Origin of the sequence: Clavibacter vidaverae (genome assembly GCF_047529985.1) — a bacterium.
GTDB classification, from domain to species: Bacteria; Actinomycetota; Actinomycetes; order Actinomycetales; family Microbacteriaceae; genus Clavibacter; species Clavibacter nebraskensis_A.
On record NZ_JBLJAM010000001.1, the window covers coordinates 1,642,569 to 1,697,588 of the forward strand.

55 protein-coding genes and 3 tRNA genes (2 of these 58 running past the window's edge) are annotated in these 55,020 nt (G+C 73.9%); 25 read left to right on the plus strand and 33 right to left on the minus strand.

Annotation, left to right across the window (positions count from 1 at the left end; genetic code table 11):
• Nucleotides 1-282, minus strand: the 5' portion of a protein-coding gene (locus tag ACMT9T_RS07600; RefSeq protein WP_414744974.1) for a Dabb family protein. Its footprint begins 21 nt before the window's first position; only the first 282 of its 303 coding nucleotides appear in the window; its start codon is at nt 280-282; its stop codon lies off the left edge, out of view.
• Nucleotides 283-322: 40 nt separating this feature from the next.
• Nucleotides 323-583 carry a glutaredoxin family protein gene (locus ACMT9T_RS07605; RefSeq protein WP_413962313.1) on the minus strand — a complete coding sequence of 87 codons (261 nt, stop codon included), beginning with the start codon at nt 581-583 and terminating at the stop codon, nt 323-325.
• A gap of 77 nt (nt 584-660) precedes the next feature.
• On the opposite strand from ACMT9T_RS07605, the gene ACMT9T_RS07610 reads away from it, so the two are divergent.
• Nucleotides 661-1,413 carry an HAD family hydrolase gene (locus ACMT9T_RS07610; RefSeq protein WP_414744975.1) on the plus strand — a complete coding sequence of 251 codons (753 nt, stop codon included), beginning with the start codon at nt 661-663 and terminating at the stop codon, nt 1,411-1,413.
• A 115-nt stretch (nt 1,414-1,528) separates the two neighbouring features.
• On the opposite strand, the gene ACMT9T_RS07615 is transcribed toward ACMT9T_RS07610, so the two are convergent.
• The 3 genes from ACMT9T_RS07615 to ACMT9T_RS07625 form a co-directional block, all read right to left on the minus strand.
• Nucleotides 1,529-1,627, minus strand: coding sequence for a 30S ribosomal protein bS22 (locus ACMT9T_RS07615; RefSeq protein ID WP_003792170.1), 99 nt, complete (start codon nt 1,625-1,627; stop codon nt 1,529-1,531).
• 72 nt (nt 1,628-1,699) lie between these two features.
• On the minus strand, nt 1,700-1,939 hold the full coding sequence (locus ACMT9T_RS07620) for a helix-turn-helix domain-containing protein (protein ID WP_194683492.1): 240 nt from the start codon (nt 1,937-1,939) through the stop codon (nt 1,700-1,702).
• Nucleotides 1,940-2,061: 122 nt separating this feature from the next.
• Nucleotides 2,062-2,607, minus strand: a complete 546-nt coding sequence (locus ACMT9T_RS07625; protein ID WP_116053267.1) for an ArsR/SmtB family transcription factor — start codon at nt 2,605-2,607, stop codon at nt 2,062-2,064.
• Nucleotides 2,608-2,685: 78 nt separating this feature from the next.
• On the opposite strand from ACMT9T_RS07625, the gene ACMT9T_RS07630 reads away from it, so the two are divergent.
• On the plus strand, nt 2,686-4,110 hold the full coding sequence (locus tag ACMT9T_RS07630) for a TrkH family potassium uptake protein (RefSeq protein WP_414744976.1): 1,425 nt from the start codon (nt 2,686-2,688) through the stop codon (nt 4,108-4,110).
• Between the two features lie 56 nt (nt 4,111-4,166).
• Nucleotides 4,167-4,835 (plus strand): potassium channel family protein, encoded by a 669-nt coding sequence (locus ACMT9T_RS07635; protein ID WP_043671599.1) that lies wholly within the window; start codon nt 4,167-4,169, stop codon nt 4,833-4,835.
• 24 nt (nt 4,836-4,859) lie between these two features.
• On the opposite strand, the gene proC is transcribed toward ACMT9T_RS07635, so the two are convergent.
• Nucleotides 4,860-5,735 (minus strand): pyrroline-5-carboxylate reductase, encoded by an 876-nt coding sequence (gene proC, locus ACMT9T_RS07640; RefSeq protein WP_414744977.1) that lies wholly within the window; start codon nt 5,733-5,735, stop codon nt 4,860-4,862.
• Nucleotides 5,736-5,869: 134 nt separating this feature from the next.
• Between proC and ACMT9T_RS07645 the strand changes: the two genes are divergently transcribed.
• Both ACMT9T_RS07645 and ACMT9T_RS07650 read left to right on the plus strand, forming a co-directional pair.
• On the plus strand, nt 5,870-6,787 hold the full coding sequence (locus ACMT9T_RS07645) for a cation diffusion facilitator family transporter (RefSeq protein WP_414744978.1): 918 nt from the start codon (nt 5,870-5,872) through the stop codon (nt 6,785-6,787).
• A gap of 364 nt (nt 6,788-7,151) precedes the next feature.
• Nucleotides 7,152-7,400 (plus strand): hypothetical protein, encoded by a 249-nt coding sequence (locus ACMT9T_RS07650; RefSeq protein ID WP_414744979.1) that lies wholly within the window; start codon nt 7,152-7,154, stop codon nt 7,398-7,400.
• A gap of 25 nt (nt 7,401-7,425) precedes the next feature.
• On the opposite strand, the gene tadA is transcribed toward ACMT9T_RS07650, so the two are convergent.
• A complete protein-coding gene (gene tadA / locus ACMT9T_RS07655) occupies nt 7,426-7,902 on the minus strand; it encodes a tRNA adenosine(34) deaminase TadA (protein WP_414744980.1) in 477 nt (158 codons plus the stop codon).
• Between the two features lie 32 nt (nt 7,903-7,934).
• On the opposite strand from tadA, the gene upp reads away from it, so the two are divergent.
• The 3 genes from upp (at nt 7,935) to ACMT9T_RS07670 (ending at nt 10,517) form a co-directional block, all read left to right on the plus strand.
• On the plus strand, nt 7,935-8,573 hold the full coding sequence (gene upp / locus ACMT9T_RS07660) for a uracil phosphoribosyltransferase (RefSeq protein ID WP_414744981.1): 639 nt from the start codon (nt 7,935-7,937) through the stop codon (nt 8,571-8,573).
• Between the two features lie 392 nt (nt 8,574-8,965).
• Nucleotides 8,966-9,739, plus strand: coding sequence for a winged helix-turn-helix domain-containing protein (locus tag ACMT9T_RS07665; RefSeq protein WP_414744982.1), 774 nt, complete (start codon nt 8,966-8,968; stop codon nt 9,737-9,739).
• A gap of 334 nt (nt 9,740-10,073) precedes the next feature.
• Nucleotides 10,074-10,517: a MarR family winged helix-turn-helix transcriptional regulator gene (locus tag ACMT9T_RS07670; protein WP_414744983.1), complete on the plus strand. Its 444-nt coding sequence runs from the start codon at nt 10,074-10,076 to the stop codon at nt 10,515-10,517.
• On the opposite strand, the gene ACMT9T_RS07675 is transcribed toward ACMT9T_RS07670, so the two are convergent.
• Nucleotides 10,514-11,890, minus strand: a complete 1,377-nt coding sequence (locus ACMT9T_RS07675) for a glycosyltransferase family 2 protein (RefSeq protein ID WP_414744984.1) — start codon at nt 11,888-11,890, stop codon at nt 10,514-10,516. The genes ACMT9T_RS07670 and ACMT9T_RS07675 overlap by 4 nt on opposite strands.
• Before the next feature lie 145 nt (nt 11,891-12,035).
• On the opposite strand from ACMT9T_RS07675, the gene ACMT9T_RS07680 reads away from it, so the two are divergent.
• Nucleotides 12,036-13,562 carry a cryptochrome/photolyase family protein gene (locus ACMT9T_RS07680; protein ID WP_414744985.1) on the plus strand — a complete coding sequence of 509 codons (1,527 nt, stop codon included), beginning with the start codon at nt 12,036-12,038 and terminating at the stop codon, nt 13,560-13,562.
• A 58-nt stretch (nt 13,563-13,620) separates the two neighbouring features.
• Here the strand turns inward: ACMT9T_RS07680 and ACMT9T_RS07685 are convergent, their stop codons facing one another.
• A complete protein-coding gene (locus ACMT9T_RS07685) occupies nt 13,621-14,700 on the minus strand; it encodes a YihY/virulence factor BrkB family protein (RefSeq protein WP_414744986.1) in 1,080 nt (359 codons plus the stop codon).
• Between the two features lie 235 nt (nt 14,701-14,935).
• Here ACMT9T_RS07685 and panD point away from each other — a divergent pair, with 235 nt between their 5' ends.
• The gene (gene panD / locus ACMT9T_RS07690; protein WP_414744987.1) at nt 14,936-15,352 is read left to right on the plus strand and encodes an aspartate 1-decarboxylase; all 417 of its coding nucleotides are present in this window, start codon (nt 14,936-14,938) and stop codon (nt 15,350-15,352) included.
• 284 nt (nt 15,353-15,636) lie between these two features.
• Here panD and ACMT9T_RS07695 read toward each other — a convergent pair whose 3' ends face one another.
• The 6 genes from ACMT9T_RS07695 to ACMT9T_RS07720 form a co-directional block, all read right to left on the minus strand.
• Complete coding sequence (locus ACMT9T_RS07695; RefSeq protein WP_414744988.1) at nt 15,637-16,410, minus strand: lysophospholipid acyltransferase family protein; 774 nt, start codon at nt 16,408-16,410, stop codon at nt 15,637-15,639.
• Between the two features lie 91 nt (nt 16,411-16,501).
• Nucleotides 16,502-17,536, minus strand: coding sequence for an aldo/keto reductase (locus ACMT9T_RS07700; protein WP_414744989.1), 1,035 nt, complete (start codon nt 17,534-17,536; stop codon nt 16,502-16,504).
• 17 nt (nt 17,537-17,553) lie between these two features.
• Nucleotides 17,554-18,084, minus strand: a complete 531-nt coding sequence (locus tag ACMT9T_RS07705; RefSeq protein WP_414744990.1) for a hydophilic protein — start codon at nt 18,082-18,084, stop codon at nt 17,554-17,556.
• Between the two features lie 124 nt (nt 18,085-18,208).
• The gene (locus ACMT9T_RS07710) at nt 18,209-19,117 is read right to left on the minus strand and encodes an alanyl-tRNA editing protein (protein ID WP_414744991.1); all 909 of its coding nucleotides are present in this window, start codon (nt 19,115-19,117) and stop codon (nt 18,209-18,211) included.
• 64 nt (nt 19,118-19,181) lie between these two features.
• Nucleotides 19,182-19,940: a YidC/Oxa1 family membrane protein insertase gene (locus tag ACMT9T_RS07715; RefSeq protein ID WP_414744992.1), complete on the minus strand. Its 759-nt coding sequence runs from the start codon at nt 19,938-19,940 to the stop codon at nt 19,182-19,184.
• A 109-nt stretch (nt 19,941-20,049) separates the two neighbouring features.
• Nucleotides 20,050-20,370, minus strand: a complete 321-nt coding sequence (locus ACMT9T_RS07720) for a DUF6412 domain-containing protein (protein WP_414744993.1) — start codon at nt 20,368-20,370, stop codon at nt 20,050-20,052.
• A 124-nt stretch (nt 20,371-20,494) separates the two neighbouring features.
• On the opposite strand from ACMT9T_RS07720, the gene ACMT9T_RS07725 reads away from it, so the two are divergent.
• Genes ACMT9T_RS07725 through ACMT9T_RS07735 form a run of 3 tightly spaced genes read left to right on the plus strand, consistent with a single transcriptional unit; the run spans nt 20,495 to nt 22,214 of the window.
• The gene (locus ACMT9T_RS07725) at nt 20,495-20,905 is read left to right on the plus strand and encodes a PadR family transcriptional regulator (RefSeq protein WP_414744994.1); all 411 of its coding nucleotides are present in this window, start codon (nt 20,495-20,497) and stop codon (nt 20,903-20,905) included.
• Nucleotides 20,902-21,945 (plus strand): hypothetical protein, encoded by a 1,044-nt coding sequence (locus tag ACMT9T_RS07730; RefSeq protein ID WP_414744995.1) that lies wholly within the window; start codon nt 20,902-20,904, stop codon nt 21,943-21,945. The genes ACMT9T_RS07725 and ACMT9T_RS07730 overlap by 4 nt, the downstream gene beginning before the upstream one ends.
• Entirely contained in the window at nt 21,942-22,214 is a 273-nt protein-coding gene (locus ACMT9T_RS07735; RefSeq protein WP_414744996.1) for a response regulator transcription factor, read from the plus strand. Before ACMT9T_RS07730 ends, ACMT9T_RS07735 begins: the two co-directional genes overlap by 4 nt.
• A gap of 101 nt (nt 22,215-22,315) precedes the next feature.
• Here the strand turns inward: ACMT9T_RS07735 and ACMT9T_RS07740 are convergent.
• Nucleotides 22,316-22,388, minus strand: a tRNA-Arg gene (locus ACMT9T_RS07740).
• Between the two features lie 191 nt (nt 22,389-22,579).
• On the opposite strand from ACMT9T_RS07740, the gene ACMT9T_RS07745 reads away from it, so the two are divergent.
• Entirely contained in the window at nt 22,580-23,920 is a 1,341-nt protein-coding gene (locus ACMT9T_RS07745; protein WP_414744997.1) for an alpha-amylase family protein, read from the plus strand.
• Nucleotides 23,921-23,969: 49 nt separating this feature from the next.
• On the opposite strand, the gene ACMT9T_RS07750 is transcribed toward ACMT9T_RS07745, so the two are convergent.
• The 9 genes from ACMT9T_RS07750 to serS all read right to left on the minus strand — a co-directional run bounded on the left by ACMT9T_RS07750 (nt 23,970) and on the right by serS (nt 31,696).
• Nucleotides 23,970-24,323: a hypothetical protein gene (locus ACMT9T_RS07750; protein ID WP_414744998.1), complete on the minus strand. Its 354-nt coding sequence runs from the start codon at nt 24,321-24,323 to the stop codon at nt 23,970-23,972.
• A gap of 91 nt (nt 24,324-24,414) precedes the next feature.
• On the minus strand, nt 24,415-25,491 hold the full coding sequence (locus ACMT9T_RS07755; RefSeq protein WP_414745866.1) for a Gfo/Idh/MocA family protein: 1,077 nt from the start codon (nt 25,489-25,491) through the stop codon (nt 24,415-24,417).
• Between the two features lie 17 nt (nt 25,492-25,508).
• Nucleotides 25,509-26,207: a ThuA domain-containing protein gene (locus ACMT9T_RS07760; RefSeq protein ID WP_015489256.1), complete on the minus strand. Its 699-nt coding sequence runs from the start codon at nt 26,205-26,207 to the stop codon at nt 25,509-25,511.
• 171 nt (nt 26,208-26,378) lie between these two features.
• Complete coding sequence (locus ACMT9T_RS07765) at nt 26,379-27,449, minus strand: LacI family DNA-binding transcriptional regulator (RefSeq protein ID WP_414744999.1); 1,071 nt, start codon at nt 27,447-27,449, stop codon at nt 26,379-26,381.
• Nucleotides 27,450-27,569: 120 nt separating this feature from the next.
• Nucleotides 27,570-27,661, minus strand: a tRNA-Ser gene (locus ACMT9T_RS07770).
• Between the two features lie 400 nt (nt 27,662-28,061).
• Nucleotides 28,062-29,324, minus strand: coding sequence for an LCP family protein (locus ACMT9T_RS07775; protein ID WP_414745000.1), 1,263 nt, complete (start codon nt 29,322-29,324; stop codon nt 28,062-28,064).
• 16 nt (nt 29,325-29,340) lie between these two features.
• A tRNA-Ser gene (locus ACMT9T_RS07780) sits at nt 29,341-29,425 on the minus strand.
• A gap of 172 nt (nt 29,426-29,597) precedes the next feature.
• The gene (locus ACMT9T_RS07785; RefSeq protein WP_414745001.1) at nt 29,598-30,419 is read right to left on the minus strand and encodes an HAD family hydrolase; all 822 of its coding nucleotides are present in this window, start codon (nt 30,417-30,419) and stop codon (nt 29,598-29,600) included.
• Entirely contained in the window at nt 30,416-31,696 is a 1,281-nt protein-coding gene (gene serS, locus ACMT9T_RS07790; RefSeq protein ID WP_414745002.1) for a serine--tRNA ligase, read from the minus strand. Before serS ends, ACMT9T_RS07785 begins: the two co-directional genes overlap by 4 nt.
• A gap of 144 nt (nt 31,697-31,840) precedes the next feature.
• Here serS and ACMT9T_RS07795 point away from each other — a divergent pair, with 144 nt between their 5' ends.
• Nucleotides 31,841-33,208 (plus strand): APC family permease, encoded by a 1,368-nt coding sequence (locus tag ACMT9T_RS07795; RefSeq protein ID WP_414745003.1) that lies wholly within the window; start codon nt 31,841-31,843, stop codon nt 33,206-33,208.
• Here ACMT9T_RS07795 and pheA read toward each other — a convergent pair.
• Nucleotides 33,205-34,167, minus strand: a complete 963-nt coding sequence (pheA, locus tag ACMT9T_RS07800) for a prephenate dehydratase (protein WP_414745004.1) — start codon at nt 34,165-34,167, stop codon at nt 33,205-33,207. The genes ACMT9T_RS07795 and pheA overlap by 4 nt on opposite strands.
• Before the next feature lie 49 nt (nt 34,168-34,216).
• Between pheA and pgm the strand changes: the two genes are divergently transcribed.
• Together pgm and ACMT9T_RS07810 are read left to right on the plus strand one after the other, a co-directional pair.
• Nucleotides 34,217-35,857 (plus strand): phosphoglucomutase (alpha-D-glucose-1,6-bisphosphate-dependent), encoded by a 1,641-nt coding sequence (pgm, locus tag ACMT9T_RS07805; RefSeq protein WP_414745005.1) that lies wholly within the window; start codon nt 34,217-34,219, stop codon nt 35,855-35,857.
• Nucleotides 35,858-35,921: 64 nt separating this feature from the next.
• Nucleotides 35,922-36,419, plus strand: a complete 498-nt coding sequence (locus ACMT9T_RS07810; RefSeq protein WP_414745006.1) for a ribosomal maturation YjgA family protein — start codon at nt 35,922-35,924, stop codon at nt 36,417-36,419.
• Here the strand turns inward: ACMT9T_RS07810 and ACMT9T_RS07815 are convergent.
• Nucleotides 36,416-37,303 carry an amidase domain-containing protein gene (locus ACMT9T_RS07815; RefSeq protein ID WP_414745007.1) on the minus strand — a complete coding sequence of 296 codons (888 nt, stop codon included), beginning with the start codon at nt 37,301-37,303 and terminating at the stop codon, nt 36,416-36,418. The genes ACMT9T_RS07810 and ACMT9T_RS07815 overlap by 4 nt on opposite strands.
• Nucleotides 37,304-37,561: 258 nt before the next feature.
• Here ACMT9T_RS07815 and ACMT9T_RS07820 point away from each other — a divergent pair, with 258 nt between their 5' ends.
• Together ACMT9T_RS07820 and ACMT9T_RS07825 are read left to right on the plus strand one after the other, a co-directional pair.
• Complete coding sequence (locus ACMT9T_RS07820) at nt 37,562-38,143, plus strand: hypothetical protein (RefSeq protein WP_414745008.1); 582 nt, start codon at nt 37,562-37,564, stop codon at nt 38,141-38,143.
• Between the two features lie 65 nt (nt 38,144-38,208).
• Nucleotides 38,209-38,493, plus strand: coding sequence for a GNAT family N-acetyltransferase (locus ACMT9T_RS07825; protein ID WP_063072487.1), 285 nt, complete (start codon nt 38,209-38,211; stop codon nt 38,491-38,493).
• Nucleotides 38,494-38,518: 25 nt separating this feature from the next.
• Here ACMT9T_RS07825 and lplAB read toward each other — a convergent pair whose 3' ends face one another.
• Nucleotides 38,519-39,568 (minus strand): lipoate-protein ligase LplAB, encoded by a 1,050-nt coding sequence (lplAB, locus tag ACMT9T_RS07830; RefSeq protein ID WP_414745009.1) that lies wholly within the window; start codon nt 39,566-39,568, stop codon nt 38,519-38,521.
• An 81-nt stretch (nt 39,569-39,649) separates the two neighbouring features.
• Between lplAB and ACMT9T_RS07835 the strand changes: the two genes are divergently transcribed.
• The 4 genes from ACMT9T_RS07835 (at nt 39,650) to ACMT9T_RS07850 (ending at nt 46,118) form a co-directional block, all read left to right on the plus strand.
• Nucleotides 39,650-40,330: a Pr6Pr family membrane protein gene (locus ACMT9T_RS07835; protein ID WP_414745010.1), complete on the plus strand. Its 681-nt coding sequence runs from the start codon at nt 39,650-39,652 to the stop codon at nt 40,328-40,330.
• Between the two features lie 64 nt (nt 40,331-40,394).
• A complete protein-coding gene (locus ACMT9T_RS07840; RefSeq protein ID WP_414745011.1) occupies nt 40,395-41,027 on the plus strand; it encodes an alpha-ketoglutarate-dependent dioxygenase AlkB in 633 nt (210 codons plus the stop codon).
• A gap of 423 nt (nt 41,028-41,450) precedes the next feature.
• Nucleotides 41,451-43,622, plus strand: a complete 2,172-nt coding sequence (locus ACMT9T_RS07845; RefSeq protein WP_414745012.1) for a phosphocholine-specific phospholipase C — start codon at nt 41,451-41,453, stop codon at nt 43,620-43,622.
• Nucleotides 43,623-43,943: 321 nt separating this feature from the next.
• Nucleotides 43,944-46,118, plus strand: a complete 2,175-nt coding sequence (locus tag ACMT9T_RS07850; RefSeq protein WP_414745013.1) for a phosphocholine-specific phospholipase C — start codon at nt 43,944-43,946, stop codon at nt 46,116-46,118.
• 60 nt (nt 46,119-46,178) lie between these two features.
• Here ACMT9T_RS07850 and ACMT9T_RS07855 read toward each other — a convergent pair whose 3' ends face one another.
• Complete coding sequence (locus ACMT9T_RS07855; protein ID WP_414745014.1) at nt 46,179-46,904, minus strand: TetR family transcriptional regulator; 726 nt, start codon at nt 46,902-46,904, stop codon at nt 46,179-46,181.
• Between the two features lie 214 nt (nt 46,905-47,118).
• On the opposite strand from ACMT9T_RS07855, the gene ACMT9T_RS07860 reads away from it, so the two are divergent.
• Nucleotides 47,119-49,128, plus strand: coding sequence for a S53 family peptidase (locus ACMT9T_RS07860; protein ID WP_414745015.1), 2,010 nt, complete (start codon nt 47,119-47,121; stop codon nt 49,126-49,128).
• Nucleotides 49,125-51,941, plus strand: coding sequence for an LPXTG cell wall anchor domain-containing protein (locus tag ACMT9T_RS07865; RefSeq protein WP_414745016.1), 2,817 nt, complete (start codon nt 49,125-49,127; stop codon nt 51,939-51,941). The genes ACMT9T_RS07860 and ACMT9T_RS07865 overlap by 4 nt, the downstream gene beginning before the upstream one ends.
• A gap of 56 nt (nt 51,942-51,997) precedes the next feature.
• Here ACMT9T_RS07865 and ACMT9T_RS07870 read toward each other — a convergent pair whose 3' ends face one another.
• The 4 genes in view from ACMT9T_RS07870 to ACMT9T_RS07885 are tightly spaced (at most 38 nt apart) and all read right to left on the minus strand, a layout consistent with a single transcriptional unit that may run on beyond the window.
• Nucleotides 51,998-52,501 (minus strand): GNAT family N-acetyltransferase, encoded by a 504-nt coding sequence (locus ACMT9T_RS07870; RefSeq protein ID WP_414745017.1) that lies wholly within the window; start codon nt 52,499-52,501, stop codon nt 51,998-52,000.
• Nucleotides 52,498-53,394, minus strand: coding sequence for an alpha/beta fold hydrolase (locus ACMT9T_RS07875; protein WP_414745018.1), 897 nt, complete (start codon nt 53,392-53,394; stop codon nt 52,498-52,500). The genes ACMT9T_RS07870 and ACMT9T_RS07875 overlap by 4 nt, the downstream gene beginning before the upstream one ends.
• Nucleotides 53,395-53,432: 38 nt before the next feature.
• On the minus strand, nt 53,433-54,278 hold the full coding sequence (locus ACMT9T_RS07880) for a transglutaminase family protein (protein ID WP_116053337.1): 846 nt from the start codon (nt 54,276-54,278) through the stop codon (nt 53,433-53,435).
• Nucleotides 54,275-55,020, minus strand: the 3' portion of a protein-coding gene (locus ACMT9T_RS07885; RefSeq protein WP_116054572.1) for an alpha-E domain-containing protein. 184 nt of this gene lie beyond the right edge of the window; only the last 746 of its 930 coding nucleotides appear in the window; its start codon lies beyond the right edge, outside the window; the stop codon is at nt 54,275-54,277. The genes ACMT9T_RS07880 and ACMT9T_RS07885 overlap by 4 nt, the downstream gene beginning before the upstream one ends.

A 55,020-nucleotide genomic window follows, 5' to 3' on the forward strand; every position in this document is an offset into this window, starting at 1 on the left:
TGCGGCGGACGCCACGAGGCTCCGCACGAACGCGGCCACGCGCTGGTGCTCGGGGTGCGCGTCGTACGCGTCGAGCCCGGCGCGGTCGTCGAAGTCGGCGATGAGCACGACGTCGTGGCTGCGGGCGGATCCCACCACGTCGCGCCCCAGCTGGAACGACCGGATCCCGGGCACGAGGCCGGGCAGCGTCCCGAGCGCCTCGCGGATGCGGGCGGCGTCCCGGTCGAGGGCGGCGGGATCGCGGTCGGCGAGCTTCCAGGAGACGACGTGTCGGAGGGTCATGCTCCGACCCTATCCGCGGCGGGCGGGGAGGCCGGCGGGATCAGCGGGCGAGCGCCGCGCGCAGCCGGTCGGCGTCGATGCGCCAGTAGTTGTGCACGCGCCCGTCGATGAGCAGCACGGGGATCTCCTCGGCGAAGCGGTCGGCGAGCGCCCGGTCGTCGAGGATGCTCCGCTCCTCCAGCGTCACCTCGGCGGCGCGGTCCGCGTCGAGGCCGCCGAGCACCCCGGTCACGACGTCGCGCGCGTCGTCGCAGAGGTGGCAGCCGGGCTTGCCGACGAGGGTCAGGACCGTTGCGCTCATCCGCCCAGCGTAGGCGAGGGCGCCGGCTCGGGGACCCGGGGCCCCGGCGCAGGAGCGTCGCCTACGCTGACCCGATCATGGTCGAGCAGGCGAGCACCCCGGTCCTCGCGTTCTTCGACGTCGACAACACCCTCATCCACGGCGCCAGCGTCTTCCACCTCGTGCGCGGACTCCGCGCGGCCGGGCTCCTCACGGTGCGCGACATCGTGGGCGCCGGATGGAAGCACGCGCGCTTCAAGGCCCGCGGCGAGAACGACCGGCACCTGGCGTCCGCCCGGGCCCGGGGCCTCGAGGTCGTCACCGGCATCACGGTGGCGGACATGGCGCGCCTCGCCGACGACATCTACGAGCGGCACACGGCGCCGATGGTCTGGCCGGAGACGCTGGGCCTCGCGCGGGAGCACCTCGCGAAGGGTCACCAGGTCTGGCTCGTGACGGCGTCGCCGTCGTTCCTCGCCGACGTGATCGCCTGCCGGCTCGGCCTCACGGGCGCCCTCGGCAGCGCGCTGGAGGTGCGCGACGGCGCGTACACGGGCCGCCTCGAGGGCGAGTTCCTGCACGGCGCGCACAAGGCCGCAGCCGCCCGCGGGCTCCTGACGCGCACGGGAGCGGATCCGGCGGCGTGCTGGGCCTACTCCGACTCCCGGCACGACATCCCGCTGCTCACTCTCGTGGGGCATCCCGTGGTGGTGAACCCGGACCAGGGCCTGGCCGCCCACGCGCGCGACTCCGGCTGGCCGTCGATGCGGCTCCAGCGCGCGAGCATCCGCGATGCCCGGCGCCGCGTGCGCCGCGAGGCCGCGGAGGCGGGCGGCGCGACCGGCGCCTGACCGAGCCCGCGTCCGAGCCACGTCGCGGATCCCCCGGACGCACGAAGAGGACGCCGCCCCGCTGCCGGGTCGGCGTCCTCTCGTCACGTTCGGCGCCCTCGTGGACGCGTGCGCGCTACTTCTTGTTGCGACGCTGGTGGCGCGTCTTGCGAAGCAGCTTGCGGTGCTTCTTCTTCGCCATGCGCTTGCGACGCTTCTTGATCACTGAACCCATAGGGGCACCTCATCTGTTGCCGGACGGAACACGCGGGCACTGAGGACCCGCGGAAAATAGCCTCAGAGGAGTCTAGCCGACATCCGACATGCCGGAGTGACGCGATCCCTCGCCGGGCTGGCCGGGCAGCGCGTTCGACGGGTCGATCGCCGCCAGGACGGCGGACTCGGGCACGCGGAACGAGCGGCCGAAGCGGATGGCGGGCAGGTCGCCCGAGTGCACGAGGCGGTAGACGGTCATCTTGGAGACGCGCATCATCTCGGCCACCTCGGCCACCGTGAGGAATCGGACGTCGGACAGGTCACGCGACATGGGCGGATCGACTCCTCGTTCTGCGTGACCGGCTCACGGACCTTCGAGCCCCCGCGATGCGGGCGCTGGTGCGCGAGTCTAGGGGTCCGGATGGACGCCTGTCCATCGTGTCACATCCTGCATCACGCGTCCCGCGAGTTCCCCTGCTTCCGCCCGCGGAGGCGGCCGAGCGACGCCTGGCCCGCGCTGCCCGCGACGCGCGTCGCGTCGTGCACGGCCGCGGCCGCCTGGTAGCGGGTGTCGGCCCAGATCCGGCCGAGGGACGCGGCGAACGGGTAGCCGGCGGGGTCGTGCTCGTCGTCGCCGTCGGGATCCGCGGAGAGGCCGCCGCCGAGCAGGCCGGTGTCGGGATCCGCCCGGTCGTCGTCGTCCTCGTCGTCGCGGTCGACGGCCGTGAACGGCGCGACCCAGTCGTCGAGCTGCGCGAGCGGAGCGGGCTCGAGCCGGTAGTAGCGGTGCTGCCCCTCCTCGCGGACGGAGACGAGGCCGATGTCGCGCAGCACGCGCAGGTGCTTGGAGACGGTCGGCTGGCTGATGCCGAGCGTCTGCACGAGCTCCGAGACGCTGATCTCCCCCGTCGGCGCCTCGGGCACCGCGCGTCGGTCGAGCAGCACGCGGAGGAGGTCGCGTCGGGTGGGATCCGACACGACGTCGAAGATGTCAGCCATGCCCGAAGGGTATTCCGTCCCGCGGTCGGCGTACCATGACGAGTCGGCCCCCGGGGCCCTCGATCGGACAAGGGGACCATGCGCGTCAAGCCGGAGAACGGGCGTCCCCTCCTGGGTCGCATCCGCGACTTCCTCGACTACTTCGCGCACTCCACGCCGGCGCGCTTCGCGATCCTCATCTTCGCGGCGCTCGTGTTCACCCTCACGGGCATCCTCATGCTCCCCGGCATGACCTCCTCCGGCGACCACGCGCCCTTCGCCGACGCGCTCTTCACGGCGGTGTCCGCCATCTGCGTCACGGGCCTCGCGACCGTCGACATGGCGACCTACTGGACCCCGCTCGGCCACGCGTTCATCGCGCTCGGCGTGCAGATCGGCGGCATCGGCGTGCTCACGCTCGCGTCGATCATGGGCCTCATCGTGTCGCGCCGCCTCGGCCTCAAGGCCCGGCTCATGGCGGCGAGCGACAGCAACCCGCTGCGGATCCACCACGGCCCCGTCGCCGAGGGCCAGGCCGTGAAGCTCGGCGAGATCGGCACGCTGCTGCTCACGGTCGCGATCAGCGCCCTCGTCATCGAGCTGTCGATCGCGGCGCTGCTGTTCCCGCGGATCCTGCTGGAGGGCATCCCGGTCGGCCAGGCCGCGCTCGACTCCTTCTATTACTCGCTCATGGCGTTCACGAACACGGGCTTCGTCTTCAGCGAGGCCGGGTTCGAGCTCTACCACCAGGACTACTGGTTCCTCAGCCTGCTCATGATCGGCGTCTTCCTCGGCAGCATCGGCTTCCCCGTCATCTACGCCGTGTACCGCGGCTGGCGGAAGCCCCGCCGCTTCTCCGTGCACGTGAAGCTCACGCTCTGGACGTCGCTCATCCTCATCGTGCTGGGCACGCTCGCCTACGTCGTGCTCGAGTGGGACAACGAGAAGACGTTCGCGCGCATGGATCCCGTGCAGCACGGCTTCCAGGCGCTGTTCCTCTCGGTGATGACGCGCTCGGGCGGCTTCTCCACGCTCGACATGGGCGACTTCGGGAACGCGAGCCTGCTGGTCACCGACATGCTCATGTTCATCGGCGGCGGATCCGCGTCCACGGCCGGCGGCATCAAGGTCACCACCCTCGCGATCCTGTTCCTCGCGGCCTTCGCCGAGGCGCGCGGCAGCGAGTCGATGGAGGTCTTCGAGCGCCGCATCCCGAGCGACGTGCTCCGCCTCGCGGTGAGCATCGTGCTCTGGGGCGCGACGACCGTGGCGCTCAGCAGCATCGTGCTGCTGCAGATCTCCGGCGAGCGCCTCGACTACGTGCTCTTCGACGCCATCAGCGCGTTCGCGACCTCGGGCCTCAGCACGGGCTTCACGGCCGAGGCCACGGATCCCGCGAAGTACGTGCTCGCGGCCACCATGTTCCTGGGGCGCGTCGGCACGGTGACCCTCGCGGCGGCCCTCGCCGCGAGCACCCGCCGCCAGCTCTTCCAGCGCTCCGAGGAGCGGCCGATCGTCGGCTGAGCCGGCGACGCGCACCCCTTCATCCACCCGCACCGACCGGATCAGAGAGGCCCCTCATGGGCGAACGCATCCCCCACAACGCCCCCGTGCTCGTCATCGGGCTCGGCCGCTTCGGCGCCGCGACCGCCGGCCAGCTCGCGCGGCTCGACCGCGAGGTGCTCGCGATCGACGCGAGCGAGGGGCTCGTGCAGAAGTGGTCCGACCGCGTCACGCACGCCGTGCAGGCCGACGCGCGCAACATCGAGGCGCTGCAGCAGCTGGGCGCCAAGGACTTCTCGATCGCGGTCGTCGCGGTGGGGTCGTCCATCGAGGCGAGCGTGCTCATCACGGCGAACCTGGTGGACCTCAAGATCCCGCAGATCTGGGCCAAGGCCATCAGCCAGTCGCACGGCAAGATCCTGGAGCGCATCGGCGCGAACCACGTCATCTACCCGGAGGCGGAGGCCGGCGAGCGCGTCGCGCACCTCGTGTCCGGCCGGATGCTCGACTTCATCGAGTTCGACGACGACTTCGTGCTCGCCAAGATGTACCCGCCGAAGCCCATCCGCGGCATGGCGCTCGCGGAGTCGTCGGTGCGCCGCCGCTACCGGATCACCGTGGTCGGCGTGAAGACCCCCGGCAAGCCGTTCACGTACGCGACCGCCGAGACCGTCGTCTCGAACCACGACCTCATCATCGTCTCGGGCACGTCGGCCGACATCGAGCGGTTCGCCTCGCTGTCCTGACCCGCGGGCGGGCCGGCCGCGGGCTCAGCCGGCCGCGAGCTCCCGGGCCCGGGCGAGCGCGGCGTCGGTCGCACGGTCGAAGAGCCCTGCGAGATCCGCCGCCTGCAGCACCTCGACGGCCCGCTCGGTCGTGCCCTTCGGGCTCGTGACCCGGCGACGCAGCTCCGCGGGCTCGTCGTCCGAGGCGGCCAGCAGCTCCACGGCACCGCGGAAGGTGCCCTGCACGAGCACGCGCGCCTCGTCGGGGCTGAACCCCTTGGCCTCGGCCGTGCGCGTCAGCTCCTCGATGAGCAGGAAGACGTAGGCGGGGCCGGATCCGGAGATCGTGCTGAGCGCGTCGATGCGGTCCTCGGGCACCTCCACCACGTCGCCGACGGTCGCGAACACGGCGCGGGCGAGCGCGAGGTCCTCCGGCGTCGAGCGCCTGCCGGCCGCGAGCCCCGCGACCCCGCGGCCCACGAGCGACGGCGTGTTCGGCATCGAGCGCACCACGGCCACGTGCGCGGGCAGCAGCTCCTCGAAGGTCGCGATCGTCACGCCGGCCGCGACGCTGACCACGAGAGCGCCGGGCTCCAGGGCGTCCGCGACCTCGCGCAGCAGGTCGGGCACCATGTGCGGCTTCACGCCGACGATCACCACGCGCGCCCCGCGGACGGCGAGCCGGTTCGCGTCGGCGTCCTCCTCCACGCTCGACGCGGCGACGCCGTCCCGCTCGCCGAGCGCCGCGGCGCTGGCGGCCGAGCGCGTGGTCACGCGCACGTCGCCGTCGACCTCCACGCCCGGCTGCAGCAGGCCGCCGAGGATGGCGCCGTTCATGGATCCGGTGCCGAGCATCGCGAGCGACGGCAGGCGGACGACGTCGGAGGGGGCGGACGGGGCGGGGCGGGAGGCGTCGGACATGGCTCGATCCTAGGGACCGGGCGTCGTCCGATCGGGCCGTCAGCGGGCCCTCGCGCCTGGCTAGGCTGAGTCGACCGGGGCTCGCACGCCCGGGCCGGCCCGAGACCGGTCCCGCCGGTCGAGGAGGTCCCGCCTTGAGCGAATCCCACGGCAGCAAGGCGATCTTCGCCGCGCTCATCGCCAACGTCGGCATCGCGATCACGAAGTTCGTCGCGGCGTTCTTCTCCGGATCGTCGTCGATGCTCGCCGAGGGCGTGCACTCGCTCGCCGACTCCGGCAACCAGATCCTGCTGCTCATCGGCGGCAAGCGCGCCAAGCGCGTCGCGGACGAGGAGCACCCGTTCGGCTACGGGCGCGTGCGCTACGTCTACGCGTTCATCGTCTCGATCATCCTGTTCTCGGTCGGCGGCGTGTACTCGCTGTACGAGGGGATCCACAAGATCGAGCACCCGGAGCCGCTCGACGTGCCGTGGCTCCCGATCGTCGTGCTGCTCATCGCGATCGCCCTGGAGTCGTTCTCGTTGCGCACGGCGATCAAGGAGTCGAACCCGCTGCGCGGGAAGCAGTCATGGGTGCAGTTCGTGCGCCGCGCGAAGAGCCCCGAGCTGCCCGTGCTCCTCCTCGAGGACACCGCGGCGCTCTCCGGCCTCGTGCTCGCGCTGCTCGGCGTGGTCGCCTCCATCGTCACGGGCGACGGGATCTACGACGGCATCGGCACCCTGCTCATCGGCGTGCTCCTGGTCCTCGTCGCCGTGGTCCTCGGCGTCGAGATGAGCAGCCTGCTCGTCGGCGAGGGCGCCTCGAAGCCCGACGTCGCGGCCATCCGCGCCGCCATCACCGCGGGCGACGAGGCCGAGTCGATCATCCACATGAAGACGCTGTACCTCGGCCCGGACGAGCTGCTCGTCGCCGCGAAGATCGCGATGCCCGCCACCAGCTCGCTCGGCGACGTGGCCGCGGGGATCGACGCGATCGAGCGCCGCGTGCGCGAGGCCGTGCCGGTGGCGCGCGTCATCTACCTCGAGCCCGACGTGCGGGTCGCCACGCGCTGACCCGCGCCGCCGCCCCCGACCGCCACGGGCACGACCCCGCGGTGTGGAGAGCCCGCTCCTCGCCCCCCCGTCACGCCCTGACACGATGGCGGTCGGCCGGGTCGAGGGACCCGCCTGGCCCGAGCGCCTGGGGGTCCGGGGACACCCCGCCCCCGCTCCCGGGGCACCACCACCGGCCCGCCGCGACGCACACCATCCCGCGGAGACGCGCCACCACGGATGACACGGGCTCCGGCCGGTGCACAACCCCGTACCCATCCGGTCCCGCGCTGCGAACATGTCGACCGGACGGTCGTCGCGATCCGTCCACGGCCGATGCCCGAGCGCACCGCTCCGACCATGCCGCCACCGGAGGAGACCAGCGATGACGCACGCCACGAAGGCCGCAGCAGCGGCCGCCCTCACCCTGGGACTGGTCCTCACGGCCAGCACGACCGCCCAGGCGGATTCCGCGCGCACCCCCACGACCACCCATGCGCAGACCGCCGCCGTGTCCGCCGGCGGGGACCTCATGGCCCAGCAGCGCCGATTCGGCGGCTACGGCGCCTCCCACGGGGCGCACCGGAACATCCAGCCGACGCCCAAGTCGCCGGACTGCCCCACCTGCGGCTGACGCCGGCGTCGTTCCGGGCGCCGGATCAGGCGCCGGCGCGGCGCTCCGCGAAGAACCCGTCGAGGAGCGCCGCGCACTCGTCCGCCGCGACGCCCGCGAACACCTCCGCGCGATGCGGCAGGCGCCGGTCGCGCAGCACGTCGTAGAGGGATCCGGCCGCTCCCGCCTTCTCGTCCCACGCGCCGAAGACGACGCGCGGCACCCGCGCCGCGAGGATCGCGCCCGCGCACATCACGCAAGGCTCGAGCGTGACGACGAGCGTCGTGCCCACGAGGTGCCGGTCGCCGGTGGTCGCCGCCGCTTCCCGCAGCGCCTCCACCTCGGCGTGCGCCGTCGGGTCCTGGCGGGCCTCCCGGAGGTTCCGCCCCCGCCCGATGACGGCGCCGGACGCATCCACCACGACCGCACCCACGGGCACGTCGCCGGTGGCCGCGCAGGCCCGGGCCTCGTCGAGCGCCACGGCCATCCAGCGCTCGTAGTCGCTGGGCACGCGCAGGTCCAATCGCGTTCCCCCTTGCTGATTAGATGGAGCCTATGCGAGTCCACGTAGCCGACCACCCGCTCATCACGCACAAGCTGACGGCGCTCCGGGACCGCACCACCCCCTCCCCCGTCTTCCGGAGCCTCGCCGACGAGCTCGTCACGCTCCTCGCCTACGAGGCCACGCGCGACGTCCGCGTCGAGACCATCACGGTGCAGACGCCGGTCGCGCCTGCCCAGGGACTCACCCTCAGCGACCCGAAGCCGCTCGTCGTCCCCATCCTCCGCGCCGGCCTCGGCATGCTCGACGGCCTGATGCGCCTCATGCCGAGCGCCGAGGTCGGCTTCCTCGGCATGGTGCGCAACGAGGAGACGCTGCAGCCCGACATCTACGCCGAGCGCCTGCCCGAGGACCTCTCCAACCGCCAGTGCTTCGTCGTGGACCCCATGCTCGCCACGGGCGGATCCCTCATCGCCGCCATCGAGTACCTCTTCGACCGCGGCGCCGTCGACGTCACGTGCATCTGCCTGATCGCCGCGCCCGAGGGCCTTAAGGCCGTCGAGGAGGCCACCGCGGGCCGCGAGGTCACCGTCGTGCTCGGCGCGCTCGACGAGAAGCTCGACGAGGTGGGCTACATCATCCCGGGCCTCGGCGACGCGGGCGACCGGCTGTACGGCACCGCCGCGCACTGACCCGCACCATGCGCTCGACGGCGCCCGCTCCCCTCGGGGACGGGCGCCGTCGTCCGTCCACGCACGATTCCTGCGCGTCCCGCACGATTCCGGCCGCTGCTGTTGACACGGGCGCACGGATCCGTGCAAGCTCTCCCCATGACTCTGAACGCGCACGTCCTGACCTCCTCCGAGGCCTCGGGAGTCGCCGGCATGATGATGCCCGGCCGTGTCGCGATGTCCTGTCGAATGTCGGCCTGACCCGCCCCCTTCGCCTGAGCGGTCCCGCGACGAGTCCGTCGCCGACCCTCCCCGCCGCCACCGGCGCATCCGCCCCCTGAGGCGTCTCGCACTCCGCTGAGGTCCCGCGCACCCACGCTGCGCCGCACCCGCATCATCACAAGGACACCGCCATGTCGCTCGCGACCATCGACCCCGCCCGCACCGCCCTCCGATCCGCCCCCGCCGCTCCCGTGCTCCGTGCGGCCGCGCCGCTCGCCCCGGCCGCCCGCCGGCCGCATCCCGCCCCGTCTCCCGCGCCGGCCGCCGCACCTGCCCGTCCCGCCCGGCTCCGCGCCGTGCCCGAGGGAACCGAGGCGCGCGGCTTCGCCATCTACGTCGGCCTCGACGAGCTGAAGGCCGCGTCCGCCGGCACCGACCTCGGCGCCGTCGTCGCCGCGCTCAAGCGCCTGGCCGCCGAGCTGGCCCCGGGCGTCGAGACCCACGCCGCCGTCGCGCTCGCCCCCGAGGGCGCGGGCGGACGGGACATCGACGTGGTGCGCCTCGCGCTGCAGGATCCGGCCGCCGTCGCCCAGCACCGCGAGCAGCCCGAGTCCGACGACCGCGTCGACGAGGGCGTGACGGTCGACCTGTCGCGCAAGCGCGTCGTGCTCGACGGCGAGACGGCTCCTCTCACGTACAAGGAGTTCGAGCTGCTGCAGTATCTCGTCCTCCGCGAGGGACGCACCATCGAGCGCTCCGAGCTCATCGCGTCGCTGTGGTCGGCCGCGGACGGCGACGACGTGCCCAACGAGCGCACCATCGACGTGCACGTCCGTCGGCTGCGCTCCAAGCTCGGCCGCTACGAGGAGATCGTCCGCACCGTGCGCGGCGCCGGCTACCGGTTCGACCGCCACGCGGACGTCGCCGTGCACCACGCCAGCACGCAGTCGCCCGACCTGTTCTGAGGGCGATTCCCCACGCCCAGCCGCTCCTTGCGGAGCTGTCGGTGGACTCCCAGCACATCGGGCCGGTTCCGGGTAGCGGGGCGTTACGGGATCGTTATACAGTCTTCTCGTCCCCACCGTTTGCTGTGGCGGTGGAGACGGAATGTGATCGCAGGACACTCCTGGTGCAAGGGAGAGGGCCGGCCCCATGCCTCTGGGGTCGGCCCTCAGTCATGTCCGGGGCCCGCCTCCCCGGCGACGTCCGCGGACCGACGCGGGGCTCGGCGCTCAGTAGACTTCCCCACGAGAGCGCGGCCCGACGACCCTCCCGGGAGCGCACCGACGAGGAGGCCTGGTGGGCGAGACCGCGGATGCCGTGCGGGCCTGGGAGTCGCTCTTCCGCGCGCAGGTCAGCGTCATGCGCCGCCTCAGCACCGACTTCCCCAGCCACGACCTCTCGTTCAACGAGTACGACGTGCTGTTCAACATCTCCAAGCAGCCCGACGGGCGCCTGCGCCTGCGCGACCTCAACCACCACGTGCTGCTGACCCAGCCCAGCGTGAGCCGCCTCATCGACCGGCTCGTCGCGCGCGGCCTCGTCGTGAAGTGCGGGGACGAGAGCGACGGGCGCGCCACCATCGTGCGGCTCACGGACGCCGGCGACGCCGCCTTCCGCGCGGTCGCGCGCATGCACATGGAGTCGATCGCGGCGACGGTGGGCGCGGCGCTCACGCCCGACGAGCTGGACACGCTCCGCGCGCTCACCGACAAGCTGCGCGGGGGCGTCGGCGAGGCCTAGGCCGCGCCGGCCCGAGGCCGCGCGAACGGCCCGCCGCGGGCGACGAGCAGGCGCAGCAACGCCATGACCAGGTCCGCCGCCGTGACGAGAGCGGCGGCCACGCCGACCGCCGTCGCGAGGCCCTCGGCCGCCGGTCCGCCCATCGCGGACAGCGCGAGGACGGCCACGACGATCACGGCGAGGACACCCGCCGCGATCGCGTCGACCGGGGAGAACGGGGGCACGGTCTCGGGGGCGCTGGGGACGCGGCGGCTGCGGCGCGCCATGCGGTGCAGTCCGTCGCGGATCCGGGAGACGCCGTACGCGGACTCCCCCGCCTCGAGCGGCAGGTAGGACGCCCCGAACACGACGTCGGGGAGGGTGCGCTCGCGGATGCGGCGCAGCGTGCGGATCTGGAGCGGCAGCCGCACGAGCACCGGCACGGCCCACCACCACGCGGGCTCGAGGAGCCCTTGCATCCCCGCGGCCGCGAGGTAGAGCGCGGCCAGCGCGTAGGACACGAACCGGAGCACCGGCCCGACGCCGATGCGGAGCGACGCCAGGCGGGCGCGGCGTCGGTCGGCGGCGTCGACGGGCGAGGTCCCCCGCGTCAGCCGGGCGACGTACGCGCCCCACCTGTCGCGGCGCTGGCGCATCGTGCCCCATGTGACGGCGGTGTCGACGCGGGCGCGGGCGTCGGGCACGAGGGCCGACCGGTCGTCGCCGGCGAGGAGGGCCGTGAGGATCGCGGCGGCGGGAGACGCGGACGAGGGCGACCGCGGGTCACCGGCGTCGAGGCGCACCAGGGTGGCCGGCGCGAGCGGGACGGGGCCGGTGAAGCCGAGGTCGATGCCGGTCTCGACCGCCCCCATCGCCCAGTGGCGCTGCAGGAGCTGGAGGGCGCTCGCGAGCGGCCCGCGGGATCCGCTCGGGCGCGGGTCGAGCCGGGCCGACACGGAGACGGCGGCCGGATCGCGGTCGAGGGCCGCGCAGAGGAGCTCGAGGACCGGCGGCTCGAGCTCGGCGTCGGGCGCGACGAGCAGCACGCGCACGTCCTCGCCCACGAGGCGGAACGCGAGGTCGTACGCCGACCGGAGGGAGCCCTCCCGGGGTCCGCGGTCGATGACCGTGACGGTCGTGCTCGACGGGCCGTCGCCGGGGTGCTCGTGCTCGTGCCGGCCGTTGAAGGTGCGCGCGACGGCGAACGTGTCGTCGCGGCTGCCCGCGACGACGACCACGACGCGGTCCGGCGGGAGCGTCTGACCGAGCACCGAGGTGAGGGTCCGCGCGATGGTGGCGCCGGCGTCGCCCGCGACGACGACGGCCGAGACGCTCGCCCGCGGGCTCGGTGCGGGGTGCGCGTTAGGGGGCGACGGGGTGCTCGGGGTGTCCATGGGCCTCTCGACGACGGCGGATCTGTGTCGGCGGTCGGACCCGGACGGACGCGCACTGCCATGTGCGATATTACGTGCCGCCCGGCGTCGTTCGCGAAGCGACGCCGCCCCGGTCGCTCGCCGGACGCCGTCCTAGGCTCGATCCATGAGCGACGACGACGCCCCCGACCGCGGATCCGCCGACCGGGAGGCCGCCGCCGACGCGCACGGGCCGAGCGTCGTGTGGCTCCGCGACGACCTCCGCGTGGCCGACAACCCGGCCCTCCACGCGGCCCTCGAGCGGGGCGAGCCGATCGTGGTGCTGTACGTGCTCGACGAGGAGAGCGACGGGATCCGCCCCCTCGGCGGTGCCGCCCGGTGGTGGCTCCACATGAGCCTGTCGCGGCTCGGCGAGTCGCTGCGGGAGCTCGGATCGCCGCTCGTGCTGCGCCGCGGGAAGGCGGCCGCGGTCGTCGACGACGTCATGGCGGAGGTCGGCGCGGGCGCGGTGCTCTGGAACCGTCGCTACGGCGGCGCGGAGATCGCGGTCGACACGGCCATCAAGAAGGACCTCGGCGACCGGGGCCTCGACGTGCGCAGCTTCCAGGGGTCGCTGCTCGTCGAGCCGTGGACCGTGGCGAACAAGCAGGGCGAGCCCTTCCGCGTCTACTCGCCGTTCTGGAAGACCGCGCAGGAGCGGGAGGAGCCGCGGAAGCCGTTCCCCGCACCCGACGCGCTCGAGGGCCCGCGGGGTGCGCCCCGCTCGGACGACCTCGACGACTGGGGGCTGCTCCCGACGACGCCCGACTGGGCGGCCGGCCTCCGCGAGGCCTGCGACCCCGGCGAGGCCGCCGGGCTGCAGCGCCTCGAGGACTTCGTGCACCACGAGCTCGAGGACTACGCCGCGCAGCGCGACGAGCCCGCCGCGATGACGACCTCGCGGCTGTCGGCGTACCTGCGCTGGGGCGAGGTGAGCCCGTTCCAGGTGTGGCACCGGATCCAGCGCACGCGCGGGAAGAAGGTGGGCGGCGACGAGGTCAACGCCACCAAGTTCCTCTCGGAGATCGGCTGGCGCGAGTTCAGCTACCACCTGCTGTACCACCAGCCCGATCTGGCGACGCGCAACTTCTCGCCGCGCTTCGACGCCTTCCCGTGGCGCGAGCCCACCGACGAGACGCTCGGCGCCTGGCAGCGCGGCGAGACGGGCGTGCCGCTCGTCGACGCCGGCATGCGCGCGCTCTGGAAGGACGGGCACCTGCACAACCGCGTGCGGATGGTCGTCGCGTCGTTCCTCATCAAGAACCTGCTGATCGACTGGCGCCTCGGCGAGCAGTGGTTCTGGGACACGCTCGTCGACGCGGACTCGGCCAACAACGCAGCGAGCTGGCAGTGGGTCGCGGGATCCGGCGCGGACGCCGCCCCGTACTTCCGCGTGTTCAACCCGGTGCTGCAGGGGCAGAAGTTCGACCCGTCGGGCGAGTACATCCGCTCCTACGTGCCGGAGCTCGCGCACGCGCCGCGGGACGTGGTGCACGAGCCGTGGAAAGCGCAGGGCGACCTGGTCGCGAGCGCCGAGGACGATGCCGACGCGGCCGCCGAGGGCGGGCTCGCGGCGTACCCGTCGCCCATCGTCGACCTCGGGGAGTCCCGGCGGCGGGCCCTCGCGGCGTACGACGAGGTCAAGGACCGCTGACGCGCGAGGGCCCGCGCGTCGGTCGCGACGCGCGGGCCCTCGGTCGAGCGGGTGCGGATCAGGCGTCGTCGCCGCGGCCGAGGCGCTCCTCGCGCTCGTGGCGCTCGCGGATCCCCCGGCCGAGCTTGACGTCCTCGCGCTCGGCGGCGGCCTTCTTGTCGCTCACCTTCGTGTCGCGCGGCGGCAGCTGGAGGGTCTCCTCGGCGGCGATGCCGGCCTGCAGCTGACGGCCCCGCTCGAGCTCCGCGTCGAACTCGGCGCCGAACAGCAGCGCGAGGTTCGCGATCCAGAGCCAGAGCAGGAAGACCACGACGCCGGCGAGCGCGCCGTAGTTCTTCGCGTAGCTGGAGAAGTTCGTGACGTAGAAGGCGAAGGCGACGCTCGCGATGACCAGCACGAGGAGCGCGATGGCGGCGCCCATGCTCATCCAGCGGAACTTCGGCTGCTTCGCGTTCGGGGTCGCGTAGTAGAGGATCGCGATGAGCAGGATGATCAGGATCGCGAGCACGGGCCACTTGGCGATGGACCACACGATCTGCACCGTCTCGCCGAGGCCGAGCGCGTCGCCGATGGCCTCCGTGACCGGGCCGGAGATCGCGATGATGAGCGCGCACACGAGCAGGACCACGATGCCGATGACCGTGACCGCGAGCTGCGTGGGCTTGAGCTTGAGGAACGGGCGGCCCTCGCGGATCTCGTAGATGCGGTTCATAGCCCGGCTGAAGGCGCCGACGTAGCCGGAGGCCGACCAGATGGCGAGCACGATGCCGGAGACGAGCGCGAAGCCGGCGGCGGGCGACTCGACGAAGCCCTCGAGGACCGGCGTGATGAGCTGGATGGCGTCCTTCGGGGCGAAGCCCTCCAGCACCTCCACGACCGCGTCGACGGTCGACTTGCCCTGCCCGAACACGCCGAGCAGCGAGATGATCGCGATGAGCGCCGGGAACAGCGACAGCACCGCGTAGTAGGTGAGCGACGCCGCGATGTCGGTGCACTGGTCCGAGGTGAACTCGCGCATCGTCTTGCGGAGGACGTACTTCCAGGACGGCTTCTCGATCTCGGTCGGGGAGTCGGGCTTGCGCGCGTCGTCCTCGTCGGGCCGGTCCTCGATGGTGCCGGCCGTGTCTCGTGCTGCCACTGGTGCCTCCGTGGTGATCGCTGCGGGTCGGGTCCCCTGCGTCCAGCGTGGCCCCCGAGGGCGGGCGCGCCAAGCCCGCGGTCGTCTCGTACACTCGCCGAGGGCCACGTGCGTGCCCGGACCCGGCGCCCGCTGGAACATCCGCCCGCTCCCGCGCGTTGCCCTCGTGATCGCCTCGACGATCACCGTGCTCCGCCGTCGCGCGCACGGACGCCGCCCGAGCAGAGGATGACGCATGCTGCGCACCATGATGACCGCGAAGATCCACCGCGCCACGGTGACGCACGCCGACCTGCACTACGTCGGCTCGGTCACGGTCGACCGCGACCTGCTCGACGCCGCCGACATCCTCGTGGGCGAGCGCGTCAGCATCGTCGACGTCACCAACGGCGCCCGGCTCGACACCTACACGATCGCGGGCGAGCGCGGCAGCGGCGTGCTCGGGATCAACGGCGCGGCCGCGCACCTCGTGGGCGTGGGCGACGTCGTGATCCTCATCGCGTACGGCCAGATGACCATGGAGGAGGCGCGCTCGTTCGAGCCGCGCGTGGTGCACGTGGACGCCGGCAACCGGATCCGCCTCGTCGACGCCGACCCCACGGCCCCGCCCGCCCCGGGCCTCGAGCGCTCCCCGCTGGCCGAGCCCGTCTGACGCGGGCCGTCGCCCGGCTCGCCCGGAGGGCATCCGACCGGCCGCCACTGTACTGGGTCCCCCAAATGACGGACAGAGGAGCGCTCCCCCAGAACGGGGTACATTCCCGCGCATCCAGCGGGATCCCGGGATAGCCCGGCTACCGTATAGGCATCCGGTACGGCTCTTCGGGTGAGCGGTACCGCACCAGCCGGTTCGTCTGCGGGTAACAGACGTTCACGTGCGCAGTCCGGCCCGGGCCTCGAAGGCCCGGGCCGGTCTCATTCCCCCCGTCGTCCGGCTCGTCAGCGCCCCTCGGCGCGTCGCCGCCGTCGCTCGTCGCGCTCCGCGTCCGCGGCCGCCGCCTCCTCGGGCGTCGGCGCCGTGCCGCCCAGGTGCCGCGGCTGCCACCACGCGCCCCGCCCGTCCACCGGGTACGCGGCCTGCAGCTCGTCGACCAGGCCCTGGAGCTCGTCGCGGAGGGCGTCGGTGACGGCGCGCGGATCCGCGTCGGGCGCCACGGCGATCCGCTCCCCCACGCGCACGTGCACGGGCACGCCGATGCGGTCCCGCATCCGGATGCGCCGGTTCTTCGTCAGCAGACGGTGCCCGCCCCACACGGCGACCGGCACGATCGGGACGCCGGCCTCGGCGGCCAACCGCGCGGCGCCCGTCTTCAGCTCGCGCACGCGGAAGGAGGCGCTCACGCCGGCCTCGGGGAAGACGCCGATGAGCTCGCCCGCGCGCAGCGCCGCGACGGCGTCGGCGTAGGCCGCTCCGCCCGCGGCCATGTCCACGCTGATGTGGTGCATGCGCCGCAGGACCCAGCCGACGCCGGGCTGGTCGAACGCGCCCTTCTTCGCCAGGAAGCGGATCCGCCGACGGCCGTGCAGCCAGGTCGCCCACTCGACGAGGGCGAACTCGAGGTAGCCGAAGTGGGTCATGGCGATGACCCCGCCGCCGGTGTCCGGGATGCGCTCGCGACCGTCGGCGACCAGGCGGAGGCGGAGGGATCCGAAGAGCGCGCGCCCCAGGATCACGGCGGTCCCGTACACGGGCTCGCGGGTGCGGCGGCTCATGCACCGACCCTACGGGGACGGGATCGGCGCCGTCCGGGAGCCGACGGTGGGCGGATCGCCGCATCGGCTCCCGGGCGGTGCCCCGCGCGGGTCAGCGACGGCGGCGGGCGGGATCCAGCCAGTAGTTCGCGAAGCCGGTGTCGGCCGGGTTCACGTTCTGCCCGGGCGGCACGATCTCGTCGATCCGGTCGAGCGTGGCGGCGTCGAGCTCGAGGGTCGCCGCGTCGAGCTGCGACTCGAGCTGCTCCATGGTGCGCGGGCCGATGATCGCGCTGGACACCGCCGGGTGCCGGAGCACGAACGCGAGCGCGAGGTGCACGAGCGGCACGCCGAGCTCGTCGGCCAGGGCGCCCAGCCGGTCGGCGGCCTCGAACTTCGGGTCCGACGGGTCGTAGCGCGACGGGTCGCGGTCGTTGCGGTGCGTCTTGGGGATCTCCTGGCCCTTGCGGTACTTGCCGGAGAGCCAGCCGCCGGCGAGCGGCGACCAGACGAGCGTGCCCATTCCGTGGCGCTGCGTGGTGGGGAGGAGGTCCGCCTCGACGCCGCGCGTGAGCAGCGAGTACGGCGGCTGCTCCGTGACGAAGCGCGCCGTGCCCCGCTCGCGCGCCGCCCACTGGGCCTCCACGACCTGGCTCGGCTGGAACGTGGACGAGCCGATGTAGCGCACCTTGCCCTGCGTGACGAGGTCGGTCAGGGCGCCGAGGGTCTCCTCGATGTCCGTGTGCTCGTCCGGCCGGTGCATCTGGTACAGGTCGATGTGGTCCGTGCCGAGGCGACGCAGCGAGTCCTCGACGGCCCGCATGATCCAGCGGCGCGAGCCGCCGCGGTGGTTCGCCTCGGGCTTCATGCCGTTGAAGAACTTGGTGGCGAGGATGAGGTCGTCGCGGCGGCCGGACTGCGCGATCGCCTTGCCGACGATCTCCTCCGACTCGCCGTACGCGTAGATGTCGGCGGTGTCGATGAAGGTGATCCCGGCGTCGATGGCGCGGTGGATCACGCGGATGGACTTCTCGTGGTCGGTCTCGCCCCAGGCGCCGAACATCATGGTGCCGAGGCAGAGGCGCGAGACCTCCACGCCGGTGCGTCCGAGGTGGGTGGTGGGCTGCTCCGTGGACTGCTCTGTCATGAGCGCCACGCTACGCGCTAGGCGGTGGGGCGGCCGTCCGCGGCGTCGGCGGGCGCGACGTCGGACTCGGTGGAGGCGCCGGGCTCGACCGTGGCCTGGGCCTCGTCGTCCATGGTCTCCAGCGTGATGTCGGCCTCGGGGGCCTCCTGGCCGTCGGCGTCTAGCGGCACGATGTAGTCGCCGAGGCGACGGCGGGCCGCCTCCTCGCGCTGCACGCGGATCCGCTCGAGCTTCTCCTCGCGCAGGCGCAGGCGCTCGGTGTCGACCTCGACGCGGCGCACGGTGACGCCGCGGGTGGGGCCGGCGGCCTTGGCCGGGGTGGTCTTGCGGCTGGGCTCGCGCTTGGCGGCCTCGCTCGCGGGCTTCCGCGACGGGGCGGTGCCCGACTTCGCCGCCGCCGAGGCGGGCTTGGTCGACACGGCGGGCGGCTTCCCCGAACCCGGGCAGCGCTCGTGGTTGCGACCGTGGTCGAGGATGTTGCCCGTGGCCATGCCGACGGGATTCGCCTTGCCGCAGACCGAGCACTTCGTCGCGGGGGTTGCTGCCACGTTCGATACCACTTTCCATCGCCGCGCCGTCGCCGGACCGAGGATGCCGGTCGGCCGGACGGCGCTTGTCCACGCTACCCGACGCGGGAGGTGCGGGGATACCGGAGTCCCCCGACCAGGGGTGTCAGGCCGGGACGCAGGTGGTGCGCATCCGCACCACGACGGCGCCGCCGACCTCCTCGGCCTCGAGATCCACCGTGACCGACGCGAGCTCGTCGAGCCCGGCGACGTGGGTCCCGCCGCACGGGATCCGCGCGGCGCCGTCGGGCAGCTCGCACACCCAGGAGCGGCGCGAGGTGAGCAGGTCGCCCTCGCGCTCGATCCGCGCGGCGGCGCCCGAGGCGACCCAGCCCGCGAGCGTGGCGTCGACCGCGGCGCGCACCTCGTCGAGGTGGTCGAGGAGCGCCGCGGGCACGAAGCCCTTCTTCCGGAGCGACTTGCCGAGGCGGTACACGTCGACCGACGACCACTCCCCGATGCGGGACGTGTCGATCGCGAGCGCGTCGAAGCCGGGAGCGCCGAGCGCGTCCGTCGGCACGTCCTTGGTCCACGCGTCGGCGAGGGCCCGGTCGAGCGCGAGGGAGGCGAGGTGGCAGCCCGTGTGGCCGGCGCTGAGCGCGCGGCGGTGCTCGGGATCCACCGCGACCTCGACGGCGTCGCCCGCCCGCACGTCGGCGTCGCCCGGCACGACGTGGACGGCGACGAACGACCAGCCGTCGGCGCCCTTCTTGACGGGGACGTCGGCGCCGATGTGCAGCGCCCCATCGCCTGGCGGATCCGCCTCGGCCGCGCCGACGAGGCAGTCGAGCACCTCGATCCCGGCGCCGCGCACCCGGAGCACCGCCCGGTCGGCCGGCTGGTCGGGCCACGCCGCGTCGACGGGGTGGCACGCGGTCACGTCGAGCACGACGCCGCGCGTGCCGTCGGCCAGGTCGTCGACGCGGACCGCGGTGCCCTCGGAGGCGACGGAGCCCGCCGGGTAGGTCACGCGCGTGGGCGGCAGGGCGACGGCGCCCGCGGGGGTGGAGGTCATGGCGGCTCCCGGCTCGGTGTGCCTCGATCCTCGCAGACCGGGCGCGCGGCGCCGGCCCCGCGGATCACGCGGGCGCGGTCCCCGGCGCGGGCGCGCGCCCGAGGATCCGCCGCAGCGCCGCGCGCTCGAGGAGCGTCCACGCCGCGCTCGCGAGCAGGTGCAGGGCGGCCGCGAGGGGCGCGATCCCGGCGAACACGACGGTGACGAAGGGCAGCATGCGCATCGTCGCGGCCATGCCGGGCAGGGCGGGGTCGGCCTGCGCGGGCGGTCCCTGGAACCGCAGGTCGGCGCGCCGGCGCACCTCCACGACCACGGCGAGCAGCCCGAGCACGACGAGCGAGACGACGACCGGGCCGAGCCCGAGCCCCGCCGCCGCGAGCGCGCTCGTCCCGAGCGGCACGCCGGCGAAGGGCGCGGCCAGCAGCGCGTTCGCCTCGCCGCCGATCCGCGCGTGCACGAAGAGGGCGTAGACCGCCGCGAGCACGGGCGCCTGCGCGAGCGTCGGCAGGCAGCCGGCGAGCGGCGACGCGCCCTCGCGCGCGTACAGCTCCTGCGTCGCGCGGGACAGCCGCTCGGGCTTCCCCGCGTGCCGGCGGCGCAGCTCGGCGAGCGCCGGCGCGAGACGGCGACGCTGGATCTCGGCGCGCACCTGCGCGATGCCGACCGGCAGGAGCAGCGCCCGCACGCCGAGCGTGAGGAGGATGACGGCCACGCCGGTCGCGGAGGCGCCGGCGAGCGGCTGGATCAGGTCGGCGAGGCCGACGACGAGCTGGGACAGGCCGTCGAGCACGGCTCGGACGGGGGCGATCGATGTGGGGTCCACGGGGTTCCTTGCGACGAGAGCGGAGGGGGTCCGTCTGGTCGTCGCATCCGGGCGCGCGCCCGGTCCGTGCCGCGGGATGGCGGCGGTGGGGGACCTCGGCGGGCCGCGGTCAGGCGGCCGGGAGCGGCGCGGGCACGACGACCTGCGCCGGGCGCCCCGGGGCCCGGGAGCGCTCGTGCCCGTCCGCGTCCGGGTCGCTCGAGGAGACGAGCACCGGGAGGTCGACGTCCTCGTCGGGACGCAGCGGTGGCGCGGCGGATCCGAGGAGCCCGCGGGCGGCGGCGATGCGCACGAGCGCGACCGCCGCGGCCACGGAGGCGGCGCCGAGGAGGGCCGCGAGGAGGATCGCGGGCGAGATGCCCGCTCCGCCGAGCACGACGTCGCCCAGCAGGGCGAGCACGCGGCCGAGGGCCTCCAGCGCGATGGGCATGCCCGACGGTAGCACCGGGCCCGGCCGCAGCACGAGGGCCGGGTCGCGGACACGCCGCCGTGCCCCGCGCTCCGAGGTACCGCGCACTGCGTGATACCGTGCGACGCATGAGAGAGATCGGCTGATGGACACCACGCAGCTCCTCAAGGGAGCGCTCGACACCGCCGTGCTCGCCGTCGTGCAGCACGACGACGGGTACGGCTACGACATCGTGCGGCGCCTGCGCGACGCGGGCCTCGGCGACGTCGGCGACGCCTCCGTCTACGGCACCCTCCGCCGCCTCTACGCGGCCGGCGCGCTCTCGAGCTACGTCGTGCCGTCCGAGGGCGGCCCGCACCGGAAGTACTACGCGATCAACCCCGAGGGCCGCGAGCTCCTCGCCGGGCAGCGCGCCACGTGGGCCGCGTTCGCGACGGCCATGAGCGGGCTCCTCGGCGAGCCCGCCGCCGCCCCCCGCACCCGGAAGGCCGGCGGCGCCGGCGAGGGCCCCGTGCCCGCATCCGTGAACGTCCGCACGATCGGAGACAAGCCGTGAACACCGCAGATCCCGCCCTCGACGCCCGCATCGCCGCGTTCGCCGCCGCCGTGCGCGCCCGCCTCGCCGACCTCGACCCGGAGGACGTCGACGACCTCACGGGCGGCCTCGAGGCCGACCTGCAGGAGGAGGCCGCGGATCACGACGGCGCCCTCGAGCTGGGCGACCCCGTGCGCTACGCCGACGAGCTGCGCACCTCGGCCGGACTGCCGGAGCGCGCGGTCGCGACGCCGAGCCCCTCGCCCTTCGCGCAGCTGCGGGAGGGCATCCGCGAGCGGGGCCGGGAGGTCCACGCGCGGATCCGGGCGAACCGCGAGCTCTCCGCGATCCTCGACCTGCTCATCGTCTTCCGCCCGGTGTGGTGGCTGCTGCGGGCGTGGGCGGGGTACCAGTTCCTCGGGCTGACGCTCGGGAGCCTCCGCGTGCTGCCGACGAACCTCATCGGCTGGACGATCCTCATCGTCCTGACGGTGATCAGCGTGCAGTGGGGGCTCGGACGATGGGCGCGATCCCGGCCGGCACGCGCCCTCCGCACCGCGGTGAGCGTCTTCACCGCGCTCGTGCTCCTCGTCCTCTTCCCGACGCTTCTCAACGAGCTCGCGGTGCGGGAGTACAACGATCCGGGGGCGAGCACCTCCTACATCGAGCAGCCGGGCCTCTCCCTCGACGGCAAGCAGGTGACCAATCTCTTCGCCTACGACGCCGACGGGAACCTCGTCGACCGCGTGCAGCTCTTCGATCAGGACGGGAAGCCGCTCACGACCATCGGCTCCTACGCGACGGACGGCATCGTCAGCGACCCGGCGACGGGCGAGCCGGTCACGCCGTCCGCCGGCGCATGGAACGTCTTCCCGCTCGGCAGCGCCGACGCCGCCCTGGTGTCCGGGACGATCGACGGCAGCGAGGCCGTGGTGCGTCCGCCGTTCGCGAAGGCGCTGCCGCTCGACGCGGCCCCCGATGCGACCCCGGCTCCGGACGCATCGCCGACGACCGAGACGCCCGCCCCCGAGCCCACGCCCACCCCGGAGCCGACCCCGTGAGCGCGCTCCTCGACCACGGCCGCCCGGCCCAGGGGATCGGCACGGACGCCGAGCTCGCGCGCTTGACGGCGCGCGAGCGGGAGATCCTGGTGCTCGTGGCGCGCGGCCTCTCGAACGCGGAGATCGCGGGCCGGCTGTTCCTCGCGCCCACGACGGTGAAGACGCACGTGAGCCGCACGCTCGACAAGCTCGGCGTGCGCGACCGCCTGCACGCCACGATCTGGGCGTACGAGAACCACGTGGTGGAGCCGCTCGCCTCGACGCGCTGAGGGGGCGGGACCGAGGAGATGCACCCGGGAGACGAGAACGGCCCGCCGGTGGCGGGCCGTTCCATTCTGTCTCAACCAGAGTTGTGCACCCGGAGGTGCTGTGCGCCCGGAGGGATTCGAACCCCCAACCTTCTGATCCGTAGTCAGATGCTCTATCCGTTGAGCTACGGGCGCAGTCGTGCGGCGATGATCTCCGCGAGCGGCGATCAGGCCGGGAGACAGACTACATGCTCCCGGCCCGCCCCGCGAATCCGGGCCGCGCCCAGCGCGTCGCGGCCCGCCGGGTGTCCGGCCGCGCCCGGGCCGGCGGCCGCCCGAGCACCCGCTCATTAGGCTGGATCGACCCGAACCGCGAGGAGCGACCCTTGGCATCCTGGACCGATCACGTCGTGTGGTGGCACGTCTACCCGCTCGGCTTCACGGGCGCGCCGCAGTCCCGCGACGACCTCGCCGGAGGCCCCGCGGATCCCGCCCACCGCCTCGACCGGCTGCGTGCGTGGCTCCCCTACCTCGTCGACCTCGGCGCCAACGGGCTGCTGCTCGGGCCCGTCTTCGACTCCGAGACGCACGGCTACGACACCCGGGACCACCTGGCGATCGACCCGCGCCTCGGCGACGACGCCGACCTCGACGCGCTCCTCGCCGATGCCTCCGAGCGCGGCGTGCGCGTGCTCCTCGACGGCGTCTTCAACCACGTCGGCCGCAGCCACCCTCGCTTCGTGCAGGCGCTCGCCGACGGCCCCGGATCCGAGGCCGCGTCCTGGTTCCGCTGGGACGAGGCCGGCGAGGCCGTCGGCTTCGAGGGCCACGGCCCCCTCGTCACGCTCGACCACGACTCCGAGGCCGTGCGCGCGCACGTGGCCGAGGTGATGATCCACTGGCTCGACCGCGGCATCGCCGGCTGGCGCCTCGACGCGGCCTACGCGGTGCCCGCGTCCTTCTGGGCGGCGGTGCTGCCGCGCGTCCGCGAGCGGCACCCCGACGCGTGGTTCGTCGGCGAGATGATCCACGGCGACTACGCGGGCTACGCCGCCGAGTCGACCATCGACTCCATCACGGCCTACGAGCTGTGGAAGTCGATCCGCAACTCGATCGCCGAGCAGAACCTCTTCGAGCTCGACTGGACGCTCACCCGCCACGGCGAGCTGCTGCCGTCCTTCACGCCGCAGACCTTCATCGGCAACCACGACGTGACGCGCATCGCCTCGGCGGTGGATCCGCGCCACCTCGGCCACGCGATCGCCCTGCTCCTCCTCCTCCCCGGCGTCCCCTCGATCTACGCGGGCGACGAGCGCGGCCTCACCGGCGTGAAGGAGGACCGCGCGGGCGGCGACGACGCCGTGCGCCCCGCGTACCCGGCATCGCCCGCCGAGCTGCCGGCGGACGCGGACGATCCCGACGCGGCCCGGATCCGCAGCCTCCACCAGCAGCTCGTCGGCCTGCGCCGTCGTCACGCCTGGCTGGTCGACGCGCGGATGGAGACCTCCGGCCTCACGAACACCGCGCTCACGATCGCGCTGCGGCCGTCCGGCTCGGGTGCCGCGGGTGGCGTCGCGCCCGGATCCCCCGGCGAGCTTCGACTCGTGCTCAACATCGGCGACGAGCCCCTGGAGGTCGGCGCAGCGCACGGCGGCGTCGAGGCGGGCGACCTCGGCGGGGACGGACGCGTGCCCGCGCACTCGTGGGCGGTGCTGGCCGGGGCCTAGGCCCGACCGGAGCGCCGCGCGTCAGACGGCGCGCGCTGGACGGAGCGCCTTAGACGGCGCGATGCGGCCAGCCGTAGACCTCGGCGAGGAGGGCGGCGCGGGCGGCGTGCGCCTCCGCCTCCTCGCGCGCCTCGGCGTCGGGATCCTCGTCCGCGGGGGCGAAGTGCCCGTCCGCGATCTCCGGCTCGTCATCGTCGAACGGCCGGTGCGTGAGCGGCCACTCGACGGCCGTCAGCGCCGGCCAGAAGGTGGGATCGGCGGCGTCCGCCTCGGGCCCCTCCTGGGCGTCGCCCGCGCCGTATCGGCCGAGGATCTGCTCGTCGGCCGGGTGCGACTCCACCGCACGCAGTCCCTCCCCGTCGCCGTACGGCGCGAAGAGGAACTGCGAGAAGTGGCGGGTCACGGCGTCAGGCTAGTCCGCCGCGGCTCCCAGGAACGGCCCGCCGACGGGGTTGTGGAAGGCTGCCCACTACCTGTTCGCGGACGACTCGGGATCAGTCCCCGGAGCGCCCCGGCTGGCCCAGCGGGACGGCCTCGGGACGCCCCACCGTGCTGCGGATCTCGCCCGTCGCCGCGGGGTCGAGGATCGCGTCCATCACCTCGAGCACGTGGAACGCGAGCTCGCCCGACGCGCGGTGCGGGACGCCGCGGCGGATGGCGTCGGCCATCTCCGCGAGGCCGCAGCCACGGCCCGCGTCGACGTACCCGGCGCTCGGCTCGACGTCGGTCCACTCCCGCTGCTCCGCGGTCGCGACCTGCACCTGGCCGGAGAAGTGGTTCGGGTCCGGCACCGAGAGCGTGCCGGCCGTGCCGTACACCTCGATGTTCGGGATCCGCGAGGCCCAGATGTCGAAGCTCACCGTGACGGTGGACACCGCGCCCGACTCGTGCGTGAGCACGGCGCTGACGTGCGTGTCGACCGTCACCGGGATCTCGCGCGCCTCGGGGTCGGAGGCGGCCGAGCGCACGCGGTCGGAGCGGAGCGACGCGCCCTGCACGCGCACGACCGGGCCGAGCAACGTCACGAGCGCCGTGAGGTAGTAGGGCCCCATGTCGAACAGCGGTCCCCCGCCGGGCTGGTAGTAGAACGCGGGAGCCGGGTGCCACAGCTCGTGGCCGGGCGCGCCCCAGAAGGCGTTCGCGGCGACCGGCCTCCCGATCGTGCCGGCGTCGAGCACCTGGCGCGCGGTCTGGATCCCCGTGCCGAGCACGGTGTCCGGCGCGGATCCGACGCGCAGGCCCTTCTCCTCGGCCAGCCGCAGGATCGGCTCGGCCTCGGCGGGGCTCAGCGCGAGCGGCTTCTCGCCGTAGACGTGCTTGCCGGCCTCGAGCACGCGGAGGTCGACCTCGGCGTGGGCGGCGGGGATCGTGAGGTTCAGCACGGTCTGGATCCGCGGATCCGCGATGAGGTCGTCGACGCTCAGCGCGTCCACGCCCTGCGCCTCGGCGACCGTGCGCGCACGGTCGAGGTCGAGGTCCGCGACGGCGACGAGACGCACGCCCGGCAGGCTCTCGAACGCCGCGAAGTACTGCTCGCTGATCTTCCCGACGCCGATGATCCCGAGGGTCATGGCGTCGTCGTCGTGCTTCAGCGTGCTGCCCACAGCAGGCCCCTCTCGATGATGGTGCGGACGTTCGGGTCCTCGACGACCTCGATGCGGTGGCCGGGGGCGGAGACGAAGATGCGGCCCTCGCCCCACTGGCGGGTCCAGATGGCGGGCGCGGTGACCGGGCGGTGCCACGGATCCCACGGCCGGACGGTCTGCGTGGTGGTCGCGAGCACGTCGTTGTACTCGTCGCTCAGCACCCAGTACTGCTCGGTCACGAGGTCGAAGTCCGCGATGCCCTGCGTGATCTCGTGCGTGCGCCCCAGCTCGGTCATCTCGACTGTGTACGGGATGTAGTTGTCGGACTGCTCGCCCGTGCGCTCGGCCGGGTCCTTGCCCGCGTGGTGGGCGAACTGGCCGCCGATCATGTGCAGGTAGTCGGCGGTGTTCCGGTACGAGTCGGCGATGCCGCCGTGCCAGCCGGCCATGCCGGTGCCCGCGATGACGGCGGCGCGGAGGCCGGCCATCTCCTCGGGCTCGATGGTGGTCATCGTGTTGGCCTGGACGATGAGGTCGGTCGCGGCCATCACGTCGGCGTCGGCGTAGACGGCCGATCCCTCCTCGACGCGCACCTCGAAGCCGTTCTCCTCGAGGAAGGGGATGAACAGGCCCGTGGTCTCCACGGGCATGTGGCCGTCCCAGCCTCCGCGGACGACGAGCGCCTTCCGGGCGGCGGTCACGCGAGCGCCGTCCCGGTCGGGCGGCCGCGATGCGGACGGGCGGGCGTGCGGGGGATCTGGGACACGAGCGACTCCTTCGTCGGGCGCGATCGGGCTTCTGACGCGCGCGTCTCGAACGCTACGCACCGGCGGTCGGGCGGGGCAAGGAGGGCGCGCGCGATCCGAAACGTTTCACTCGGGCGGCGACACCGCGTCCGTCGGAGCAGGCGGCGCCGTGCTGGCGCGGACCACGAGCGCCGTCGCGAGGTCGAGGCGCGTGGGCTCGTCGCTCCGGCCCTCGCGGATCCGCAGCACCATGCGCGCCGCGGCCTCCGCCATCTCGCGCACGGGTTGCCGGACGGTGCTCAGCGCGGGCGAGACGATGCGGGCGAAGGGGAGGTCGTCGTAGCCGAGGACGGAGAGGTCGTCGGGGATGCGGATCCCCCGCTCGCGCGCCGCCTCGTAGAGCCCGAGCGCTTGCTCGTCGTTGCCGGCGAAGATCGCGGTCGGGCGATCGGGCGCGTCGAGCAGCTCGCCGCCCGCGCGGTGCCCGGCGGTGCGCCCGAAGTCGCCCTCGACCTCGACGAGCGACACCGCCGGTCCGGCGGCCTCGAGCGCGCTGCGGAAGCCCGACATGCGCGCCCGCGAGTAGAGCCGGTGCGGCGGCCCGCTGATCGCGCCGATGCGCGTGTGCCCGAGCCCCAGCAGGTGCTCCCCCGCGGCGTGGCCGCCCTCCCAGTTGGTGGATCCGACGGCCGGCACGTCCGCGGCCGGCGACCCCGCGGGATCCACCACCACGAACGGGATGCCGCGGCTGCGCAGCTGCCGCTTCTGCGCGGGCGCGAGGTCGGAGAAGACGAGGACGAGGCCCATCGGCCGGCGCTGCATGACGCCCGCCATCCAGTCGCCGTCGAGCGCGGTGTCGCGCCCGTGCTCCGTGACGATGACGCTCAGCGCGTGCTCGCGCGCGACGGCCGAGACGCCGCGCAGCAGGTCCACCGAGAAGCCCGTGTCGACGACCTCGAGCACGATCTCGAGGAGCGCGCCGTGCGGACGCTCGGCGCCGCGCCTGCTGTAGCCGTGCAGCTCCATGAGCTCCTCGACGCGCGCGCGGGTGGCGGGCGAGATGCCCTTGCGCCCGTTGAGGACCTTGCTGACCGTGCCGATCGACACGTTGGCCTCGCGCGCGATGAGGCCGAGGGTGGTGCCGGAGCCGTGATCGGGGTCGGGCGACCGCGGCGCATCGGGAAACGTGTCGCTCATGGGGGTGATGCTAGGCCGACGCGGGCGCGGCGACCGGCCGGGCCGGAGGCGGCCGCGCAGCACGGAGGCGCGAGAGGCGATCGTCAGGGCGACGGTCGAGAGGGGCTCCGCGAGGCGGGATGGCGGAGACGGTGGGATTTGAACCCACGGTACCCATACGGGTACTCCACCTTAGCAGGGTGGTGCACTAGGCCGAACTATGCGACGTCTCCAGACGTACCCGTCCACTGTACCGGACGCGGCGGCATGCTCACATCCCCGCGCCACGGGAGGCGGGCCCGAACGGGGGGTGCGGCGCGGTTGTCCCCCAATCGACGGACACGTAGTGTCTGTCTCGACGCGTGTGCCGGACCCGACCGGCTTACCCCGCGCGTGTCGCTGTGTCAGCCCAGAGATGTCCCGCTCGCCCACGTGGCCGCGGTCCCGGATCCCCCGAACCGGCGCCGCTCACCCTCACGCACGCGACGACGTCGCGAGCCCCCCGTGGGCGAGAACACGAGATTCTCGTCCGGCGGAGGATTCGGGTCGAAAGCTGAACGAGATAGACGGGTCCCCGCTGCATAGGGTGTGCGGCGAGGACCCGTCGCCCTCATCGCGTGCGCGCGCCGCGCCTCACTTGAAGCCCTTCGAGCACGTGACCGTGCCGGCGTCGGTGCCCGTGACGGCATCCGGCAGGACGGTGGGCGCCGAGGCATCCGGCTGGGATCCTCCGCCCGCCGCGGGAGCGCTCGGCGACGGCGACGGCGCCGGGGTCGACCCCGCGGGCTTCTCCGCCACCGCGCCGAGCCCGGCGTTGCCGGCCTTCACCTCGAACGGCGCATCGGCCTTGAGCAGCTGCATGAGCTGGTCGCCGTCGGTCTTCAGCGGCTGGACCTTGCCGGCGTAGACGCCGGTGCCCGCGGTCGTGCCCGGGTACTGCACGAAGTGCACCTGCTCGAGCGGGATGTCCTTGAGGGCCAGCGCCATGGAGGCCATCGTCTGGTAGTCGAGCGACGTGGAGCGCTGCATGTTGTCGACCGCGGCCTTGGCGAGGCCGTAGACGCGCGTGGGATCCGAGAGCGTGCTCGACTGCTTCATGGTGCGCACGAGCGCCGAGAGGAAGACCTGCTGGTTGCTGATGCGGGCCAGGTCGCTGCCGTCGCCGACCGCGTGACGGGTGCGGAGGAACTGCAGCGCCTGCTTGCCCTGGAGCGGCGTCACGCCCGCGGGGAGGTCGAGGTCGGTGCGCTTGTCCTTGAGCGGGCTCGCGAGGCAGACGGGCACGCCGCCGACCGCGTTCGACATCTCGATGACGCCGTTGAACTCGATGAGCGCGGCGTACGGGATGTCGAGGCCCGTGAACTGCGCCACGGTCTTCGCGACGCACGGCAGGCCGCCGTCGGAGAGCGCGGAGTTGAGCGGCGCGGCGGACATGGCCGGCGCGGTGCCGGATCCGTCGCTGCGCGCGCACGCGGGGATGGGCACGACCATGTCGCGCGGGAGGCTGACGACGGTGGCCTGCGAGTGGTCGGCGGAGACGTGCAGCACCATGTTGACGTCGTTGAGCGCGCCGTCGGTCTTGCCGTAGCCGTCGCCTTGGCCCTGGCGCGTGTCGGATCCGGCGAGCAGCACGTTGAAGCCGCCGTCGAGCGCGCCGACGCCGACCGTGGTCTGCTCGGTGCCGTCGCTGATGTCGACGGTGTTCGCCTGCACCGACCTGTTCAGGTCCGCCAGCGCGATGGTGGCCACGGAGACGCCGCTGACGACCAGCACCACGAGTGTCATGGCCGTGCCGACCAGCAGGGTGCGCAGCGCCGTGGGCTTGCGCAGCCGGCCGTGGCGGGCGATGACGGGGGGCGTCGCGGTTCGCCGGGGGCGCAGGGGCGCGTCGCTCATGCGGATCCTCTCCGGGCGGAGGGCGTGGGATTCGAACCCACGAGACATCTCTGCCCACCAGTTTTCAAGACTGGCTCCATCGGCCGCTCGGACAGCCCTCCCGATGCGCGCGATCCCGCGAGGCGGGGACGTGCGATCGATCAGGATCCTACCGGTGGCCGGTCGGCCCGCGGTGGTGCGGCCGGGTGACCGCGCGGGATGCGCCACTCTCGCACGCGGAGCATCAGAGCGAGCTGAACTCTCCCCAGGTGGGGAATCCTGCGCGGCGGGACGTCAGAGACGCGCGAGGACCGCGGCCGCACCGTTCTCGGTGATGGGGCCCGTGACCTCGCTGGCGACCGCGATGACCTCGGCAGGCGCCTGGCCCATCGCGATCCCGCGGCCGTGCTCGCCGGCCCACTCCAGCATCTCGATGTCGTTGCGGCCGTCGCCCATGGCGACCACGTGCGTGCGCGCGATGCCGTGCAGCTCGCGGACGCGCTCCATGGCGGTGGCCTTGTTGACGCCGTCGGGCGCGATGTCGAGCCACGCCGTCCAGCCGATGGAGTAGCTGACGCGGTGCAGGCCCATGCGCTCGACGACGTCCTGGAAGTCCTCCATGTCGTGGCCGGGCGAGATCACGACGACGCGCGTCGCCGGCACGTGCAGCAGCTCCTCGAACTCGACGTGGCGGCCGTTGGCCTCGAGCACGCCGTCCGGGAAGTCGCCGCCGGAGTAGAGGTACACGCCCTCCTCATCCTCGACGGCGTAGCGGCCGCTCGCGAGGTGCGGGCGGATGCGCTGCAGCACCTCCGCGGGGTCGAAGGTCTCGACGAAGCGGCGCGCGTACCCCGTGGGGGCGTCCGCGTCGCGCTCGAGCACGATGGCGCCGTTCGAGCAGACCATGTAGCGCGGGTGGATCCCGAGGCGGTCGACGATCGGCAGGGTGTCGGCGACCGAGCGACCGGTGGAGGGCATGACCAGGTGGCCGATCTCCTCCACGCGCCGCACCTCGCGGATGACCGACTCGTCGAGCGAGCCGTCCTCCCCGAGGAGCGTGCCGTCGATGTCGAGGGCGATGAGGAGGCGGTCGGCGTCGGTCACGCGCGGGGTCATCGCGCGGCCTTCGCCGTGGCGGGCGCGACGACCTCGAGGCCGCCGAGGTACGGGCGCAGCGCCTCGGGGACGCGCACGGATCCGTCGGCCTGCTGGTGCGTCTCGAGGATCGCGACGATCCAGCGGGTGGTGGCGAGCGTGCCGTTGAGGGTCGCGACGGGCGAGGTGCGGCCGTCCTCCCCGCGGAAGCGCGTGCCGAGGCGGCGGGCCTGGAACGTGGTGCAGTTCGAGGTGGAGGTGAGCTCGCGGTAGGCGCCCTGGGTGGGGATCCACGCCTCGACGTCGTACTTGCGCGCGGCGCTGGAGCCGAGGTCGCCCGCCGCCGTGTCGATGACGCGGTACGAGAGGCCGAGGTCCTGCATCATGCGCTCCTGCATGGCGAGGAGGCGCTCGTGCTCGGCCTCGGAGTCGGCCGGGTCGACGTAGGAGAACATCTCGAGCTTCTGGAACTGGTGCACGCGGATGATGCCGCGGGTGTCCTTGCCGTAGGAGCCCGCCTCCTTGCGGTAGCAGGTCGACCAGCCGGCGTAGCGGACGGGGCCGTCGGCCAGGTCGAGGATCTCGTCGGCGTGGTACCCGGCGAGCGCCACCTCGCTCGTGCCCGTGAGGTAGAGGTCGTCGTCGTCGAGGTGGTAGACCTCGTCGGCGTGGGCGCCGAGGAAGCCGGTGCCGGCCATGATCTCGGGCTTCACGAGCGTGGGCGTGATGAGCGGCACGAGGCCGGCCTCGAGCGCGCGGGCCAGGCCGAAGTTCATCAGCGCGATCTCGAGCTGCGCGCCGATGCCCTTGAGGAAGTGGAAGCGCGCGCCGGAGACCTTGGCGCCGCGGCCCATGTCGATGGCGTCGAGGATCTCGCCGATCTCCAGGTGGTCGCGGGGCTCGAAGTCGAAGGCGGGCTTGGCGCCGACCTCGCGCACGAGCGCCCAGTCGTCCTCGCCGCCCGCGGGGACGCCGTCGAGGACGATGTTCGGGATCCGCCGCATGGCCTCGTCGAGCGCGGCCTCGGCCTCCTGCGCGCGCTCCTGCGCGGCGGTGACGCGGGCCTTCAGCTCCTGCACCTCGGCGATGAGGCGCGGCTTGTCGGCCTTGTCGGCCTTCGCGACGAGCTTGCCGTGCGCGTTCTGCTCGGCGCGCAGGCCCTCGAACTCGGTGATCGCGTGGCGGCGCTCGGCGTCCGCGCGGACCGCCTGGTCGACCACCTCCACGGAGGCTCCGCGCAGCTCCTGCGAGGCGATGACGAGGTCGGGATGGTCGCGGAGGGTCTGCGGATCGATCACCCCGTCACTCTAACGAAGCGGGTCGGAGCCGGCCGGGAGTCAAGCCCCCGGACGCCGACGCGAGAACGGGCCAGGGTCGTCAGGGTGAGGCGCGCGAGCGCCGCCGCCGGGCACCCGACCCGGCGATCCCCGAGGAGGACCCGCATGGCCACGACGACCGACACCGAGCCCGCCGCCGCAGGGGGCTCGAAGCTCAAGCAGGCGATCACCGGACCGCTGCTGTTCCTCTTCATCCTGGGCGACGTGCTCGGCGCGGGGATCTACGCGCTCATGGGCACGCTCGCGGAGGACGTGGGCGGCGCGCTCTGGGTCCCGCTCGTGGTGGCCCTGCTGCTGGCGCTGCTCACCGCGGGGTCGTACGCCGAGCTCGTCACCAAGTACCCGAAGGCGGGCGGCGCCGCGATCTTCGCCGAGCGCGCCTTCAAGGTGCCCGTCGTGTCGTTCCTCGTGGGGTTCTCGATGCTCGCGGCCGGCGTCGTGAGCGCCGCGGGCCTCTCGCTCGCGTTCGCGGGCCAGTACCTCTCGACGCTGCTCGCGCCCGTGATGGACGTGCCGCGGATCCCCGCCGCCATCGTCTTCCTGCTGCTGGTCGCGGCGCTCAACGCCCGCGGGATCACCGAGAGCATGCGCGGCAACGTGATCATGACGGTGGTGGAGCTGAGCGGCCTCGTGATCGTGATCGTCGTCGTGGCCGTCATGCTCGGCGGCGGGGGCGGCGACGTGTCGCGCGTGACCGAGTTCCCGGAGGGATCGAACGCCGCGCTCGCCACGCTCTCGGCCGCGATCGTCGCCTACTACTCGTTCGTCGGGTTCGAGACGAGCGCCAACGTGGCCGAGGAGGTGCGGGATCCCAGCCGCGTCTACCCGAAGGCCCTGTTCGGCGCGCTCGCCACCGCGGGCGTCGTCTACGTGCTCGTCGCGCTCGCCAGCTCGGCCGCGCTCTCCCCGGACGAGCTCCAGGAGTCCACCGGCCCGCTGCTGGCCGTCGTGCAGGCGACCGGCGTCGGCATCCCGCCGTGGATCTTCAGCCTCATCGCCCTCGTGGCGGTGGCCAACGGCGCGCTGCTGACCATGATCATGGCGAGCCGCGTCACCTTCGGCATGAGCGAGCAGGGCCTCCTGCCCGGCGTGCTCGGCCGGGTGCTGCCGAGGCGCCGGACGCCGTGGGTCGCGATCGTCGCGACGACGCTGGTCGCCGTCGCGCTCACCTCCGTCGGCGACGTGGGCACGCTCGCCGAGACCGTGGTGCTCCTGCTGCTGTTCGTCTTCATCAGCACGAACGTCGCCGTGCTCGTGCTGCGCAAGGACCGCGTGGAGCACGCGCACTTCCGCGTCTGGACCGTCGTCCCCGTGCTCGGCGTGCTCTCCTGCGTCCTGCTGCTCACCCAGCAGAGCGGGCAGGTGTGGCTGTTCGGCGCGATCCTCCTGGCCGTCGGCGTGGTGCTCTACCTGATCAGCCGGGCGACGGGCGCGCGCTCGACGGGCGTGGGCCGCGACCGCGACCGCGCCTAGGCGTCCGCGCCGGCGCCCGGCTCGGCCGAGACGATCGCCCGGAGCCAGTCGCGCGCCTCGAGGAACACGTCGTCCTCGTACCGGGCGCGGTACGTGCTCGGGGTGCCGTCGGCCCGCGGGTACGAGCCGAGGAACGTGACCCGCGGGCTGAAGCGGCGGATCCCGAGCAGCGCGTCGGCCACGCGCTCGTCGTGCACGTGCCCCTCGGCGTCGATGACGAAGCGGTACCGCCCGAGCTCGTCGCCGATGGGCCGCGACTGGATGAGCGCGAGGTTCACCCCGCGGGTCGCGAACTGCTCGAGGAGGTCGAGCAGGGATCCGGCCCGGTCGTCGGGCAGCTCCACGATGAGGCTCGTCTTGTCGGCGCCCGTGCGCGGCGGCAGCGTGGTCGCGCGGCCGACCAGCACGAAGCGCGTGACGGCGTTCGGGTTGTCGCCGATGCCGCGGGCGACGGCCTCGAGCGGCTGGCTCTCCGTGATCTGCGGCGGCGCGATGGCGGCGTCCGCGATGCCGCCATCCAGCAGCGCCAGGGCCGCGGCGACGTTGGAGGACGCGGGCACGTGCCCGTGCGTCGGCAGCTCGCGCTCGAGGAAGCGGCGGCACTGGCCGTAGGCGACCGGATGCGCGGCGACCGTGCGCACGTCCGCGAGCGCCGTGCCCGGCCGCACCACGAGGTCGAAGGACACCGGCACGAGGTGCTCGCTGAGGATCCGCAGGCCCGGGATGTTCGCGAGCGCGTCCTGCGTGGCGGTCACCCCGCCCTCGACGGAGTTCTCGATGGCGATCATCGCGGCGACCGACGTGCCGGCCACGACGTCGGCGAGCGCCTCGGACGCGTTGTTCACCGCGCGCCAGCTGCGACCGCGGGCGGCCTCCACCTGCTTGAGCGCGGCCTCCGTGAAGGTGCCCGACGGCCCGAGGTAGCTGTAGGTCTCGTCGGGTCGCGGGGTCTCGGCCATGCCTGCACCCTAGATGGGAATCGGCGGGGCCCGGTGCCAGGATGGATCCATGCATGACCGCGCAGGCACCGCCGCCCTCCCGTCCGACCTCATCGACATCGACGAGCTGATCCGGGCGTACCACGAGCTCCACCCCGACGTGGAGGATCCCGAGCAGAAGGTGGCGTTCGGCACGAGCGGCCACCGGGGCAGCTCCCTGAAGACCGCGTTCAACGAGGACCACATCCTCGCGATCACGCAGGCGATCGTGGAGTACCGCGCCGAGCAGGGCATCACCGGCCCCCTCTTCATCGGCCGCGACACCCACGGGCTCTCGAAGCCCGCCGAGGACACCGCGCTCGAGGTGCTGGTCGCCAACGGCGTGCGCGTGCTCGCCGACTCCCGCGACTCCTGGTGCCCCACCCCCGCCCTCTCGCACGCGATCCTCCGCTGGAACCGCGACGAGCAGCACGGCGACGACGACGTGGCCGACGGCATCGTCGTGACCCCCAGCCACAACCCGCCGGCCGACGGCGGCTTCAAGTACAACCCGCCGCACGGCGGCCCCGCCGACTCCGACGCCACCGGCTGGATCGCGTCGCGCGCCAACGCGATCATCGCGGGCGGCCTCGTCGACGTGAAGCGCGTCCCGCTCGACCAGGCGCGCGCGCAGGTGGAGGGCTACGACTTCCTCGGCCACTACGTCGACGACCTCGGCTCCATCATCGACATGGAGGCCATCCGCAAGGCGGGCGTCCGCATCGGCGCGGACCCGCTCGGCGGTGCCTCGGTCGAGTACTGGGCCGCCATCGCCGAGCGCCACGGGCTCGACCTCGAGGTCGTGAACCCCGAGGTGGATCCCGCGTGGTCGTTCATGACGCTCGACTGGGACGGCAAGATCCGCATGGACCCGTCGTCCTCCTCCGCCATGGCGAGCGTGCTCGCGCGCAAGGACGACTTCGACATCCTCACGGGCAACGACGCCGACGCCGACCGCCACGGCATCGTCACGCCCGACGCCGGGCTCATGAACCCGAACCACTACCTCGCGGTCGCCATCGACTACCTCTACGCGCACCGTCCCGAATGGCGCGAGGACGCGGCGATCGGCAAGACGCTCGTCTCCTCCAGCGTGATCGACCGGGTCGCCGAGTCGCTCGGCCGCCGCCTCTGGGAGGTGCCGGTCGGCTTCAAGTGGTTCGTGCCCGGCCTCATCGACGGATCCGTGGGCTTCGGCGGCGAGGAGTCCGCCGGCGCGAGCTTCCTCCGCATGGACGGCACGGTCTGGACCACCGACAAGGACGGGATCCTCCTGGCGCTCCTCGCCGCCGAGATCCTCGCCGTCACGGGCAAGACCCCGAGCGTGCTCTACCGCGAGCTCACCGAGCGCTTCGGCGACCCGGTGTACGAGCGCGTCGACGCGGCCGCGACCAAGGCGCAGAAGGCCACGCTCGGCAAGCTCGACGGCGACGCCATCACGGCGACCGAGGTCGCGGGCGACCCGATCACCGCCAAGCTCAGCAGCGCGCCCGGCAACGGCGCGGCCGTCGGCGGCGTCAAGGTCGTCACCGAGAAGGCGTGGTTCGCCGCGCGCCCGAGCGGCACCGAGGACGTCTACAAGATCTACGCCGAGTCGTTCGTGGGCGTCGACCACCTGCACGAGGTGCAGGCCGAGGCCCGCCGGATCGTGGACGCCGCGCTCGGCGCGTGACGGGGGTCCGTGGATGCGAGGCCGCCGGGGGCGGGTTCGCATCCGCGGTGCTTAGGGTTGGAGCATGCGCCATTCGGGGGACGTGGATGCGTTCGTCTGGGACGAGCCGTCGATGCACCCCGCCGACGGTCCGGCCGACGCCGCGCCCGTCGTGGACCGGGACGTGCGGCTGCCCGACGGGCACGCCCGCCGACGGGTCCTCGCGCTCGGATCGCTCCTCGCGGTGGTCATCGCGGGCATGGTCGTCACCCACAGCGACGGCCGGGGGCTGTGGCCCGACATCTTCTACGCGGCCGCGATCCACCTCGCGCTGATCGCGGCGCTCCCCCGCGTCGACACGGTCGTGCACGGGGCCGCCGTGCTCGTGTGGTGCACGGGGATCGAGCTGCTGCAGATCACCGGGTGGCCCGCGATCTGGGCGGTGCACGTGCCGCTCTGCCGGCTGCTGCTCGGCACCGGGTACGACCCCGTCGACCTCGCGGCCTACGCAGCGGGCGTGCTGATCGTGCTCCTCGTCGACCGGCTGCTGCGGGTCGGACGCGAGGTCGGCGACGTGGGCTAGGAGACGCTCCAGAAGTGCACCTCGGCGCCGGGGTGCTCGGTGGTGATGGTCGCGTCGAGGTCGCGGTAGTCGTTGTCGAGGTTGTGGCCGACCATCTTCACGACGTTGCCGCCGTCCTTCGGCTCGATGGCCGAGACGATCTGCGTGTGGTCGGGCGACGAGTTGCGGTTCCAGTCGAAGATGACGATGTCGCCGACCTTCAGCTTGTCGCGGTCCGCGAGCTCGAGGCGCGTGATGCCGAGCGTGGAGGCGTTGGCCGTGAGCCACTTGTCGAAGGTGGGCACGTGGATCCACGCGTACGTCCAGTCGGAGCCGCCGCCGCGGTTGTGCCACTCGGTCGTCATCTCCCAGCCGCGCTGGATGAGGGTCTGGCTCACGAAGTTGACGCAGTCGCCGCCCGACGGATTGAAGTTGCCGTACTCCTGCAGGTTGTAGGAGTCCCAGTGGGCGAGCGCGTACTGGAGCTGCTTGTCGACGGGCGTCTGCGCGGCGTACGCGGCGGTCGTGGTGGTGAGCGCGGCGTCGCCGGCCATGACCTGGACGTCGGCGGACCGGTCCTCGTAGTCGGCGGAGCGGGGCGCCACGACCGTGACGGATCCGTCGCCCGCGACCTTCAGGTCCGTGCCCGCGGTGCCCGCGAACATGACGGCCGTCGCGGCGGACAGGCCGGCGCCCGTGAGCGTGACGGTCTGGCCGCCCGACACGGAGAGCGTGGCGGGCTCGACCGCGGTGACGGCGGGCGACCCGGATGCGGCCGGCTGGCCGTCGGCGCCGAGGGTGGCGCGCGGGGCGGGCTCCTGGCGCGTGCAGGCGGCGAGGGCGGCGGTCACGGGGACCGCGAGCGCGGCGGCGAGGATGCTGCGGCGGCGGATGTCGGCGGTCACGTGCTGCTCCGGGAGGTAGGGGGGGTGCGCCGGGATGCCGGGCCCGATCAGGGTACCCCGCTCCCCCGTGCGCTCCCCGGACGGCGCGGCGGGTGCCACCGGGGAGGAGGTCGCGCGGCCTCCGGCACGACGCCCGGTAGGTCAGTCGATCGACTTGTGGAGAATCGGATGCCGTCCGATGCCCGAGCACCATCCTCATGACAGCGGCGACCCGCGCCGCGAGCACCGCCACGAGGAACATCCACTGAGGAGGCACCGATGACACGCATCACCTCTGCACCATCCGGCACCACGAACGGCCGCGGACGGATCGGACGCGCGCACCAGCACGTCGCCGCCGTCGCCGTCGCCATCACCGCGGCACTCGCCCTGGTGATCGGCTACTCCCTCCCGGCCCAGGCGACCGAGAGGCACCTCGCCAGCGCGACCACGACCGCGAGCGCGCATGCCGCGGCGGCCGAGGCCCGGGCGGGAGCGGCCATCACCGCGACCGCCTCCGCGGTCACGACGGGCGACGGGGCGACCACCCACCTCGACCCGAGGACCCTCACCCCGGACGACCCGCGCGTGATCACCGCGAGCTCGAAGTCAGCCGGCTGGGACCGGCACGGACCGTGGGTCGACATCAGCAGGGACGCGTGGCCGATCATCACGGCGATCACGGGCGCCGGCGCCACGGCGAGGTTCTGCGGGATCGCCAAGATCGGCCCCTTCCTCTGCCTGATCGGCGTGGGCCTGATCGCCGGCGTCACCGAGTGGGTGAAGCACCACCCGCCGTGCCCCGGCGACCAGGTGTTCCGGTTCTACCTCGGTGACACGCCCAGCTACTGCCACGACTGATCCCCGCCCACCGCGATGCGCGCCCCTCCCTCGGAGGGGCGCGCATCCGCGCATAGGGTGGGGTGATGAGCGTCGACGTGACCCACGACCCCGACGGCTCGCGCTACACGCTGTGGCTCGACGGCGAGCGCGCGGGCTTCGCGGACTACCTGATCCAGGGCGACCGCATCGTCTTCACCCACACCGAGATCGACCCCGCGAAGCGGCGCGGCGGTCTCGGCGGCGAGCTGGTGCGGGCGGCCCTCGACGACGTGCGCGGCGGATCCCGCACGGTCGTGGCCGCGTGCCCGTTCGTGGCGGAGTGGATCGACGAGCACCCCGACTACCGGGAGCTGCTCGAGCGCGGCTGAGGCGGTCCGGCGGGACCGCCGTCGATCACGGGACGCGCGTGAGCCACTCCGGCGTCGAGAACTTGTCCTCGACGAGCTGGCGGGTCTTCGCCCACTCCTCCGGCGTGACCTCGCCCGGCTTCCCGCCGTAGAGGCCGGTGAACGTGGCCTTCATCCGGTCGATGATCTCGGCGCGGCTCATGCCCGTCTGGCTGCGGAGCGGGTCCACGCGCTTGGCGGCGCTCGTGATGCCCTTGTCGCTGATCTTCTCGCGGCCGATGCGGAGCACCTGCACCATCTTCTCGCCGTCCATGTCGTAGCTCATGGTGACGTGGTGCAGCACGGCGCCGGCGCCGAGGCGCTTCTGCGCGGCGCCCCCGATCTTGCCGGTGGGGCTCGTGATGTCGTTGAGCGGCTGGTACGACGCGTCGATGCCGAGCGAGCGGAGCGCGGTGATGACCCACTCGTCGAGGTAGGCGTAGGAGTCGGCGAAGGTCATGCCCTGCACGAGGTCGACGGGCGCGTAGATCGAGTACGTGATGACCGCACCTGCCTCCATGTACATGGCGCCGCCGCCGGAGACGCGGCGCACGACGTCGAAGCCGTGGGCGGCGGCCTGCTCGGCGTCGACCTCGTTGCGGAGCGACTGGAAGCTGCCGATGACGACGGCCGGCTGGTCCCACTCCCAGATGCGCAGCGTGGGGTTCCGGCGCCCGGCGCCGACCTCCTCGGCGAGCACCTGGTCGAGCGCCATCTGCTCGACGGGGCGGTAGGCGCGGTCGTGGATGACCTCCCACTCGTAGTCGCCCCAGTTCGTGGCGCGGGCGAGCGAGCGGCGGATCGCGACGGCGACGGCCTCGGGCGAGAAGCCGAGGAGCACGGCCTGCGGCGGGAGCGCGCGGCGGATCGCGGCGGCGATCGCGTTGGCGTCGCTGTCCTCGGGGAGGCCGTTGACGGCCCGGTCGATGGCCTCGAGCGCGTCGTCGGGCTCCAGGAAGAAGTCGCCCGCGAGGCGGAAGCCGGAGATGCGGCCGTCGGTCACGTCGAGGTCGACCACGACGAGCTTGCCGCCGGGGACCTTGTACTCACCATGCATCCGCCCAGCCTAGGCCCGGGCGCGCCGCCCTCCCCGGGTGGGGGATCCACCCGAGGCGCCGGCATGTGCGACGGTGGGGACGTGCGCATCACCTGGGCGGTCGTCCGCCTCCTCACCACCCTGACCGTGCTGGTCTCCGTCACGAGCCAGTACGTCGTCAGCTCCTCGTACTGGCGGAGCATCGGGGTGGAGGGGATCTGGGGCAAGACGATCGACTTCCTCATGTACTTCACGATCCAGTCGAACCTGCTCGCGGCCGTGGTCCTGGGCGTCGGCGCCGTGCGGCTGCTGCGCCGCGCGCCCGCGCCGGGACGCGGCTGGACGACGCTGCGCCTGGCGGCGACGACCTACATGGTGACCACCGGCGCGGTCTACAACCTGCTGCTCCGCGGCCTGCCGACGATCCCCGGCGGCAACCTCCCGTGGTCGAACGAGGTGCTGCACGTGGTAGTCCCCCTGCTCGTGCTCGCCGACTGGCTGCTCGCGCCGGACCGCCGGGCGCTCGGCTACGGCGCGGTCGGCCGGGTGGTCGTCTACCCGCTCGCCTGGGTGGCGGTGACGCTCGCCCGCGGACCGTTCACCGGCAACGAGGTCACGGGGGCGGCGACCTACTACCCGTACCCGTTCCTGGATCCCGCCACCGACGGCGGCGGGTACGGCGCCGTCGCCGTCTGGGTCGTGGTCATCGCGGCGCTGATCTGCGGATTGACGCTCCTGCTGACGTGGGCGGGGCGGCGCGCGTCGAGGTCCGCGGCGGCCTGAGCGCGCTCTCCCCATCGCGCGGGCGTTCGAACATGCGTTCGAACATCCGGGCTATGCTCGCGCCATGAGCATCGCGTTCCAGGCCTCCCTCTTCGACGACCTCCAGGCCGAGCCGGCCATCGGCGCGCTCGGCGGCGAGGTGGAGCGGCTCGACCTGGGACAGGGCGCCTGGCTCGACATCCGGCCCGGCTGGGTCACCGACTCCGACGCGCTGTTCGAGCGCCTCGTGGAGGACGTGGAGTGGACGGCGGACACGCGCCTGATGCACGGCCGCGTGGTCGAGGTGCCCCGGCTGCTCTCCTGGTTCGGGCCGCGCGCGACCCTCCCGGCACCCGTGCTCGTGGAGGCGCGCGACGCGCTCAACGACCACTACGGCCGGCCGCCCGGGCAGGTGCTCGAGACCGCCGGGCTCTGCTTCTACCGCACGGGCGACGACAGCGTCGCCTGGCACGGCGACCGCGTCGGGCGCGCCATCGACCGGGACACGATGGTGGCCATCGTCTCGGTCGGCGCGGCCCGCACCCTCTCGCTACGACCCAAGGGCGGCGGCGAGGTGCGGCGCTTCCCGCTCGGGCACGGCGACCTCGTGGTCATGGGCGGCAGCGCGCAGCGCACGCACGAGCACGCCATCCTCAAGACGGCCAAGGCCGTGGGGCCGCGCATCAGCATCCAGTTCCGGCCGGTCTGGCCCGTCTGATCCGTCGGCACCCCCTGTTCAGGGGGCGTTCCGCGGGTGATCACCGGGCGTGACGCGCCGTTCCCCCTCGGCGCGCATACTCGCTGCCGACAGCGACGTCCCGCCGCGCACCGCGGCGTGCCGCCGCTGCCGGCGACGCCGACGACCCGGGCGCGATCCGCATCGGGCGTCCCGTCGTCATCGCGGTGGCACCCGCGCGGATCCCGCGCCCGGGCAGAGATCGCCGTCGCCCGCACCGCACCGCATCCCCGCGACGCCCTGCACCGACCCGCATCGCACCCACGCACCACCCTGCCCCGCATCCCCGCACGCTCCTCTCCGCAGCAGCCCTCCCCGTCACGCGCCCGCGATCCCCGCCGGCCTCCGTGATCCCGCCCGCGCGCCCGCCCTCGCCGGACGCGCATGGAAGAAGGACATCGCACCGTGAGCACCTCCCGCCCCGACCAGCACCCCGCCGACCGCACCAGGAGCGCCGGCGCCGACGCCGCGCCTCCCCTGGATCCCACGCACCCCTACCGCGGCGGGATCCGCCCCGGCGTGAGCCGCCGCACCCTCCTGATGGGCGGCGCCGCCGCGATCATGGCCGGCGTCGCCGCCGGATCCACGACGGGCACCATGAGCGCCACCGCCGCGACCGCGGCCACGCGCCGGAACCTCACGCGGTCGATCAGGGACGTCGAGCACGTCGTGATCCTCATGCAGGAGAACCGCTCCTTCGACCACTACTACGGCACCTTCCCCGGCGTCCGCGGCTTCAGCGACAGGCAGGCGGTCGAGTACCCCGGCGGCGGATCGGTCTTCGCCCAGCCCGACGCCACCCGGACCGACGGCGGCCACCTCCTGCCGTTCCCCCTCGACTCCGCGAACCACAACGCGCAGGGCGCCGGCAGCCTCAACCACTCCTGGAAGGGCGGCCACGCGGCCTGGAACGAGGGCGCCTGGGACAACTGGGTCGTCGCCAAGACGCAGCAGACGATGGGGTACTTCACGAAGGACGACGTGCCCTTCCACCACGCCCTGGCCCAGGCGTTCACGATCGCCGACCACTACCACTGCTCGCTCATCGGCCCGACGACCCCGAACCGGCTGTACCAGTGGACCGGGACCATCGATCCGGAGGGGAGGGCCGGCGGGCCGATCATCAGCAACCCGGAGCCCTATGAGCCGGTCTTCCGCTGGACCACGTACCAGGAGCGCCTGCAGCACGCCGGCGTCACCTGGAAGACGTACGCGAACGACGAGGTGGGCGACCCGGACAAGGCGCCCTACGTCGGCGACTACGGCTGCAACCCGCTGTGGCAGTTCCAGCAGTACCACGACGCGTTCGCCTCGAAGGATCCCGCGGTGCGCCAGCTCGCGCTCAACGGCGGGCTGCACGACGGCTGGAAGCCGGACTCCGGCCGCGGCCTCGACGTGTCCTACCTGCTGCAGGAGTTCGGCGCCGACGCGGCCGCGAACACGCTGCCGCAGGTCTCGTACGTGGTGTCGCCCTACGGCTGGAGCGAGCACCCCGAGGCGAGCCCGGACTACGGCGCGCACTACACGAACGCCGTCATCCACGCGCTGATGAGCAACCCTGACACGTGGGCCAGCACCGTCCTGCTCCTCAACTACGACGAGAACGACGGCTACTTCGACCACCTGCTCCCGCCGCTCGCCGAGCCCGGGACGCGGGACGAGTACGTCGGCGGGCTCCCCATCGGGTACGGCACGCGCGTGCCGCTCACCGTCGTCTCGCCCTGGAGCCGCGGCGGCTGGGTCGACTCGCAGGTCTTCGACCACACGTCGATCATCCGGTTCCTCGAGACCTGGACCGGCGTCCGCGAGCCCAACATCTCCGACTGGCGCCGCACGATCTCGGGCGACCTCACCTCCTGCTTCGACTTCGCCCACCCCGACTTCTCGATCCCCACCGCCGACCAGGTGCTGCCGCTCAGCGAGACCCGCACCCTCCTCGCGGCGGCGGACGCGGATCTCGCCAAGCCGCCTGTGCAGGAGCCGGCCGCGGGCGCGCAGGTGATGCCGGCGCAGGATCCGGGCACCATGCGGCGCCGGTCGCTCCCCTACCGCCAGGACGCCGACGTGACGGTGGACCGCGGCACGGGAGCGATCACGCTGACGATGCGCAACCAGGGCGCGCAGGGCGTCTCGCACCAGGTGTTCCCGAACATCGCGCTGCCCTTCGCGAGCACCCCGTTCACGCTGGCGCCGAGCGGATCCGCGACGTACACCTGGGACAGCGCGGCGCACGCGGGCGCGTACGACTTCAGCGTCTACGGACCCGACCGGTTCCTCCGCCGCTTCGCCGGCACCGTGGTCCCGGCGACGACCGGCGACGTGCCCGTGCCCGTCGTCCAGGCCGAGGCCGTGACGGGCGGCTCGCCCTTCCTGCGGCTCACGCTCGGGAACGAGGGCTCGCCCTCGGTGGACTACACGATGACGTCGAACGACTTCATCGAGCGCGTGCGGCACGAGACCGTGAAGCCCGGCCGCCGGACGACCGTGAGGTGGCCGCTCGACCGGTGGGGCTACTACGACGTGATCGTCGAGGCGCCGGGCGGCTTCCGCCACCGCTTCGCCGGTCGCGTCGAGTAGCCGCCGCGCCCGCGCTCCGGGGGGCGCGGGCGACTCCCCCGCCTGTTCAGGGATCGTTCCCACCCGCGTCACGCCGAGTGACGCGCTGTTCCGACGGCGGCCGCATACTCGCGGCTGGCACGGCGTCGTCCCCGCGCGATCCGCACCCGGACGCCATCCCCGGTCGTGCCGGCGCCCGGGCGGCATCCCCGTCCGAGGGCCCGGGATCCGCACCGCCCGCTCCACCGCACCCGCATCCCCGCCGCTCCCGGGCCCTCCCGGGACGACCGGGTCCCCGCCTGCGCGCCGCGCCGGGCACGACCAGGAAGAAGGACCGTCACCGTGAGCACCTCCAAGCCCGAAGAGCACGCCCCGGACGTCGACCTGCAGGCCGGCGTCGACGCCGCGCCGCCGCTCGACCCCTCGCGCTCCTACCGCGCCGGGATCCGCCCGGGCGTCAGCCGACGCACCGTCCTGCTCGGCGGCGCCGCCGCGATCATGGCCGGCGTCGCCGCGGGAGCCGCCTCCGGCGCGCCCGGCGCCGCGTCGGCCGCCACCGCCCATGCCCGCCGCCACCTCACCGGCTCCATCGCCGACGTCGAGCACGTCGTGATCCTCATGCAGGAGAACCGCTCGTTCGACCACTACTTCGGCACCCTCCCGGGCGTCCGCGGCTTCGGCGACAAGCAGGCCGTGGAGCTGCCGGGCGGCGGCACCGTCTTCGCGCAGCCCGACGCGAGCCGCCCCGACGGCGGGCGCATGCTCCCCTTCCCGCTCGACTCCTCCCGCTACAACGCGCAGGGCGCGGGCGGCCTCGACCACTCGTGGAAGGGCGGACACCAGGCGTGGAACAAGGGCGCGTGGGACAACTGGGTCGTCGCGAAGAGCGAGCAGACCATGGGCTACTTCACGAAGGAGGACCTCCCCTTCCACCACGCCCTCGCCTCCGCGTTCACCATCGCCGACCACTACCACTGCTCGCTCATCGGCCCGACGACCCCGAACCGCCTCTTCCAGTGGACCGGCACCGTCGACCCGCGCGGGAAGGCGGGCGGCCCCGCGATCGACAACCCCGACGACTACGCGCCCGTGTTCGGCTGGACCACCTACCCCGAGCGCCTGCAGGAGGCCGGGATCAGCTGGAGGACGTACGCGAACGACGAGGTCGGCGACGAGAGCACGCACCCCTACGTGGGCGACTACGGCGACAACCCGCTCTGGCTCTTCCACCGGTACCACGAGGCGCTCGCCTCCACGGATCCGGCGACGCGCGAGCTCGCGCTCAACGGCGGGCTGCACGACGGGTGGAAGCCCGATTCGGGCAAGGGCCTCGACGTGACGCACCTCCTGGAGGAGTTCGGGCGCGACGCCGCGGCGAACACGCTGCCGCAGGTGTCCTACGTCGTCGCGCCGTACGGCTGGAGCGAGCACCCCAAGGCCAGCCCCGACTACGGCGCGCACTACACGAACGCGGTGATCCAGGCGCTCATGAGCAACCCGGACACCTGGGCGAGCACCGTGCTCCTCATCAACTACGACGAGAACGACGGCTACTTCGACCACCAGCTGCCGCCGCTCGCGGAGCCCGGCACGCCCGACGAGTACGTGGACGGCCTGCCGATCGGCTACGGCACGCGCGTGCCGCTCACGGTGGTGTCGCCGTGGAGCCGCGGCGGCTGGGTCGACTCGCAGGTGTTCGACCACACCTCGGTGATCCGGTTCCTCGAGACGTGGACGGGCGTGCGCGAGCCGAACATCTCCGACTGGCGGCGCTCGATCTCGGGCGACCTCACGTCGTGCTTCGACTTCGCGCACCCCGACTTCTCGATCCCGACCGCCCGCGAGGTGCTGCCGCTCAGCGCCACGCAGGCGCTCGTCGCGGCCGCCGACGCGGACATGGCGAAGCCGCCCGTGCGGGAGCCCGCGGTGGGCGCGCAGCGGATGCCCGAGCAGGAGCCGGGATCCATGCGGCACCGGCCGCTCCCCTACCGCCAGGACGCCGACGTCGTGGTCGACCGCGGTACGGGCGCGGTCACGCTCACGATGCGCAACCGCGGCAGCCAGGGCGTCTCGCACCAGGTGTTCCCCAACATCGCCCTGCCGTTCGCGTCCACGCCGTTCACGGTGGCGCCGCGCGGGACGGCGACGTACTCCTGGGACAGCGCGGCCCACGGCGGCGCGTACGACTTCAGCGTCTACGGGCCCGACCGGTTCCTGCGCCGCTTCGCCGGATCCGTGGTGGCGGCCGCGCGCGCGGACGTGCCGGTGCCCGAGGCGACGGCCGAGACGGTCGTGGACGGCCGGCCGCTGCTGCGCATCACCCTCGGCAACGCCGGGAGCCCGTCGGTGAAGTACACGCTCACGGCGAACGACTTCATCACGCGCGTGCGGCACGAGACGGTGAAGCCCGGGCGCACGACGACGGTCGACTGGCCGGTGGACAGGTGGGGCTACTACGACGTGGTCGTCACGGCCGGCGACGGCTTCCGCCACCGGTACGCGGGTCGCGTGCAGTAGCGCCGCCACGCGCGGCGACGCCGGCCGGTCCCGCGTGGGGCCGGTCGGCGTCGTCGTCCGTCAGGCGCGCGCCCGGTCCTGCTCGGCCGGGGGCTCGTCGCGGGATCCGCGTGCCGCGTCGCCGGGCGCCGCCGGCACCTCCGGGCGGCCCGCCTCGACGACCGCCGGGTCGAGCGGCTGCGCGGCGCGCACCACGGCGGCGGGGTCCGCGAGCCCCAGCTGCGTGAGCAGCGGGATCCAGAGGCTGCGGAGCCGGTCGGTCACGTCGCCCTCCGCGGCGTCCGGCGAGCGGAAGGACAGGACGCCGAAGGTGGCGCTGAGCAGGACGTCGACGGCGGCGTCGAGGTCGGCGGCGCGCACCCCCTCGACGGCGAGCTCCGCCTCCAGGTGCGCGCGGGTGAAGCGCCACACGTCGAAGCGGCGCTCCGTGGCGATCCCGAGGCGGCGCAGGTCCTGCTGGAGGCGGATCGCGCCGGCCGCGACCGGGCAGACCTCGACCGTGCGCGCCGCGGTGAGCAGGAAGACGACGAGCTCGTGCAGGCCGCCCGGCTGATCCAGCGCGGCCTCGATGCGCAGCCACCTGGCCTCCTGGTCCTCGATCACGGCACCCGCGAGGCCCTCCTTGGAGGGGAAGAGGTGGTAGCCGATGGCCGACTTGGGCTTGCCCATCGCCTCGGCGACGCGCGAGAACGACGTGCCCTCGTAGCCGTGGGCGGCGAACTGCGCGCCCGCCGCCTCGACGATCTCGCGCCGTGCGCGCATGACCGCCGCCTGCCGCTGGTTCATGTCGTGCTCCCGTCCGCTCCCGCGATGCATGGCACAGGAGCGCGACAGAGGGTACCCGGGCGGATCGACGCGAGACCGAGCAGCGGGTGTACGGCACCCGGCTGCCGGTCGCCCCGGCCCGTCCTCTCCACAGGTGGTGAGAACGGTTCTCACATATGGGTAGCATCCGCACGCGCCCTCGCGCACACCCCCTGAAGTCGAAGCCGGATCCCGCATGCCCTCTCGCCCCTCGTCCCTCCCACCCGTCGAGGCCCGCGGGCCCGCCGAGCGCCCGCCGACGGGGGGCCGGATCCGCGCCCTCGCACGCCGCCGCCCGCGGCCCTCGCGCGCCCGGTCGGTCGCCCTCGGCTCCGGCGTCGTCGCCCTCGCGGCCGTCACGGCGCTCGTCGCGAGCGCGCTCGCCGGCACCGGATCCGCGTCCGCCGTCGCCGACCCGGCGGCCGCGCGCGCCGCCTCCGGGCTGCGCGCGCTCGACGGGTCGGCCCCGTCCTGGCCCGCCGACGGATCCGTCGCCCGGATCGGCGACGCGTCGGCCGACGCGACGGTCGCGCTCACGATGCTGCTGGATCCGACCCGCCCCGACGCAGCCCCCGCCGTCGCCGCCTGGCTGCGCGACCGCGGCCTCGACGTCGGCGACGCCCGCGGCGAGGTCGGGGCGCTGCCCGTCTCCGGCACGCTGGCGCTCGCCGCGCGCGCGTTCGACACCGGGTTCGCCCGCTTCCGCGTCGACGGCCACGAGGTGGTGGCCCCCGAGCGCACGCTCGCCGTGCCCGCCGCGCTCGACGCCGTGCGCGGCGTCGCCGGCACCGTGCAGGGCGACGTGCTCATGCCCTCGGACGCGGAGTCCGACGACACGCAGGCGACCGGCGGCAGGCAGGCACCCACCGCCGCGAGCCCGGTGCCCGCGCCGATCCCCGGGCAGGCGTCCGGCGGATCCCCCGCCTCCTCCGCCGACGACGGCACGTGCGCCGCCTGGTGGGGCCAGCGCCTCACCGACGCGTGGCCCGCCTCCGTCGACGTGGCCCACCGCTCGAACTCGCTGTGCGGCTACGGCCCGGCGCAGCTGCGGCGCGTCGACGACGTGCCCGCCGACGACCGCGGCGCCGGCGCGACCATCGCGATCGTCGCGGCCTACGACGACCCGGACACCGCGTCCGACACCGACACCTACTCCCGCGCGGTCGGCGAGCCCGCCTTCACGGCCGGCCAGTACCGCGACCACCCGTCCACCGCACCGCGCACCGGCATCTGCGGCGGCCCGACCGCGTGGACCGACGAGCAGCACCTCGACGTGCAGGCCGTCCACGCGATGGCGCCCGAGGCGGCCGTCTCCTACTGGGGCGCCGACGACTGCACGAGCTCGAGCCTCTACACGCGGATCCTGGACGCGGCCGAGGACGGGCCCGACGTGATCAGCCTCTCCTTCGGCGGGATGGAGGGCCTCGACACGGCGGACGACCGCGAGCTCCTCAACCGCGTGCTCGTGGAGGCGGCGGCGCGCGACGTCTCGGTCTTCGCATCCACCGGCAACGACGGCGACTACAGCGGCGTCGGCGACCACGGCGGCACCGCGACCGTGGCCTCGCCCGCGTCGAGCCCGTACGTGACGGCGGTCGGCGCGACGAGCACGGGCCTCGCCGAGGACGGATCCGTCGCCGTCGAGGCGGGCTGGGAGACGGAGACGCGCTTCGCCCGGAACGGCGCGCTGATCCCGCCGGGCTTCGCGTTCGGCGCGGGCGGCGGCCAGTCGGCCGAGTACGCGCGGCCCAGCTGGCAGGCCGACCGGCTCCCGGTCGCGGGCACCGGGCGGCTGCTGCCGGACGTGGCCTCGCTCGGGGATCCGGACACCGGCTTCATCACCTACGGCCCGCATCACGGCCGCACCGAGTACGCGGCGCACGGCGGCACGAGCCTCGCGACGCCGATGGTGGCCTCCATGGTCGCGATCTCCAAGGCCGTGACCGGCCGGCGCTTCGGCCTCGCGAGCCCCGCCCTCTACGCGCTCATGGGCACGAGCGCGCTGCGCGACGTGCAGCCCGCGTCGGCCGCCACCTGGTCGCCGCGCGGTCCGTCGGCGGGCGCGCTGTGGCCCGAGACGCTCTTCCTGTGGGACACCGGGAGGCAGGGGCTGCGCTCCGCCCCCGGCTGGGACGACGTCACCGGGGCCGGCGTGCCCGCGGGTCGCGCGTTCGTCGAGGGCCTCGGCGCGGAGGCGGGACGATGAGCCGGGCCTCGCGCGGATCCGCCTCGCGCTCCTCCCTCGGGATCCTCGGCACCGCCGGCGCCTGCGCCCTCGCCGCGGTCCTCGCGTGCGGCGGCCTCGTCGCGACCTCGGCCCAGGCCGCGGCCGCCGTGACCACGCGCGCGTCGGGCGTCGAGATCGTCGACATCGACGGCGACACCCTCACCGCGCCCACGCCGCTCGCGGAGTGGGCGTCGGGCGCCGCGGTCGCGCGCACGGCCGCCTCCACCGGCGACGTGCTCAAGGAGAACGCCACGCGCACGACCGGCCTCTCCTCCACCGCCGGGCCCACGGGCGCCACGAGCGCCATCGCCAGCGGCGAGCTCACGCTGCGCGCGCGACCCGCCATCGTGTTCCGCGGCCTCACGGTCGCGTGCACGCCCGGGGCCGCCCCGCGCGTGCACCTCGACGCGCTCACGATCGGCGGCGCGGACGTGACCGCGGACGCCGAAGCGACGCCGGGGTGGTCCCGGGACCTGCCCGACTCCATCTACGGCGCGACCCGCGTGATCGTCGGGTCCACGGAGACGGCGGAGGACGGTTCCGCGACCACCGTCGGCATCCGCGTGGAGGCGGAGGCCGGCGCGTCGGAGATCTGGCGCGTGCGCGCGGGATCCGTGACGTGCCCGGGCGCCACGGCATCCACGCCCACGCCCGCGCCGTCCGCCTCGCCGACGCCGGAGCCGCAGCCGACGCCCGCCCCCGATCCCTCGCCCGCTCCGGACCCCGGACCCGCTCCGGATCCCGCGCCCGCCGCCGGCCGCGTCGCCACCGGCGTGACGGTCACGGCACCGGACGGCTCCCGGACGATCGACGGCCTGCCCCGCGTCGACGGCCTCGACCGCACGGCCACCGCCGACGCCCTCGCGGCGACGGACGGATCGCCCGACCACGCCGCCTCCGTGCGCGTCTCGACCGGCGCCGACGGCACGACCACGGTCGGCGTCGGCTCCTTCGAGCAGCTCCCGGGCGCGCCCGCCGACCCGCTCGCCGAGTACCGCTGGACGGCCTTCCGCGTCTACGGCTTGACGGCCACGATCACGCCGTCGGGCGCCGTCGCGACCGAGTTCGCGGATCCGGGCAGCGCGGTCTTCGTCGACGGCCGCTGGATCGACACCACCACCGACCTCTACACGGGCGTCGACGACCAGGGCGCGCCGCGCCTGACCGTCGCGTTCGGCGAGCGCGAGGTGGCGGCCGACGGCACGCTCACCGTCACGGCCGTGCACTACCGCGACCTCACGGGCGCGCACCCGGACGTGCGCCTCGGCCAGGTCGTCGTGCCGCCCGCGGCCGGGCAGGTCGTCGGCGCGTACGGCGTCGGCGTCACGGCGCCGGACGGCACGGTGCTCGTCGCGCCGCAGCCGGCCGCGACCGTCGCCGCCCCGCATGCCGCGGCGGGCGCCGTGACGGGCACGGGCACGGATCCCGACACCGCCTCGTCCGTCGCCGTCGACCTCGGCACGGGCGACGCCGCGGGCACCGCCACGGTCGACGTGAGCGCGTTCCGGCAGGTGCCCGGCGCCTCCACCGATCCGCTCGCCGAGTACCGCTGGCCGGCGCTCCGGGTGGCCGGGCTGCACGCGGCCGTCTCCGCCGCGGGCGCCATGACCGTGTCCTTCGCGGATCCGGGCAGCGCGGTCTTCGTGGACGGGGTCTGGATCGACACCACCACCGACCTCTACACGGGCGTCGACGCGACCGGCACCCCGCGCGTCGAGGTGCGGTTCGGCGAGCGGTCGGTCGCCGCGGACGGCACCGTGACGCTCACGGCGCTGCACTACCGCGACCTCACCGGGCGCCACCCGGAGGTGCGGCTGGGCGTCGTGACCCTCGCCCCGGGCGGATCGACGACGCCCGCGCCGGACCCGTCGCCGTCGCCGTCGCCCGTGCCGATCGTGCCCGACGCCGCGCCCACCGGCTGGTCGGCGTACGGGATCCGCGCGACCGGGCCCAGCGCCGTCGCGGCGACGCCCGTGGCGCGGCCGGATGCGGACGCGAGCACGAGCACGACCCGCATCGCCCCGGACGCCCTCGCCGCGAGCGACGCCTCCACGGACGCGGGCGCGACCGCCGGGGACGGGGCCGCGGGCCAGATCCGCGCGTCCGGGATCCGCCTCGCCTCGAGCAGCGGCGCGGGCAGCGCCGCGCTCGACGACGTGAGTCTGTACCCGGGCAGCCGCCTGGCCGTGCGGATCACGGGCCTCCGGGTCGCGATCGACGGCAGCGCGGCGCACGTCTCGAGCGACGGCGGCACCATCGCGGGCCAGCGGCTCGCGGCGGGCGACATCGCGCCGGGCACGCGGTTCGCGCTGCCCGACGGCGGATCCGCGGTGCTCGCCGAGGACGTCACCGCGTCCGGCGCGCGCACCGTCACGGGCCTGCACCTCGTCGACGCCACCGGGCTCGCGGCGGACGTCTCGGCGGCCGTCGTCACCACGGCCGCGGTCGCGGTCGACCCGGCGGGCTCGGGATCCGGATCCCCGTCCGGCACGGGCCCGGGCACGGCCACGGATCCCGGCACGGCGACCGGCGGCACCGCGTCCGGCCGCACCCCGTCCGGCGGCGCGACCACCGCGAGCGCGGGCGCGCTCGCACCCGGCGCGCTCGCGTCCGACGGCTCGAGCCCGGCCGGCACCTCGGGCGGCTCGGCCCGCGGATCGCTGCCGCGCACGGGATCCTCGCCCGCGTCGACGCTCGCCCTCGCGGCGCTGCTGCTGCTCGTCGGATCCGCGGCCGCGCTCGAGTCCCGACGCCGCCGTCGCGCGCGGCCGGGAGGCGCCGCCCGCGCCTGACCCGCACGACCCGCCGCCCTCCGACCCGCATCCCGCGGGCCGGAGGGCGGCGCGCGTCACCAGCGCAGCAGCAGCACGTCCGATCCGCCCGCGCGCCCGACGGCCACGAAGCCGAGCGACTCGTACAGGGCGCGGGCGCGGTCGTTCCCGTCCTCGACGCTCAGGCTCACGGCCGGGGCGCCGGACGCGCGGACCGCGTCGACGAGCGCCACGAGGATCCGCCGCCCGAGGCCCCGGCCGCGCGCCGACGCGACGAGCGCCATGCCGAGCTCGGGGACGTCGGCCGACACGAAGCCGTAGCCGCGGTCGTCGTCCGCGAAGAGACGGGCCCAGGCGGCGCCGACGGGATCCCCGTCGACCTCCACGACCACGCCCACGTCGCCGGCGCGCGGCCAGCCGGACACGTAGTGCGCGAGCTCGGGCGTCGCGAGCGTGCGCTCGCGCGTGACGGAGCCGTCGTCGCGCCAGTCCATCGAGGCCAGCAGCATGTCCTCGAGGAACGGCAGGTCGTCGGCGCGCGCCGGGCGGAGGACCGCGTCGGGGGATCCGGTGCCCGTCATCGCGTCGCCCCCTCCCCATCGGACGACTCGGGGGCGACCACGCGGGACATCAACCAGCTCCGCAGGTCCGCGACCACCTCGTCGCGGTTCGTCTCGTTGTAGATCTCGTGCCGCGCGCCCGGGTAGACGATGAGCAGCACGTCGCCGAGGCGCGAGCGCTTGCTGTAGTCGCGCGCGAGCAGCTGCATCCCGCGCCGGCCGCCGAGCGCGTCCTCCTCGCCGCCCTGGATCAGCACGGGCAGGTCGGTCGCGAGCTTCCGCGGCGGGCGGCCCATGATCTGCACGGAGTCGCGCATCCGGTAGGGCTTGAGCGCGTTCACGTCGAAGTTCCGGTCGTCGGCGCCGAACGCCCGCTGGGCGGCGGGATCCCGCGAGAGCCACTCGAAGCCCGACGCGGCCGGGTGCCGCCAGCGCTTGTTGAGGTCACCCAGGTTGACGACGCCGGGCATCGCGAGCGTCGCCCCGCTCAGCACGAGCCCCGCGTAGAGGTGCGACGCGCGCGCGACGATGCGCTGCGCGAGGAGCGCGCCCCAGCTGTGGCCGAGGAGCACGAGCGGGAGGCCCGGGTGCTCGCGGCGGAGCTGCTCGCTCACCAGCTGGATCCCGTCGAGCGCCGCCCGGTGGCGCCTCGGCCCCAGCACGCCGATGCCGAGGTGCCCGAGCCCCGTGGCACCATGACCGCGGTGGTCGTCGGCCGCGACCGTGAAGCCCGCGGCGTTCAGCTCGTGGGCCAGCCGGATGTAGCGCAGCGCGTGCTCGCCGACCCCGTGCGCGATGTGCACGACCGCCCGCGGGCTCTCCGCCTCCCACACGTAGTAGTGGAGGGTCACGCCCTCCGCGTCCACGATGGTGCGGTGGTCGGCTCCGCCGGTGGAGCGCTCGTCGTCGGGCATGGATCCAGACTAGGCGGCCCCGCCCGGCCTGCCGAGGGTCAGGACTCGCGCGTGATCTCGACCCGCACGAACAGCTTCGAGCGGAACGGCCCCGCGTAGATGCCGCGCAGGGGCGCGACGTCCCGGTAGTCGCGGCCCCGGCCGACGAGCACGTGGCGGTCGCCGATGTCGATGAGGTTCGTGGGATCCCAGCCGCGCCACTCGCCGCAGAACCACTCGACCCACGCGTGCGACTCGCCCGTGACGGTCTCGCCGACGGCCGCGTTCGGCTTGGGGTGCAGGTAGCCGCTGACGTAGCGCGCGGGGATCCCGACGTGCCGCAGCGCGCCGATGACGATGTGCGTGATGTCCTGGCATACGCCGCGACCCTGCTCCCACGCCTCGCGCGCGGTGGACTGCACGCTCGTGACGCCCGCCATGTACTCGACCCTCTCGCCGACCGCGCGGGCGATGGCGGCCGCCGCCTCGCACGGGGTGCCGGCGCCGCCCGCGATCTCCTCCGCGAGCGCGACGACCTCCTCGTGCGGCTCCGTGCGCGCGGTCTGCGCGACCTGCTCCACGTGCTCGGTGGCGCGCTGCACGTCGACCGCGAGGTCGTCCCAGCCCAGCTGGTGCGGCTCGTGCGTGCGCGGCCGGACCTCGACGAGGCTCGTCGCCGTGAGCTCGAGCGAGCGGTGGGGGCTCAGGATCTCGAACGACGAGACGCGCGTGCCGAAGTAGTCGACGTAGGTGTGGTGCCCCGGCTTCGGCTGGATGTCGAGGTTCGAGTACAGGACGAACTGGTTCTCGCTCGAGACGGGCAGCATGCGCGCCTCGTTGTACGACGCGGTCACCTCGCCCTCGTAGTGGAAGCCGGTCCGGTGGGTGATGCGCAGGCGGTTCACGAGTTCTCTCCGACCCAGCTGGGTGCCGCGTTGGTGGGGAAGTAGCGCTGGCGGACGGCCTCGCTGGTGGCGGATGTCGCCTCCTGCACGGCGTCCATGAAGCGCGGGAGGTCGTCGAGGATCTCCTGGATGGGCCGGTACTCGAGCTCGCTCCGGATCTGCCCGAGCAGCCGCTGCGCCTGATCGGACACCCCGAGGCGGTCGGTGCGCGGCTCGATGTCGTGCAGGCACTGCTCGGCGCGGCGGATCGAGTGCGTGATCGACCGCGGGAACAGCCGGTCGAGCAGCAGGAACTCGGCGGCGTTACGCGCGCTCGGCACGCCGCGGTACGTGCGGAGGTAGGCCTCGTAAGCGCCGCACGAGCGGAGGATCGTGGTCCACGACGGGCCGCTCGCCTCGGTGAGGGCCCTCGTCGCGAGGAGGCGGGCCGTCATGTCGGCGCGCTCGATGGAGCGGCCGAGCGTGAAGAACTGCCAGGCCTCGTCGCGGCTCGTGCCCGACTCGACGAGCCCGACCGCGAGGGCCGAGCGCTCGCGCACCCAGCCGAAGAACTCGTGCACGCGGTCGTTGGCGATCTTCCGCGGCATGCGGGCGCGCGTCGTGTTCAGGCACTCCCACAGCTCGCTCGAGACGATCTCGCGGGCCCGGCGGGCGTTCTCCCGCGCGGCGCCCAGCGAGTAGGCGATGGACGCGGGCTGCGTGCGGTCGACCGCGAGGAGCGCGAGCACGTCGTGGCGGCCGA

Excerpts from the sequence above, each read along its gene's own strand:
- ACMT9T_RS07605 (WP_413962313.1), bottom strand. The coding sequence starts at position 583 with ATGAGCGCAACGGTCCTGACCCTCGTCGGCAAGCCCGGCTGCCACCTC.
- ACMT9T_RS07610 (WP_414744975.1), top strand. The coding sequence starts at position 661 with ATGGTCGAGCAGGCGAGCACCCCGGTCCTCGCGTTCTTCGACGTCGAC.
- ACMT9T_RS07615 (WP_003792170.1), bottom strand. The coding sequence starts at position 1,627 with ATGGGTTCAGTGATCAAGAAGCGTCGCAAGCGCATGGCGAAGAAGAAG.
- ACMT9T_RS07620 (WP_194683492.1), bottom strand. The coding sequence starts at position 1,939 with ATGTCGCGTGACCTGTCCGACGTCCGATTCCTCACGGTGGCCGAGGTG.
- ACMT9T_RS07625 (WP_116053267.1), bottom strand. The coding sequence starts at position 2,607 with ATGGCTGACATCTTCGACGTCGTGTCGGATCCCACCCGACGCGACCTC.
- ACMT9T_RS07630 (WP_414744976.1), top strand. The coding sequence starts at position 2,686 with ATGCGCGTCAAGCCGGAGAACGGGCGTCCCCTCCTGGGTCGCATCCGC.
- ACMT9T_RS07635 (WP_043671599.1), top strand. The coding sequence starts at position 4,167 with ATGGGCGAACGCATCCCCCACAACGCCCCCGTGCTCGTCATCGGGCTC.
- proC (WP_414744977.1), bottom strand. The coding sequence starts at position 5,735 with ATGTCCGACGCCTCCCGCCCCGCCCCGTCCGCCCCCTCCGACGTCGTC.
- ACMT9T_RS07650 (WP_414744979.1), top strand. The coding sequence starts at position 7,152 with ATGACGCACGCCACGAAGGCCGCAGCAGCGGCCGCCCTCACCCTGGGA.
- upp (WP_414744981.1), top strand. The coding sequence starts at position 7,935 with ATGCGAGTCCACGTAGCCGACCACCCGCTCATCACGCACAAGCTGACG.
- ACMT9T_RS07665 (WP_414744982.1), top strand. The coding sequence starts at position 8,966 with ATGTCGCTCGCGACCATCGACCCCGCCCGCACCGCCCTCCGATCCGCC.
- ACMT9T_RS07675 (WP_414744984.1), bottom strand. The coding sequence starts at position 11,890 with ATGGACACCCCGAGCACCCCGTCGCCCCCTAACGCGCACCCCGCACCG.
- ACMT9T_RS07680 (WP_414744985.1), top strand. The coding sequence starts at position 12,036 with ATGAGCGACGACGACGCCCCCGACCGCGGATCCGCCGACCGGGAGGCC.
- panD (WP_414744987.1), top strand. The coding sequence starts at position 14,936 with ATGCTGCGCACCATGATGACCGCGAAGATCCACCGCGCCACGGTGACG.
- ACMT9T_RS07695 (WP_414744988.1), bottom strand. The coding sequence starts at position 16,410 with ATGAGCCGCCGCACCCGCGAGCCCGTGTACGGGACCGCCGTGATCCTG.
- ACMT9T_RS07700 (WP_414744989.1), bottom strand. The coding sequence starts at position 17,536 with ATGACAGAGCAGTCCACGGAGCAGCCCACCACCCACCTCGGACGCACC.
- ACMT9T_RS07710 (WP_414744991.1), bottom strand. The coding sequence starts at position 19,117 with ATGACCTCCACCCCCGCGGGCGCCGTCGCCCTGCCGCCCACGCGCGTG.
- ACMT9T_RS07720 (WP_414744993.1), bottom strand. The coding sequence starts at position 20,370 with ATGCCCATCGCGCTGGAGGCCCTCGGCCGCGTGCTCGCCCTGCTGGGC.
- ACMT9T_RS07725 (WP_414744994.1), top strand. The coding sequence starts at position 20,495 with ATGGACACCACGCAGCTCCTCAAGGGAGCGCTCGACACCGCCGTGCTC.
- ACMT9T_RS07755 (WP_414745866.1), bottom strand. The coding sequence starts at position 25,491 with ATGACCCTCGGGATCATCGGCGTCGGGAAGATCAGCGAGCAGTACTTC.
- ACMT9T_RS07765 (WP_414744999.1), bottom strand. The coding sequence starts at position 27,449 with ATGAGCGACACGTTTCCCGATGCGCCGCGGTCGCCCGACCCCGATCAC.
- ACMT9T_RS07775 (WP_414745000.1), bottom strand. The coding sequence starts at position 29,324 with ATGAGCGACGCGCCCCTGCGCCCCCGGCGAACCGCGACGCCCCCCGTC.
- ACMT9T_RS07785 (WP_414745001.1), bottom strand. The coding sequence starts at position 30,419 with ATGACCCCGCGCGTGACCGACGCCGACCGCCTCCTCATCGCCCTCGAC.
- ACMT9T_RS07795 (WP_414745003.1), top strand. The coding sequence starts at position 31,841 with ATGGCCACGACGACCGACACCGAGCCCGCCGCCGCAGGGGGCTCGAAG.
- pheA (WP_414745004.1), bottom strand. The coding sequence starts at position 34,167 with ATGGCCGAGACCCCGCGACCCGACGAGACCTACAGCTACCTCGGGCCG.
- pgm (WP_414745005.1), top strand. The coding sequence starts at position 34,217 with ATGCATGACCGCGCAGGCACCGCCGCCCTCCCGTCCGACCTCATCGAC.
- ACMT9T_RS07810 (WP_414745006.1), top strand. The coding sequence starts at position 35,922 with ATGCGCCATTCGGGGGACGTGGATGCGTTCGTCTGGGACGAGCCGTCG.
- ACMT9T_RS07820 (WP_414745008.1), top strand. The coding sequence starts at position 37,562 with ATGACACGCATCACCTCTGCACCATCCGGCACCACGAACGGCCGCGGA.
- ACMT9T_RS07825 (WP_063072487.1), top strand. The coding sequence starts at position 38,209 with ATGAGCGTCGACGTGACCCACGACCCCGACGGCTCGCGCTACACGCTG.
- lplAB (WP_414745009.1), bottom strand. The coding sequence starts at position 39,568 with ATGCATGGTGAGTACAAGGTCCCCGGCGGCAAGCTCGTCGTGGTCGAC.
- ACMT9T_RS07840 (WP_414745011.1), top strand. The coding sequence starts at position 40,395 with ATGAGCATCGCGTTCCAGGCCTCCCTCTTCGACGACCTCCAGGCCGAG.
- ACMT9T_RS07855 (WP_414745014.1), bottom strand. The coding sequence starts at position 46,904 with ATGAACCAGCGGCAGGCGGCGGTCATGCGCGCACGGCGCGAGATCGTC.
- ACMT9T_RS07860 (WP_414745015.1), top strand. The coding sequence starts at position 47,119 with ATGCCCTCTCGCCCCTCGTCCCTCCCACCCGTCGAGGCCCGCGGGCCC.
- ACMT9T_RS07865 (WP_414745016.1), top strand. The coding sequence starts at position 49,125 with ATGAGCCGGGCCTCGCGCGGATCCGCCTCGCGCTCCTCCCTCGGGATC.
- ACMT9T_RS07870 (WP_414745017.1), bottom strand. The coding sequence starts at position 52,501 with ATGACGGGCACCGGATCCCCCGACGCGGTCCTCCGCCCGGCGCGCGCC.
- ACMT9T_RS07875 (WP_414745018.1), bottom strand. The coding sequence starts at position 53,394 with ATGCCCGACGACGAGCGCTCCACCGGCGGAGCCGACCACCGCACCATC.